Genomic DNA, 57,671 nt, shown 5'->3' on the forward strand with positions numbered 1-57,671 from the left:
CCACTTGTTGTAAGGTTACACGTTTGCGTTTACTTTGTTTCAATTTATTCCACCAACCCTTTATAACGCACCTTTTATAATTATTTTACAATTATCTAAAATAAAAGAAAAGCTTCATTCTTTCACGATGTTCCCTGACAAGGACTCAGTAACAAAAAAAGACGTAGCTTAATGCTACGTCTTTTTTCATTCCTAATGGGAACTCATATAAAAATTGATAAAAAAGGCAATGGTGATTACATACATCATCCAATGAATTTCGCGATGGCGTCCTGTAAACAGTTTAATCGCTGTGTATGAAATGAAGCCGAATGCTAACCCTTCTGCAATGCTGTAGGTTAACGGCATCATGACAATTGTTAAGAAAGCGGGAACAACCTCAGTAAAATCGTCGAAGTTAACGTTTCGAATGTCACTTAGCATAAGCGAACCAATAATAATGAGTGCTGGAGCAGTAGCAACGCTTGGGATAAATTGAATGAGCGGTGCAAAAAACAAGGTAAATATAAATAAGATGGCAACCGTTAATGCCTTTAAGCCGGTACGTCCTCCTTCTGCAATACCTGTTGCATTTTCAATATACGTATTTAACGCTGTGCTTCCAAAAATAGCACTCGCCATTGTACCGATTGAATCCGCTGCAAGCGCACGGTTTAATCCTGGAATTTTACCGTTTTTATCTACTAAGTTTGCTTTTTTAGATAGTCCAATCAATGTCGCTAGCGTATCAAATAATTCTACGATGGTGAAAGAAAATACAACTGAAAAAATACCGTAGGCAACTGCACCTTTTAAATCCATTTGAAAGAATGTTTCTCCGACGCTTGGCGGCGTAGCTGAAAAGACGTCTTTCACCGAATGAGGAACTGCTTGTACTCCTACAATCATCGCTAATATTGTCGTAGCAAAAATACTTATAATGAGAGCGCCTTTTACATTTTTAGCCATCAGCACAGCTGCTAATATCAGCCCAAAAATAGCCAGTAAGGGGCCTTTATCCATGACATTTCCAAGCCCTACAAAAGTAGACTCGTTTGCCACAACTAATCCAGCGTTTTTCAAACCGATAAACGCAACAAAAAGACCAATTCCAACTGCTATTGAAGACTTTAATACGTTCGGAATGGCATCAATAATCTTTCCACGTATTCCTGTTACCGTTAAAACAAAAAATAAGACCCCGGATATAAAAACTGCTCCAAGTGCCGTTTGCCATGACAATCCTTGTCCTAATACTACTGAATACGTAAAAAACGCATTTAAACCCATCCCTGGACCGGTTACAATCGGGAAGTTTGCCCACAGGGCCATCAGTAACGTACTAAATACAATGGCGTAAATGGTAGCTGCAAGAGCCGCTTCACGGGGGATACCCGCGTCAGACATGATAATGGGGTTGACGATTACCATATAACTGACCGTCATAAAAGTTGTAAGTCCTGCTAGTATTTCTTGTTTTGGTGTTGTGTTGCGCTCTGATAGTTTAAACAAGCGCTCTAATATTCCGTTACGCTCCAACACGCGCGCCTCCCTACTTCTAAAAAAAATAAAAAACCCTACCTATTCAAATGTCCTAAAAAGGACACGATTTAGGAGGATTTTACGTTACAAAGTAAAATCTTTTGTCCTATTATAGTCTTAATTTGTAGATATGCAAAGGTAGAAAACGCTATCATTATAAAAATTTTTATCTTCCGTTAGTTTGGAATTTTGAAAATTTATTTCTTCTATCCCTTTAGTCTGTGGCAAGAGTGCTCTTTTTAATCATTTATACAAAAAAAGAGATTGAGACATAACTAAATCAATCCCATCTAAAGACGATCAAATTGGATAAATGATCTGGACTGCTTGTGACACCGCTGTTGATTTCCGTACAAGGCTTCGCTTTCCGCGGGCGGCCGATGAGCCTTCTCGTTGCTTGCGCTCCTGCGGGAGTCTCATCCCTTCCGCTTTTCCCGCAGGATTCTACGCCTTGTCTCCCATCAACAGCTAGAAGCAACTAAACAGATTAAACCCACGTTCACCATGACAACAAAAAACTCGAATTATTAATCAATAATTCGAGTTTTACTTCAACTAAAATACTTTTATCCCGGCCTCTTCTTTGTTTTACATCTTATGATTATGAAATTAAAAGCGGGATTCTTTTTAAAAGACGATCAATCGAATGATTTGCTTCTTTCAATACAATTCCTTGGTCAATTGTTTTCAGCACGCGATTTTCCATCACAATTTCTCCATCAACCATCGTTAGTTCTACATCTCCTCGCGTTGCTGAATACACAACTCTGGAAATAGGGTCTACGCCGTAAGATGGAAAGGTATGAAGCTGATTTAAATTTAAAATAGCAAGATCCGCTTTTTTCCCGACCTCTAAACTTCCAATTTCTTTTTCAAGCCCAACTGCTTTCGCTCCGCCGATTGTAGCCATTTCTAGCACGTGCTTTGCATTCATGGCCGTTGGTCCGTACGAGGGTTTATGAATCGTAGCCGCCAGCCTCATTTCGTTGAACATATCCAAATTATTATTACAAGGAGCACCATCAGCGCCAAGACTTAAAAATACACCTTGCTCTAATAAACCGGGCACATCTGCGATTCCGGATGCAAGTTTTAAGTTTGATCCTGGGCAATGACTGACTTTTACTCCTTGATTCTTAATAATTTGCTTTTCTTGATCATTTAGCCACACACAGTGCGCTAAAATAAGGCGCTCGTTGGCTAATCCTAAATGGTCTAAATACATAATATTTCTCATACCCGTTTCAGCTTCTACGATGCGAATTTCTTCTTGATTCTCAGAAGCATGAGTATGGACATGAACATTATAGGCAGCTGATAAATGGCTCACTTCACGCAGCAAATCTTCCGTACACGACAGCACAAATCTTGGGGAGAATGCGTATCGAATACGACCGTTATTTGAATTATGCCATTTTTCAAGCAGCTCTACACTTTCTTTGATCGAGTCAGCCGTTGTCTCCTGCAGAGCTTTTGGCAGATCATCGCCTTTTTTATCCATCATTACTTTTCCTGCAAGAGCTCGGATTCCACTTTGAGATATAGCTTGAAAAGCAGAGTCCGTATGATGAACAGTTTCCATATCTACAATTGTTGTAGTCCCGCTTTGAATGAGTTCGCCGATCCCTAACAGTGCTGAATAATAGATAGATTCTTCATCATGTGAAGCTTCAAGCGGCCATATTTTCTTCTTTAGCCAGTCTAGCAGCTCTAAATCATCTGCTTGCCCTCTAAAAAGCGTTTGACATAAATGAATATGAGTATGTATAAAGCCCGGCACAATTGTTTTATTTGCTGCGTCAATGACTTTATCTACCTTTTCCGGATGCAGGTTTTTCCCGATGGCTGCAATACGATTTCCAACAATATAAAGGTCACCGTAAATAATATCATTCTTCTCATTCATCGTAATAATCTCTGCATTTTTAATTAATGTGTGCGTCATACCTTCTTTCCCCTCTTTCGTAACATCTATCTATTTCTAGCTCAAGCCGAACACTAACATCTTCAAGCAATCTTTCTTACACTGGTCTTAAATATATATGGTGTATGCTCTGAGTTGAATAAGTGTAGGTAACCTCATGCGCGATAGAGAGTTTGGGTAAAAAAAATTCCTAGCTGATTATACAGCTAGGAGGTTGGATTTATGATAAAATCCCAAGTCCCTTTTTCAAGAGGTTATACGAAATCGCAGGAGAATAATGTGATCTTGTATTTATAATATGGTGTTTTCAGTCTATATACCAGCTTTTTGTCAGAGGTTCTAACATTGTTTTTTTATTCTTTTTTATTATGTGACTTTTCTTAACACCCTTATTTTTCATGTTATGCAATTTATTTTCGTTTCTTCTATGTAATATTTCCTAAAAATAAAGAATCTATCTTCTGTTTCTATACAAAACAGAAAAGTTATTTTATGATTTGTATGATTAAAAAACTACAAATCTATATTTTAGGGGTGATTAACTTGGAAAAAATAAATGTTGGCTGCCGTTTTACGCTTTCCGTTATGAGTGATAACTTTATCGATATTATTTTAGGCGCACTAAACGAAGTGGATATGTCTAAAGTTCAGCGAAAAACAGACCGTGTTAGTACGTTTATTGAAGGAACTGCCAAAGACGTATTTGAAGTTGTTCAAGCCGTTTATAAAAGTGCTGGAAAATCAGGAAAGCATATTGTGCTGAATGCCACGTTTTCAACAGGGCAGCACGAAGAATATTTCGAAGAAAGAAAAATAAAACCAAAAGAAAACATGTCTTCAAACCAACAGCTTTGTGCTTCGTTCCCTGTATCCACTCAATTTTCTTTGTATCCATTAGATACGCCGCATTATGTAGACATCATCAAAAGCGGAATTGGCGCAGTTAAACAACAGGGAGTATTTGCCGAAACCGTGCCTTTTGCAACAGCTTTAGAAGGAGATGTGGATAAAGTATTCGCTTCTCTATACGAATGTTTTATGAAATCTGTACAGCAAGCTCGTGTCGTGATGACAGTTAATATGTCAGCACACAGTCCTTCTTCAAAACGATAAATTACTTCTTATCTATTTATAAAGATAGAATACTAGAAAGGATTTATATAAATATGGCTACAAAAAGAACGTTTTTTTCTTTTTTCCTGATAAGTGCGTTATTATGTCTATTAGTCGTACCAAACTCTGTTATGGCTAGTGAAAAACCTGCACATTTAACGCTTGCTTCTTACACGCAGTTCTTGAAAGCGCAAAGTGATAAAAGTTCACTGTATGAATTTTCAAAACTGTCGCGTCAACAAAAACAAAAAGTTGTACAATCACTAAAGGATCCATCTCTGTTAAAAATGGATATTGAAGAGACTAGCGGCACAGTCGAAGCTGCAAGTACAGCAGCATACGGAGCAAGAACGGCTTCACCTTTATTCAAAACAGCAGCTTATACGGCTTCTTATAAAGCGGCTGGATTTACAACAACAAAACTAACGGTGTATGTAGACTATTACACGAAAAACTCATCGGTGACTTCAGTCAAAAGTGTACGAGGCGTCGTCACGAAAAATGTAAACCCCCTTGTGTCTATTTCAAAAAAGAGCTCAAAATCTTGGGTGCAAAATAATCGAGCCTACGGGCGAATTGACTGGCAGTGGAAAATTGCAGCTAAAAATGCCGGAATCAAAAGACAAACTGCTTACGGTACAGCTTCCGGCGCTTCAGGCGGATCAACAGCTACAGTTAATTGATAAAGAGGAATAAATAATGAAAAAAATGATGTGGTGGATTGTTGGTATTACGATTGGAGTACTTTTACTAGGAATTCTGGTAGGTTATTTATCATTTTACAGCATATAAAAACAGCAGGTAATTTCGCCTGCTGTTTTTTATCTAAATGTCATATTCTTGTCATAAAATTAAAACCTCCACTTACAGTGTCTAAGTGCCTGTAAGAAGAGGTTGGGATCACAATTGTTAGTAAGCCTGGTCTCTTCTTATCTTTCAAGCACTGCTTGTGGGAGTTGGCACGGTTCTATAAAGTCCGTTGCCGAGGTTTCAAAGGGCCTATCCCTCCACCTCTCTTGATAAGAAGTTTGTCGAATTTTGTTGATAATTGTTGATAAGATAAATATTATGTTACATGCTGCACAAACAGATGTCAACTACTTTTCAGAAAATTCTTTTCCCTCTAAAACTATGATATCGCTACCATTACTATGACAACTAGGTTACAAATATATAATTTTTTCATCACGCTTTTACAGCTGACTTTTTCTCAAAAGAAGTGATAGCCTCATCTAGCATGCGAATGCCGTCATCTATCTGTTCTTTTGTTACAGTAAGCGGAGGTACCATGCGAATAACTTCACTTGCATTTCCGCAAAAATAAAATAACACGCCTTTTTCTAAAGCTAAGTCCAAAATCTCGAATAAGGCGTCTCCATCGCCTTCTCCCGTATCCGGATTAACAATTTCAATTCCAATCATAAGTCCTAAACCACGGATATCCCCAATAATTGAATGTTTTTCTTTTAAAAGATGCAGCTTTTCTAACGCATAAGCGCCCATTTTTTTCGTGTTATCCAGCAGTTGTTCTTCTTTCATCACTTCAAGAGTTGCAAGGGCTGCTGAACATCCAATAGGATTTCCTCCAAATGTTGTACTATGTGTGCCAAGGGGCCACTGCTTCATTAATTCTTGAGAAGCTACCGTTGCACTAAGCGGAATTCCAGAAGCAATTCCTTTTGCTATAGCCATAATATCTGGCACGACATCAAACGTTTGTCCAGCAAACCATTCGCCGGTACGGCCAAACCCTGTTTGCACTTCATCGAAAATAAGTAATATTCCGTGACGATCACAAATCTCTCTTAACTTCTTCATCCAACTTTTCGGAGGAATAATATAGCCGCCTTCTCCTAATACTGGTTCCAAAATAACGGCAGCCACTTCTTCAGGCGTGACTTGGTGCTTAAAGAGTATTTCAAAATCTTTTTCAAGCTTTTCAGTAAAGTACACATCGCTGTCTAGCTCCGCAGGGCACTCTTTTGGATTGGCATATGGAATCTGATACGTCAGTCCCGAAGGCTGCTGAAATTGTCTATATTTGCTTTTCGAGGTTGTAACACTTAAAGCTCCCATCGAGCGGCCATGAAAACACCCTAAAAAAGAAATAACATACGGACGCTTTGTGACATGTCTCGCTAATTTCAAGGCTCCTTCAATTGCTTCGGTGCCACTATTTCCAAAGAAAAAGCAGTCTAAATTGCCCGGCGTTACTTTTCCTAACTCATCGGCTAACTTTAATATCGATTCGTACATAATAACACCTGAAGGACCGTGCAATAATTGATCTGCTCCGTCTTTGATTGCTTTTACTACTTTCGGATGTCTGTGTCCTACATTTGTCGTAGCGATTCCGGAAGTAAAATCGAGATATTCTTTACCATCCAATCCATAATAATAGCATCCTTCTTCCTTCACAACGGGCAAATTCGGATGGTCTTTAGCCATCGTCGGTGCTAGCAATTCAGGCATTCTTTCAAATAAGTGACTCCAATCTTTTGACATACTACATCCTCCTTGAAATTATACAAATCAATTAATCTTATTCCGGAATATAGTTACTTATTAAACAATATTAGGAAATTCAGTTATACTAAACGCTTTAATAGAATAGTAATAAAACTTATTTTACTATGCATTTTTATTAAAATCAATTGTATAAATATTTATATATAAAATTAATATGCGGGGTCTCATCCCTTCCTCTTTTCCCGCAGGAGTCTTCGCCTTTCCCTCCAATCAACTGCTAGAAGTACTTACATATATGAAACCTAGGTTCACCATCACCATAAAAAAATCCGAACGATTAATCGTTCGGATCTTCCCTCAACTAAAATACTACAGTCACAGCCTCTTTAAGTATATTTATTCAAGATGTTTGGCATCATTGATCGTTTCAAGGCGCCATTTTCCACTTTCATAAGCAAAAGTTGTAATCGATGTATTTTGTAAAATAGTAGTCCCTGTTCCTTGTTCTCCGCTTGTTACATGATGAATGAATGTATTAATTGCCGCCCCGTGACTAACAACTGCTACTTTCTTTCCGATAGACTTCTTCATAATTTCCGTTAACCGCCGAACCATCCGTTCTTGAGCGGCTTCGAGTGTTTCGATATTATATAAAGGTTCTTCTCCCCAATTTGTCGCATAGTTTGGCACAAGCTCATGCAGAACTTCTACGTTCTTTGATTCTAGTTCTCCAAAAGAGCGCTCACGCAGCTGCTCACAAACCTCGACTTTCTCTACTTTAGCAGCTGCTGCAATTTCCCTAGCCGTCTCCTGCGCACGAAGCAAATCGCTTGTATAGATTACATCAATATGGATATCTCGAAAACGTTCCGCTACGCGTTTAGCTTGTTGCTTTCCCGCTTCGTTGAGCGGAATATCAGCATGCCCTTGAATAAGTTTGTTTTTATTCCAATCTGTTTGGCCGTGTCTAATTAAGTAAAGCATCGTAATCCCCCTTTAATCCCGTTTTAAAAATTGATAGACAGCTTTATCAACCTCTGAGCTTTCATGTAAATCTGAATGTGCTTCATGAAACGTTTGGAGATGAATGTGTTCGGTGAACTCTTGCAGCCCGTACGCACTTTCTACTGTTACCACTCCATCTGTCTTATCTCCCACATCTCCTGCTCCTGAAAAAACGTCGATTTCTTTTGAGAAATCTTGACGACTTTCGTACAGCTTGTTTAACGCTATAGAGTGAAAAGCTAAATCACGAGCACCCATAGATTCAATATGATTGCGTGCATGAGGATACATCTCCATTAATTCCTGATAATCTAATCCTTGAATTGGCGATCCTAACGTAACTAACTTTTGAATATACTGAGGGTTAGACAAACTAACAGCTGCTGCTGTTACTCCTCCCATACTATGTCCAACTAAATCAACAGAAGATGCTTTATATGTATCACGTACATCTTGCATAATAGCTTCAATCCATTTTTGCTGCTGTGCAATACTGGCATCTGGCTTTTTAAAAACGATATGAATAAGCGGAAGTTTTCCCTCTTTTGCTTTCATAATATGCTTCCACTGAATAGCTCCATCTTTTTGAACAACGCAGTAACCTACTTTAGTTCCCCATCCGTTTTGTTCAAATCGTTTAATCATTTTCCCTAAGCTTTTTTGACTGCCTAAATAGCCATGAATAAATAAAACCGGCACATTTTTCGATTGGGCACCTCGTTTTATTTGTGGGGCAAAAATATAAAAACAAAGCGAAATAAATAGTATGATACTGATCAATAAAATTAACAGCCGCAAGTTCTCACCCTCCGATCGTCTCGTTCATTACACTCATTAATAAAAAAATTTGGAGTAAATTTTATTCTGATACGTCCTGTAAGCTGCAGAACTTGTCATCTTTTTCTTGCCAACGAGCTGCTCAAAGCGCAAACGCTTTTCCGTAAGCATCTCTGTTAGCCTTTGTTCTTCATTAGCATCCGTGCATATAGAAATCAAGTCTTCTATTGTAGCCATATCTCGTTTTAGCTCTTGTTCATCCGTTATCATGTTTGCATTTTTTAATATCCTATACGCTTGGCGCAGTTCTTCAGGTATGTGTGACAAATCTTCTAACTTTAATGGTTTTCCTTCCCCAGGCAGCTTATCAAAGTCACCGTCTTTTATTGCTTGTCTAATTCTTTCTTCAGCAATTATATACGCAATATCCAAGGAAAGACCTCCTTTAAGCAAATATAAAATTCAATCTTACCTTCTATATAAAAGATGTATAACAAACACAACTTTTATAACCGTATTTTTTATTATACTATGATTATAAAAATTGAACTACCTTCACTTCTAGGATAGACTATCCTCCCTTTGTGAAATGATTTCCAGAGCTTCACTCCTTTCACTATCAAACTTTCTTGAGCAGTTTCTTAACTAGCTGAAATTCAATAAACGATTCTGCATCAGGTTTTGTTATCTTATCTTACTATATTTATACAAAAAAGCCTCCTTACGCATGTAAGGAGGTGGAAAAAGGTAATTCTAAGGTCATCATGTTATGCCTACTTTCTATAAAACCACATTTTGATAGCGTTTTCAATATTTTTTTATATTACTTTGCTAATTTTCTTTTCGTTTAATGAGACTCCGCAAATATAACGAAGCCTCACCAAATTTCTACTCTTCTTTATCTGATGGAATCATAATTTCTCCTTCGTGCTCTTGTTTTTTCAAAAGCAGCTGGAGAATCGTTTTGGATAATTTACTAGGCTGATAGGGTTTAATCAGAAACTCACACACTCCAAGCTCTAACCCTTTGCTTCTTTCGTCTAAAGCAGATGAGATTAAAATAGGAATTTTTTCTGTCTCTGTATTTTCTTTGAGCTGTCTTAAAACATCCCAGCCGTCTAACTTATTTTCTCCCAACATAATATCTAGAACAACCACTTCAGGCTTTTGCTGATGAATAGAGTTTAATGCGTCTTCTCCGTTGTTAAAATACCGAACGTGAAAACCGCTTTCTTTTAATTCTACCTGTAAAAGCGTCGCTAAACTTTTATCATCTTCTACAATCACTACGCTTTTACGGTTATCATTCGTACTTATCATCTCTTCATCGTACTGAACTTCATATAGAAGCGGGAGAACAACCGTGAATGTTGTTCCTTTTTTCCATTCCGATTGTACAGTAATGTCTCCACCATGAGCTTTTACAATTTCCTTTACAATTGCTAATCCTAGACCTGTTCCGCCAATTTTGCGCATATCGGAGTTATCTACTCTGTAGAATTTGGTAAACAATTGACCTAGCGCTTCACTTGGTATACCAATTCCTTCATCTTGAATATCAATATAAACAGCGTGTTCCTTTTGATACACTTTAACTGTAACGTTCCCTCCATCGGGGGAATATTTCACTGCATTGCTAATTACATTATTAAACAATTGCAGCAGCTTATCTTTATCTCCCATTACTGTAAAATGCTCTTGATCGGAAATCATATCAAATTCATGCTTACTTGTTTGTATTTTCTGGACCTCAATCACCTGCTTAATAAGCGGCAGAATGTCTTGATACTTTTTGTCGTAGGTTTGTTTCCCCGCTTCCATTCTTTGGACGTCCAGAAAATCGTTGATTAAAGACGTTAACCGCTGTGCTTCCTGATAAATAGTAGTTAAGTACTTCTTCTGTCTTTCTTCTTTTAATGTTTTGTTTAGCATAAGCTCAGTGAACCCTAATACACTTGCTAAAGGTGTGCGCAGCTCGTGACTCACAGTACTTACAAATTCCGACTTCATCTGATCAACTTCAAATTCTTTCGTAATATCCCGATGAACGAACAATACGCCAAACATCTGACGGTTTCGATATACGTATTCACTATAAACTTTTATAACTTTTCGCTTACCTTCCGTGTACAGGTAATAAACAAAAGACTTTTCTACTTGCTCTCCCTTACAAATGGCTTCAACGTATTGTCTCAGCTGCTGTATATTTTCGACTTTTTGAGAGAGAGCATCTAGCCATTGATCACGAGAGAGCTGAAGAAGCCCGCTTTGATGCTCATATTGAAACAATTCGCTAATCTTCGTATTCACTTGTAGAATCGTACCGCTTGTATCTACAAGCTGCATTCCTTCTTGAATCGAATTTAAAATATCTTGAGATAGCAATCGGTCATGCTCAGACTCTTCGTAAATATAAATTTTTTCAAGAGCAATCGTGATTTGTTTGGCCAGTATTTCAAATGTCTGTAATTCATGGTCTGTGTATTCATCAGCGTAGCGGCTGTAAAACATATAGGCTAGCATATCTCCCTGTGAAGACAACACCGGTACGATAACATCATACAAATAAAACGTTTGCTGATGATATAGGCGCTCATGTTCTATACACTCTCTTTTTACTACCATACATTTTTTCGTCTTCTGCACATGATCAACGTAATTATTATGAAGATTTGCCACCATCTGTTGAACACTTGATGAAGATAGACCAAATGAAGCATGTGTCTTTTCATCGGCTAGCATAATAAACCCGTGATCAGCTTTCATCACCCGGCTCATGTTTGTGACAGCACTCGTGAGAACCTCTTGCTTGTGAAGAGAATTTGTTAGTCCATGCACAAATAAATTGCGCAATTCTAACTCCCCTTCTCGTTCCTTTGTCAATTCTAATGCGTGCTGAAGTTCATCTTGCTGACTGTGCAATTCATCTTGCTGTGCAATCAGCTCCTCATTTTGAGCCGTTAACTCCTGTTCATTATTTTGCAAAGTCGATACCATTTTGTAAAAGGCTTGCGATAGCATACCAATTTCATCTCTTCTATGTTCATCAAATGTCATAGGCATTTCTTTTCCGGCAGCAATTTCGCTTGCCGTATATGCTAGCTGACTCAGTGGCTTTACAAACTTATTTAGCAGTACCCGTGTAAGCAACAATAAAATGACCACTGTAAACGCTAAAAATAAAATAAAGAATGTTTGACTTTTCTGCATGTCACTCGACGTATCATCGTACTGTGTATTTAAGTCTTTAGTTAATTCATTTTGGTAGTCATCAAGTTCTTTTTGCATTTGTTCTATTGATTTAGAAGCAGCCTTCCGCTCAGGACTAGAGCGGACTCCTTCAATACCTTTTTTGTCGTAAATATCTTTAAAATAAGGAAGCGTTTGATTAAAATACGTGTTTAGCATCACCGTCGCTTCATTTACAAGCGTACGCTCACGTCTATCTGCGGCTAGACCTGAAAGTCGGTCAAGATTTTCTTCGATAATTTTTTGCTGACTTGCAGCCTCGTTATACATATCCTCTGAATCAAACGCAATAAACCCACGAGCCTGCAAAAAAGCCTTGTTCATTGATTTATCAATTGTAGATAGCAGCTGTGCCTTTTCCCGTACTTGTGCCCTGTACTGGGCATAATCAGCTGTAATTTCTTTTTGCCGTACAACAAGTACAGTTGAACCCGCCGCAAAAGCAAGTAAAAGGATACTTGCTAAGAGGATGAACTGGGTTGAGATACTTTTTCGTTTTAGTTTATTGTTCATCTAAAATTTCCTCGACACGTTCAGCTAGTAATAGGGGACTAAACGGCTTAGACATAAAATACGCAGCCCCTGCTTCTAACACTCGGCTTTGATCAGCAGCTTGACTCTTAGCTGAAAGCATCAATACTTTTGTATGGCGCTTATCTTTCATTTCTTTCAGCTGCTGAATGACTTCAAGCCCGGTGAACACGGGCATCATATAATCCAAAATAATTAAGTCAAAATCACGTTCTTTAATAAATTCCAAAGCTTCTTCGCCATTTTCTGCTTCCGTCACATCATGTCCTTCATCTTCAAGCGTATCTACCACTAACATACGAAGCACTTCTTCATCTTCCGCTAATAAAATTTTTGCCATTGTTATTCCTCCGCTTGTAGTCGTCCATACGTTTTTTGCAATATGAAGTAGGACGGCTTTATTCGTTCGTGAAAAGTTGGATACTCCCAATTTTTCCACTTGTATAAGTAAAAATCTTTTAATAAAAGTTCGCCTTTTTTCTGAGTCGGAAACGTATCTTCTACGTCATTGCTCTTCTTATTAACAGCTACGACTCCCACTTGAATTCCTTTTATTTTCTCGCTGGATTCTAATCCTTTTTTGGACCAAATATCTCCCATTATTTCTTTTTGACTCGGGTCTTTTACATTTAAAAGCGCCCAGGGAATGCGAAGTTCAGCAATTCCATTTGATTCATTCACTTTAAAATCTGCTAGCGAATCAAATGAAGAAGAGTTAGGATCGCTGTTTCCTTCTTGGAGCTTCCCTGTTTCATAGGCGTCAAAAGGAATGGTTCTCTTGTTTTTCCCCTCTCCAATCGCTAACTCTTTGTTAAGGGCGAGCCTGATTGGATTAAACATGCCGTTGTCTTTTGTATCGGTTCCTTTTACCACGGGAATCATTTGGAGCTGATGAGCATATGAAAAATAATACGTATCGTAATAGCTGTCTATCCATAAATGACTGTCTTCTTTTCCGTTTAATTCTGCTACAAAATCAATTCCTTTTGTTTTTAAGGAAGGGATTTGAGGAATCTTTGACTGTCCCTGATTGTTAATCGTGTTAAACAAGAAATAAAGCTTTTGATTTTCCAGTTCTTTTGCACTCACGTGTAGATATAGATAACCTTCATCACTTGTAATGTTCAATGCTTTTAACTTCTTAGACGGCTTATATACCGACTTGCTGTTCAGCTTTTTCCAATCATCTGATTTACCGTCTACTTTGACTTTCAGCTTCGTTCCTGGATCAAAACTCAGCAATCCAAAATGCTGCTCTCCCGTTTGCAAATTCGTCCAAAATGGCCTGCGGTTCGGATTGTCGTACTCCATCGTATTCCACGTTCGCTTAAACCATTCATCTTGCCATGTAAAGACCATACCGCCAGCCATTTTTTCTTCAACAATGTCTTCGTATAAGCGTGACAGAATCTTTCCTTGTTCTTGTTCCGTATGAAAGCCTTGATCCCACCCGTATACGTTTCTATGGGTGAGTCCTCGCGAAGCCGGAATGCCAAATTCAGCAACAAGAACGAGCATATGATGAACTTCTTTCATATTTTGCAAATAGCCTGCGTAGTTATTTTTCTCTCCTCGATGATCTCGATAAGCGAGATAACGAGATTCATAGTTTAAGAAATCAGGATAGTACGGATAAATATGATAAGAGGCAAATAAGCCCGGCTCAAATTTTTTAGTTATGTGAATTAAATTAGGATTAACAGACACTTTATCTTCGTCTTCAGAAGGCTCATATGGATGAGTAAGCAAATCCGTCGTCACCCAGTTCGTAAAGCTCATAGGCCGCTGCCAATCATATTTATCCTGCTCATAGGAAATTGTTTTTTCCATAAGCTGAGCAAGCCAAATTTCAAAGGGATTGCCTTTTTCGGTATAGATGTACTGCCCTTTAAAATCTTTCATTCCTTTATGTTTTTCATTTGTCGAAAGGGCTACCGTGGGATCCCATTCAACTCCTATAATCCAGCCTAAAACATAAGGAGACACGTCTGCTGTATACGTTCCGCTTGCATGTCCTGTCCGTTTTGGCAGTGTTGCATTTCCGTGAATAACGTTTACAATCCTTTTCATTTCAGCTTCAAATTCTTTTGTATTTTCCTTTGCAAAAGCATCTTGTGAATCATAGAAAACTTCTTCATTCACCCATACCCCATGAAAAAGATAAATGGGTTCTTTGGCTTTTTGGTTATACTCAGCAAGCGCTTCATAAAAGGCGGGAGGATGAATGGTGTATACGCGGATTGAGTTTGCATTCATCTTTCCAATTTCTTTAAACCAGCGCAAATATTCTTCTTTCGAAATAGCAGTCTCACCAGGGAAATGGCCTGGCTTACTAATGCCCATATTTACTCCTTTAATCAGCACATCTTGCCACTTGCCGTTTTGATAAATTTGCAAATAATCTTTTCCTACTTTCCCTGCTACTTTAAGGTCAGCATCTTCATAGATTTCCATATTTTTATTAAAAGTAACAGAAGCAGGCTGCGATTCATTTTGCTGTTGATCTATGATCTTATTCATAAGAGGCAGGTAAACAGTCCAGTAAAAAGAAGACTCATCTTCTTTTCCGATTTTCTCTGTCCATTTCTTCCACAGCGGGTAAAAAGAGGTTTGATAAATGGAAGGTACTTCTCCTTGATCTGCAAAATCTCCTGCAAAGTAATAGGTATCATATCGCTCTTTATTATGATGAACGACTGCTGGTATGGACAAAGGAATACCATTTTCCTTTAGCTTGTTTTTCCCTTCAGAATCCAAGTGAAAGACAAACTGAGCCTGCACATCACTTTTTTGCTGCGGTGCAATTACGTCAAACCAATATTGATAAGCAGATTCATCCTGTAAATTCAATGTTTTCTTTCCTTGTTTTGTGTATTGAAACCATACTGGATTTTCTTTTAATTCTTTTTCCGTTATAATAACGAGCTTATTGGATTCATTAACGAATAATAAGCCTTTTCCTGTAAGGCTCCACTCTTTGTTGTACTGCTTTTTGTAAGCACTTTTCACCCAAGCAGGAACTTCTTCACTGCCGAATTCCTCAAAATAGCGTCCAATCCAGCCGGACCACGTAACATTGTACAATTCATACAGTTCTTTGCGAACGTCTAAAGAAGTAGGACTCCCAAATGTATTAAACTCTCCAATCAGCGTTTTTGTACGTCCATTTAGAGCTTTCTTAACGTAGCTCACGTCTTCAGAAGTCATGCCACCATACACCAATTGAGAGCGATCTCCTCTTTTAGCTTTTACGCCTAAATCTTCTTTGTATACGCCATACGTGTCCGTGATATAAATCATATCTGCAGAGTTTGTTTTTGGCAGAGATTTAATGCTGTATGTTTTATCTCCTTTTGGGTAAAACCCTGCATAATCTTTTGAGATTTTATAAGGCTTCCCGTCTTTGCGTACTTTCGCTTGATTCAGCATCCACATTAAACCTTGATGCTCTCGAAACGTTTGATCCGGCACTGTTTTATCAATGACAAGCATATTCAAATCAGTTGGTTTCTTTAGCTGCCAAATAAGAAATGGAGAAGCCGTTACTGCCATAACCAAAATAATGCCGCCAATTAACAACCATTTTTTCATTGTGAAACTCCTTTTCGCTGCATGTCTCCCCAGCCTTTTTTATTGCGAATAACATCCAACAATCCATGACAGCGCCATATAACAGTTAGAGGGCGATACCAAAAGGATTCAGTCAGGGAAAAGACAAATAGCTTAGCAATATCGGATACTCTTGGATATTTGCGAAGGCTCCACTCTTCTAGCAAAACGGCCGCCATCGAATAAAGAGAACCATATACAACCATCAAGAGAAAAAGCAAATAAGCAAATTCTACATAAATCCCGCCTACAACTAGAGAAATAACAATAAACAAATAGCCTAACATTTCCATGACCGGACCGATTAGTTCAATAAACACAAAATAAGGCATAGAAATCATTCCGATACTTCCGTATCTCGGATTAAACAGCATCTCTTTATGCTTCCAAAGACTATCAAATAAACCGCGGTGCCAGCGGTTCCGCTGTCTTCGCAAATATTTGATTTCATCGGGTGCCTCTGTCCAGCATACGGGATCTGGAATATAAACAATTTGATTGTTGGTTTTTTTCTGTTTAATCAGTCGGTGCAGGCGAACAACAAGTTCCATGTCTTCGCCGACTGTATGAGAATAACCCCCAGCCTCAATCACCCAGCGTTTAGAAAATACGCCAAATGCTCCTGACACAATAAGTAATAAATTATGGCGACTGAGACCAATGCGCCCCATAAGAAAGGCACGTAAATATTCAATAATCTGCATCACAACAAGCGGCTGCGTATCAAGTCCAATCGATACGACCGCACCGTTTTCGATTTTACATCCGTTTGCAATTCGAATACTTCCCCCTGAAGCAATTACTTCTCCGTCTGAATCAATAATTGGCTTCATAACTTTTAAAAAAGCATCTCTTTCTAACACTGAATCGCCATCGATCGAACAAAAATAAGGATAGTTGGATAAATTAATTCCTGCATTTAATGCATCTGACTTTCCCCCATTTTGTTTATCGACTACATATAAATAATCGTATAATTTAGAACGATATACAGCTTTTACTTCTTTCGTCTCTACTTGCTTTCTCACAACTCGATTCATTTTCACAAGAGAAAACTCCTCGATTAGCTTTTCTAACGTATCATCTGAAGATCCGTCGTTTACTACAATTACTTCATATTCCGGATATTCAATTCCAAGCAGCGAACGCACGCTTCCAATAATCCCGACAGATTCGTTATAAGCGGGAACTAATATAGATAACGGTGTTGTATAGCTAACCGCAAGCAAATCTTCATAAGGTTCTTCATCATTTAATTGATATTGCTTTCGCAGTTGAAAAGCAGAGATGATAAACATCATAAAATAAAAACAAAGCACAAAAATCATATAAGCAAATACAGCCCATCCGCAAATAGACAATAAAAGATGCCAAACACTATTCCACAACCGTAACTCCTCCTTTTTCAAGCCATTCTGCTGCCATATCTTTCGAAAACTTGTCATCAGTCGTTTTGTATACATGAACTAAATATTCTTTACCTGTTGGGATTTTCATCATTGACTGAGCAGCATTCGAACGCACAAGAAAATGAGAATCTTTTAGCGACTGCTCAAGAAGTGACAATCCCTTCTCATCTCTCGTTTTGCCTATTAGTTTTGTAGCCATCATTCTTTCTTGCCAAATAACTGACTGAAGATGTTTCGTGAGCTCCTCTATTCTTAATGGAAAAGATAAAGCATTAAGTGATTTCAACGAACGAATTCGCAGTTCTTCTGATGAACTTTTCATGTGCATTTTTAAGAAATCTATATACTCTAACTTATGATTGATACCTATCATATCGATAAGAGGCAGCTGAATTTCTTCTTGTAGATGTTCAAATTTATTAATAAATTGCTGAAACTGCTCACTGTTCATAGTTCCAAACAAAGAGCGGTACATAAATTCAGACAGCGGTCTAGAAGCGTTCGTCATGTACACAACAAACTCAGGGCGGTTCAGCTTAACTAAAATTTTTAAAATTTGATTTTTTTCAGCCGCTGTACTATTTTTTTTCTCATACATTTCTACTAATTGGTGTGTTAGCGTAGTTAGACCAAAGTCTTCGATCGCATAAAGGGCATTCATTCTGACACTCCATCTAGAATGATGCAGCTCTTTTTTATATTTGGGTGTAAAAACCTTCTCCGCATAGAGCGTGATGTTATTTAGAATTTCATCGCCTTGCACAGCTGCAGAAAAACTGCTCAATAGTTCCTCTACACCCGCCAGCTCTATTTTATTTTTAGGCTCTACCCGATGTTCTTCATCTTTTCTGTATAAATAAATAAAAAGAGATTCTTTCATACTATCTTTATAGGATTCTACTTTTGCTCGAAAAGCGTTTAAACGCGCTTTTTGAATAAGTAAATAACTCAGAAAACAGACTAAAAGCAATAGCAATCCGCCAAATAAGACATATACCACTTGAATTGACATCGCCATTTATTTCACCTTCTTCATTAAATGACGCACGCGCGCTTCAAGCTCCATTAACTTAAATGGCTTTGTCATGTAATCGTCTGCCCCAAGTTCTAATGCTCTTTGAATATCTTGTTCGCTGTTTCTTGATGTAAGCATAATAACCGTGTACTGATCGTGACGTTTATGCTGTCTTAATTTTTGCAGCACTTCTAAGCCATCCATCTTAGGCATCATTCCGTCTAAAATAACAAAGTACTGATCGCTAGAATGAATCCATTGGGACTCAAAAAATTCGATGCCATCTTTAAACACTTCTATTTTCACTTCATAGCGATCTCCTACATCAATCTTACTTAAAAGCTCTTTCAGCATCGTTCGAATGATAGAATCATCATCAATAATAGCCATACGAAGCGTTCGCTTTTTGACCAGCTTGCTTTGAGAAGAAGCTACAATTTTTTGACGTCCTGATTCCTTCGCTATATATAATGCCTCATCAGCTTGATGAAGAGCTTTTTCTAACGGCCATTCAGTGTTATGAACTTCTACAACTCCGCCGGAAAAACTGCAATAAAACGAATTGCTTTGATGTGTGAACACTTTTTCCACAAACAAATCCAACAGTCTATTTAATACTGTTTCTGCCTCTTTTATATTGGTTTTTGGCAGTAAAAGAATAAATTCTTCGCCTCCATATCTAAAAATGTGATCTGTTGGACGAATTTCATGCTTCATATACTCTACAAATGCTTGCAGCACACGGTCTCCCATAAGATGTCCATATTGATCGTTTATTCTCTTAAAGAAATCTAAATCTAAAATCGCTAAACAAAAAGGATCTTTTAAGCGGTCGTAGCTGGATAGCTGCTGACTGTAGATTTCTTTTAAATACGTTCGGTTATAGGCTCCTGTTAATTCATCAAACATTAAATAGGAGTTAAACATCTGCTTTCGTTCAATATGGTGACCAATTCGAAGTAGACTTTCTTCCATATCGAGAGGTTTAACAAAAAAATCATCGGCCCCTAATTTAAAAGCCTTCAAACGCGTCTCTCTTTGATTATCAACGCTCATCATGACAATGGGGACGAACAGTTGCTTTGTTTTATCACGTAAAAATGAAAGAATGTCAAAGCCTGTACAGTCTTTCATATGTACATCAACAACAAAACAATCCGGCTTTAATTCGTAAAAAGCCGTAATGGCTTTTTCTTTAGAGGCAGTTGCTAATACGTACCACCCTTGTTTTTCAAACTGTTCTTTTAAATACATCAGCATTGAAAGATCATCATCCACAAGTAAAACATTAGCTGTTTGTTCACTAATTTCTATCGGTTTATTTATATCTTCTACGGATTGAATTTCATCTTGATAACAAATTTTAATAATATCTAATAAAAATGTATTCAACTCCGCGTAATTCCAGGTTTTTTTCTGATTTTTTTCAACAGCTTCCATTAACTCGCGGGAACGATCTCCTAAATAATTCAGTCCAATGGTTGCAGACGTTCCAGAAATTGAATGCAAAAAGCGGTACACTTCTTCATGAGGTATTTCTTCATTTTGATCGGTCCACTCTTGCAGCTGCTTACGCACATTAGCTAATAATGCAATTTGATATTTATCCATCTTATACACCCTTTGTTCGATATAGTTAACACTTACCCCATATTACTCCATCCATTTTTTATAATATTTTGTAAGTAAATGAAATATTTTCTTACTTTTATTTTAAGTATGTTTTTTAAATGAAAAGCAATTCCTTTTTAACCATACTTTTCCTCCAACGATTTTACTTTAAAATGATTCTTTTTTCACTCATTATTTTTTCTTCCCAATAAGCAAAATGTCCTGTTATCTTCTTTATAAATAGACTTACAACCTTATTGACAAAATTAATGAGTCTTTGTTACCCTTATACACGTTGTGAAAAATTTAAAAGTGAATGTTAAGGAAAGCAGCCGTTTTGATGAATAATCAATCAAATCAGGTTCTTTCCTTTTTATATTTTTACTAAGGTAGATACTTTGCTAAATAAAGTTTCGCTTTATACACCGTGTCCTCTTTGTCATAGGCGCACTTAGACCGAAAACAGACGGAAAGGAGTATAAAATGTTTACTCAGCTTACAGAAAAAAACCAGAATGCAGAAGAACTAAAAGAAACACTTGATGATTTAGAGTTTCAGCTATTTCGCATGCAGGATAATTTAAAAGAAATTGCTAAAAAGTATGAAGTTATTGGTGTCGATCAGCCTGAAGATAATCAGTTAGTTATTGTATCGGCACAAAATGACGGAAACGCATGTAAAATTATGCTAAATGAATGTACAAAAGCCTATAGAGGGGCTTGGGATTTTGCCATCGATGGCGTATATGAAGATAATCACACGATTTTTATTGGTGACATTAAAGGGCCCGCTAATAAGGGATATGGCTCTGTATGTATGAATTATTTAAAAGAAGTAGCGGTTGATCAAAATGTTCATGTCATTAAAGGCGATATCGCTGAGCGCGATTGGGATCATCTCGAAAGATTGATTCATTTTTATGAAAAACATAACTTTGAGGTAAATATTGATTATACGAATAAGTGCGGAGAAATTGAGTGGACTCCAGCTTATCAATAAAAAAACGAACAGACGCTGTCTGTTCGTTTTTTATTTGATATATGCTAAGCTTTTTTTAATACTGCTAAGAGGACTTTCTTTGCATTGATCTTGTTCAACGATCCACCATTTTACGCCTGCTCTATATCCTTCTTGCATTACAGCCTTCACATCTACTCCTCCGGTACCAAGAGGAGCAAAAAATTGCTCGCCGTCTGTTGTCATATCTTTTAAATGGATGAAAGGCGTCCGATTTTGATAATGCTTCATCCATTCCACTGGATCTTCGCCTGCTTTAGTCAGCCAATAAATGTCCAGCTCTACGTTTACCTCAGTTTCTTCTAAGATTGTTTGGAGAGCTGACTTTCCAGTTGACAATTTCTTCAGCTCAAAATCATGATGATGATAGCTAAACGACATGCCTTCTTTTTTACAATACGTATCAATATCATTTAAAGAATCAATAAGTTCGTAATACCCTTTTTCCGTTTGACGTTCAGGCATTAAATAAGGACAAACAATATGTGAATTGCCAACTTGCTGTTCAAAGTGAATCACTTGCGCTAAATTAGATTCTAATTGTTCAAGCGGCACATGACTAGAAGCTGGCTTCAGCTGTAAATCCGTTAACCATGCTTTTACTTCTTGCGCTGTATGTCCTTCATACCCTGCAAATTCTACTCCTTGATATCCTAATGCAGCTACTTTTTGAAGAGTTTCTTTAAAATCTTTTTTCGTTTCTTCACGCAGCGTATAAAGCTGAACTCCTACAGGTATTTCTCCCATCTTCTCTCCCCCTGTTCATTGAGAAAGCTCCTATAGTAGGAGCTTCTGCTTTTATTTTACTGCACTTCCAAGCATTCCTGAAATAAAATGACGCTGAAGTGCCAGGAAGAATACAATGATTGGAATGGTTGCAATCGTTACCCCCATCATTACTTGACCGTAATCAATAATCGATAAGCCAATTAAGCTTGAAAGAGCAACTGGCAATGTAGCCATTTCGTTAGATGTAGTCGCAACTAGAGGCCACATAAAGTTATTCCACTGTGTCATAAATAAGAAAATAGCTGCTGCAGCCATAGCAGGCTTCATAGAAGGAAGCACAATAGTTAAAAAGATTCTCATCTCTCCAGCTCCGTCCAAACGAGCTGCTTCAATAAGTTCTGTTGGAAAAGCTAAAAAGTTCTGACGTAATAAAAAGATAGCAAACGGAAAGCACAGCTGCGGAACAATAAGTGCAAAATACGTATCAAGCAAATTAAAATTCGACATCAGCTGAAAAAGCGGAATGAGCGTTGCTTGATATGGAATCATCATAGACAATAAAAGCGTAGTGAAAATTGCGTTTCGGCCTTTGAATTCAAATTTAGATAGCGCATATGCAGCTGTGGAGCAGACCATTAAAGCTACAATCACATACACGACTGAAACAAATACTGAGTTAAAAAAGATGCGCCCTAAATCAATTGAAGCATTTAAATTTTGTAGATTTGTCATAAATTGATCGCCAGGCTTCAGCGTTGGAGGGTTTGTAAACATTTTTCCTGATTCATTCGTAGCGCCGATAATCATCCAGTAAAAAGGAAAAATAGAAATAATCGTGAACAGCCCAAGCATGCTGTATAATCCTATTTTGCGCATAATGTTACTTTTCTTTTTAACCTTAGGCACGGTAGCTACTGCGGTTGCTTCTACTCTCTCTAATACACTCATGATTTATCACCCGTAAATTTAAATTGGAAGAACGTTAAAATACCAACTAATAATACAACAACGTACGCAATGGCTGAAGCATATCCAAAATCAAAGTATTTAAAGCCATTTTGATAAATATATAAGCCTAGCGTCATCGTTGAATCAGCAGGGCCGCCTTTTGTTAAATTAAAAGGTTCGTCAAACAATTGAAGCGTGCCAATTGTCGATAAAATAGTAGCGAACAAGATAACGGGTTTTAATTGTGGAACCGTTACGTGGAAAAACTTTTGAATACGATTTGCTCCATCTAAATCAGCTGCTTCGTAAACTTCATGAGATAAACTTTGAAGAGCTGCTAGAAAAATAACCATGTTATAACCTGTCCATCTCCAAGTCATCGCAACGATGATTGAGACTTTAGCCCAAAATGGATCTCCCAGCCACTGAATGGCATCAATACCGAAAAATCCTAAAATAGTATTCATAATTCCTTCATCTTGAAGAATGATTGAAAACAAAATAGAGTAGGCAACTAGTGACGTTACCGCCGGCAAGAAAAAAGAAACTCGGAAAAAACCTTTTAGTCTTAAAAGCTGACTGTTTAAAGCGTTAGCTAGTACAAGCGCTAATAAAATCATAACGGGTACTTGAACGATTAAAATAATACCCGTATTTCCAAGCGCTTTCCAGAAAATATCATCTCCGAGCAAACGTGTATAGTTTGATAACCCGGTAAATACATACTTTCCGCCTTCCATACTCTGAAAGCTTAAAACAAACGATGAAAAAATAGGGTAGATTGTAAACAGCGCGAACAGCAAAAGTGCTGGAGCAATAAATAAGTAAGGCAACGATTTATTTGTCTTCATGATGACCTCCTAGTACCGCAAGAAGAAGAGATAGAAGGCAATTTTCTAGAAATCACCTTCTATGCTTCTTGATTATTTTTGAATTCGGTTTTCTAAGCGTTTTTGAGCTGCTTCAAGCGAGTCTGTAACGCCCTTACCATTTGTTACTTCTGACACAGCTTTGACTGCTTCACTGTTTGCAACTGAGTAATTGCCCGTAAAGTTAACCGGCTTAATATCTTTCATTTCATCTGCGAATGTTTTCCAAATCGTTTGATTGTTAAAGTACTCATCTTGTGCAGTGAATAATTTTGAAGAATATACGGTATTTAATGACGGGAATAATCCGCCCTTCATCGCTTCTTCTTGAACTTTATCCGTTGTTGAGAAATACTCCATAAATTTGTACGCTTCATCTGCTTTTTGACTAGTTGCTGAAATCACATAGTTGCTTCCGCCTAAGTTAGAAGCACGGTTGCCTCCTTCTTCAAACGAAGGTAATAAAAACACTCCCCATTTTCCTTTTAAATCCGGAGCCTGCTGCGTAATAGAACCGGATAGCCAAGCACCAGATGGTGAACTTGCTACTTTACCTTCTGCTAAAGCACTGATTGAAGCATCCCAGCCCACTGTATTTTTAACAATGCCTGCTTCTTTTAACTTCTTATTTAACTCCATTGCTTTTTTCGCTTCTTTAGAAGTTAAATTCAACTTTCCTTTGTTATTAAAATAGAACGTACCTTGCTGCGTCAGCGCCATTCGGAATAAGCCATCGTCATTATTAAAATCTAAACCTAGTAAATCAACGCCAACTTTTTCTTTAATTTTCTTACCAGCCGCAATGTAATCATCCCATGTTTTGATACTGTTTGGATCTACGCCTGCTTTTTCAAAGTAATCTGTGCGGTAGAAAACGCCTGTTGGACCTGCATCAAACGGGAAGCCGTACATGTCCCCATCCTTTGATAAAAGAGCTTTCTTAAACTCTGGAAACTTATCTTCTTGCTTATCAAATCCTTTTTTAGATAGGTTTAAAAATGCTTTTGGAAATGCATCCAAGTATCCTTGGAAACGATCGTCTTCTACTAATACAATATCAGGAAGGCCTTTTCCGCCAGCTTGCAATCCTGTTGTTAATTTTGAATAAACGTCTTCACGTCCCATATCCACTACTTTTAATTTAAACCCTGGATTCTCTTTTTGGTATTCTGCTGCTGCTTTCTTTAATACCGGTACGTTAATATTCCAAGCCCATGCAACAACTTCTTTTCCACCGCTACCACTTGTTTCATTAGCGGACTTTCCTCCGCATCCTGCAAGTACTAGGGTTAAAATGAGTGCAAAACTGATTAAACTAAACCAACGTTTCAATGAATACCCCTCCTATAATCTCGTCTCCTAGCGTGGCAAGTTTTTTTGTAAACGCTCATGATTCTTTCTCGAGAGAATTATTGAAAAATAATTCTGTATATTGAAAGCGTATACAATTTACTTAATCTAAATTATATGAATGAATACCCTTTTCCTCAATGGTAAATATAAAAGGCAAAAACCTTACATTTTTGCCTTTTTCTAAATTGATTTTGTTATTATGGTTTCTATTAACTTTTTCGTTCATGAAAAAAAGCGAATGTACTGTCGTTGTTGAAACAGAACACAATCGCTTATTTAAAAAAATCCAATGTATACTATTTTTTTGCTACATAAGTAACACTTTCTTGCTTATTTGGGACGTTCTAAGGAAAATAATTGCCCCAATTTACTATAGTTAGAACCCGCAAGTCGGCTGACTGGCTTCACACGTTCTGCAGAAACGCGATCGTTTTCTATCACTTTTTCACTAATATGAAACATCACAACTTCACCGATAAACAAATCTGAGCTGTATGCCTCATCCGTTCCTAATGGAACAATTTGGTGAAGCTTACATTCCATCCGAATGCTGGCTTCTTGAATTCCAGGAACCTGCACTTTTTTGCTCGGTGCTAGTGTTAATCCTGTTTCTTCGACTTCACTGACGGAAGAAGGATAAGAAGATGCCGCTTGATTCACCTGTTCCACTAAGTTTTCGTCTACAAGATGAACTACAAATTCTTTAGATACACTAATATTTTTGGCCGTATCTTTCGTCATTTGACCTTCACTTCTCGAAACCGAAACAGCAATCAGCGGAGGCTCTGCCGCAACTACATTAAAGAAACTAAACGGCGCGGCATTCACTACACCGTCATCGTTTTGACTTGTAACAAACGCAATCGGCCGGGGAATGACGACACCTGTTAACAAATGATAATTGTCTTTTGCACTTTGTACCGCTGGATCGACTATCTTCATTTTACCCACTCCTTTTCTTCCATCTACTTTATTGTATAGTAACGAAAAGAGTATAGATTAGCTAGCAACTTGCTCACCAAACATGCAAAAAAGTGATTGAGACATAACTCCATCCACCTAATCCGAAGACGAACAAATGGAAGTAATGAGCTGGTATAGATCACTTGTGACACCACTGTTGATTTCCATGCAAGGCTTCGCTTTCCGCGGGCGACCGATGAGCATCCTCGTCGCGTACACTCCTGCGGGGTCTCATCACTTCCTCTTTTCCCTCGGGAGTCTTCACCTTCCTCTCCAATCAACAGCTAGAAGCAACTAACTAGATGAAACCTACGTTCACTACAACAATGAAAAAATCCGAACGATTCATCGTTCGGATTTTCCTGCAACTAAAATATTTTTGTTCCAGTCTATTTCTTTAATTTAACACCGTAATTTTCACTGTACGACGTCCAAATGCTTTTGCAGCTGACTCGGAAGGTACTAATACGTCAATTCGATATCCTTTAATCGCACCGCCCGTATCACCTGCTGTTGCCACTCCGTATCCTTCTACATATACTTTCGAACCTAATGGAATAACGGATGGATCTACCGCAATAATTTTATGAGTGCCTGAACTTACATTTTGTCCAGTGGCTGTTACTCCGCTACAGCCTGCACAATTAGCTGTATAAGCTGTTGCTTCTACATACATTTCTTTTCCAGAATGCTTTTGTGTGCTTTCTTCTTTTTTCATTTCTTTTGCTTCTGAAGAAACGGATGCTTTCTTCTCTGTAGCCGCAGCTGTTTTTACTTCTTGTTTTGGCTCTGTTTTTACTTCTTTTTTAGCTGTTGCCAGTTCAGCTTGACGCTTTGCTTCTGCATCAGCCTCAGCCTTTTCAGCTGCCTGCTGTTTTGCCACTTGCTCAGCTTGCTTTTGAGCTGCTTCTTTTTCTTTTGCAATCTTATCTTGAATGCCTGTTAATTCAGACTGAAGGTTTGCTTTTTCTGAAGAAGCTGCATCGATTTCATTTACGACGGTGCTGTATTTTTCTTGCATAGTTGTTAACGTTGCTGTTTGTTTGGCAACGTTTTTATCTAATTCAGCTTGTTTAGCCGCTAAGCTACCTTTTGCTGCTTCTAATACTTTTTCTTGCTTATCAATTTCTTTTTTATCTTTTTCAATTTGATCTAAATCATTTTGATGCTGCTTTAAAATATCATTATCTGCTGACAATAAAGTTGTGACAGCACCCATACGTGCAACAAAATCTCCAAAGTTATCAGCATTCATTAATGTATCAATAACAACGCTTGTTTTATCGTCTTGCTGTAAAGCAACTAATCGATTTTCAATAATATCTTTACGACTTAACACTTTTTCCTGAAGCAAAACGATTTCTTTTTTCTTTTTCTCAATCATTTTGTTCGCTTCTGAAATCTGCTTTTCAGTCGATGCTAACTCTTTTTTATTGCTAGAGATTACTGTATGTAATGAATTTAATTGTGATTGAATGTTTTGAACATCTGAATTGATAGACTGTTTCTCTTTCTCTTTTTGTTGAACAGCCTTTTCTGTTTCTTTAATTTTATTTTCAGTACTCTGGAGCGCTTCTTCATTCGATTGGGCGTGAGTCTCTGTGATGCCGGTCATGAAGAAAATTCCTGTGACTGCTGCAAGAGTCATACGCTTAAAAATTTTCATAAAGTAATAGTCCCCTTTCCTCATAGACATAGTTATACCATAAAAAACTATCTGTTTATGTTACAATACAGTTAAAAGTTTCCCATAATCTGTATAACCAAGAATCTCTTTCTGGGAATTCATCCCCAGAATCCCTTGATAGAGAGGTTTACTGTTTATTAAAAAAGATATATTTTTGTCATAAACAGGGCAAAATTGCTCTTTGAAAATAGAAATAAACGCTTATTATTACAGGTATATTACAAATTTTTCACAGAAAATTATGTGTTTTACCGTCTTTTTTCGGTGTTTTTTACTTTTTATTACATAAATTCCACCTACATAATTCCTACACTATTTATAAAGTTGTGACTTTTTCACTTCTTTTTTACACTTTATATACATAAAAAGACGCCCATGAATCAAATGAGCGTCTTTTTTCTACACACGTATAAAACTATTATTTGTCAGAGGTTACTAGTTTTAAAGGCACTGGAATTTGCTTATCTACCTTTTTGCCTTGAAGAACATTTTTAGCAGACTTTACAGCAAGTTTACCAATTAAAACAGGCTGCTGGGCTACAGTTGCTCCTAGCTTCCCTTCTTTTACCGCTTTAATTGCATCGTCGTTTCCATCAAACCCTACTACTAGCACATCTTTTCCTGAGCTGTTAATCGCTTGAATAGCTCCTAATGCCATTTCATCATTATGAGCAAATACGGCTTTGATACCAGGATTTCCTTGAAGAACATTCTCCATAACGTTTAAGCCTTTTGTACGGTCAAAATCAGCCGACTGTTTAGCCGTAATATCTAGCTTTTGATCTGCAACGTTGTGGAACCCTTTTCCTCGTTCACGAGTTGCTGAAGCTCCCGGCACGCCTTCAAGTTCTGCTACTTGAGCTTTTTCCCCTACTTTTTTCACAATGTAATCAGCAGCCATTTGACCACCTTTTACATTATCTGAAGCTACCAGTGTTTCTACTTTTCCTTTTTCTGCTGAACGATCTAGCGTAATAACTGGAATGCCTACATTATTAGCCGATTGTACAGCTGTTGAAATAGCAGCTGAATCCGTTGGGTTAATAAGCAGAATGTTAACACCTTGCTGCATTAAATCTTCTACATCGTTAATTTGTTTGGCTGAATCATTTTGAGCATCTACTACAACTACTTCCATGCCCAGTTTTTTTGCTTCTTTTTGTACCCCTTCTTTTAGCGAAACAAAGAACGGATTGTTTAATGTAGAAACGGATAAACCAATTTTAATATCTTTTAAATTTTTACTTTCAGATGGTTTCGCCCACTCAGGAGGCTGAAGTGAACAAGCCCCTAACAGTAATAATGAAAATGATAATAGCACGAGCCAAATTTTCTTCATGTTTTTCCCTCCTAAGCTGACTTTTTGCGATCAATTAATACCGCGATTAAAATAACAATTCCTTTTACGACCATTTGGTAAAATGACGAAACGCCGAGTAAGTTCAAACCGTTGTTTAACGTTCCGATAATCAGCGCACCAATTAACGTTCCAACAATGCGTCCACGTCCTCCAGAAAGGCTTGTTCCACCCAGTACTACTGCAGCGATAGCATCTAACTCGTAAGACGTACCTGCCGTTGGCTGAGCAGAGTTCAAACGAGAAGTCAAAATCGCTCCTGATAACGCTGCCAATAATCCTGCTAGTGAGTAGATCATAACCTTAACTTTTGGTACTTTAATTCCTGAAATAAATGCTGCTTTTTCATTTCCCCCGATTGCATATGTTCTGCGGCCAAACGGCGTTTTATGCAAAATCACCCATAGGACAGCAAATGCTAGTATCATCGTAATCGCCGGAACAGGAATACCTAGAAAATAGCCGCGACCAAATAACTGGAAGTAATAGTTTTCGCCTAAGCCCGTAATCGGATTTCCATCTGTATAAACAAGCGTTAACCCTCTAAAAATTGTCATCGTCGCTAGCGTCGCAATAAACGGCGCCATTTTTCCTTTTGTAATAAGCAAGCCGTTAATCATACCCATTACAGCTCCTAACACACATCCTATTAAAATAGCTAAAATAGGATCTACGCCTGACACTATCATACCAGCCATTAACGCACTTGACAGAGCAAGTATAGAGCCAACCGATAAATCAATTCCGCCCGTTAAAATGACAAACGTCATACCGAATGCAATTAAAGCATTAATGGCTACTTGACGCAGCAAGTTTAAAATATTTAAAGGTTCTAAAAAGCTTGGATTTAAAATTGATACAATGACAATAAGAATAAATAGACCTAGTAACGGACCTAGCTTTTGCATCACGTTATCAACGCGATTTTCTTTTATCGCTGTGTTTGCTTTCATTTTACTGACCCCCTGTTGCAAATGTCATAATTTTTTCTTGAGTTGCTTCTTCACTTGTCAGTTCACCCGTTATTTTTCCTTCATGCACAACAAGAATGCGATCGCTCATGCCGAGTACCTCGGGAAGCTCTGAAGACACCATAATAATGGCCACGCCTCTGTCTGTCAGTTCATTCATAAGCTGATAAATTTCACGTTTTGCCCCGACGTCAACTCCTCGAGTTGGTTCATCTAAAATCAGCACTTTTGGTCCAATGCCAATCCACTTGGCAATAACTACTTTTTGCTGATTTCCTCCCGATAAGTTACCCGCACTCGTCTCAGACGACTCGGTTTTGATCGTTAAACGTTTAATAAGTAAATCTACAAATTGCTGCTCGCTTTTTTGTTCAATAAATCCTTTTGGCGAAAAGCTGAATAGACTTGGAAGCGCAATATTTTCTCGAATAGAAAAATCCAGGACGAGCCCTTCTGTCTTACGGTCTTCTGTAATAAAGCCGAGACCCAATTTGATGGCTTGATCGGGCTTTGTGATGTTGACACGCTTTCCATTTAAGATAATTTCGCCTTTTTCTAACGGATCAAGCCCGAAGATAGCGCGCATAATCTCGGTCCTGCCAGCTCCCATTAGCCCCGCAACGCCAACAATTTCTCCTGATCGCACTGAAAAATGAACGTCTTGAAAGACACCTTTTCTCTCTAAGCCTTTTGCTTCAAATACAACGTCTCCTTTAGGAGAAGTTCTAGCAGGAAATCGATCTGTTAGTTCTCTTCCTACCATTTTGCGAACAACATCATCGAAGCTAGTTTCTGGAATCGGCTTTTTGTCTACCGTCTGTCCGTCACGCATGACCGTAATGGAATCACAAATAGCGAAAATCTCTTCCATACGATGTGAAATATAGACAATCGATACACCTTGTTTTCGCAGCGCATTAATTACGTCAAATAACTTTTGAATTTCTCTTTCAGTAAGCGCTGCGGTTGGCTCATCCATAATAATGACTTTTGCATTCGTCATCAGCGCTTTGGCTATCTCAATCATTTGCTGCTGTCCTACAGAACAAAGTCCCGCTTCTTGGTCAAGAGGAATGGTCACAGCTAATTTTTCAAACTGCTTCTTTGCTAACGCTTTCATTTCTTTTGTTTTTAAAAAACCTAAAGGCGTTTTTAATTCTTTGCCGATAAATAAGTTCTCAAGCACCGTCATTTCAGGCCAAACGTTCAGCTCTTGATGAATAAAGGTAATTCCGTTTTGTTCTGCTTCTTTTGGATTTTGAAAATACGTCTCTTTGCCATCAATCAGAATCTGCCCTTGATCTTTTTTATGAAGGCCGGTTAAAATATTCATCAGCGTAGATTTCCCCGCTCCATTTTCCCCCATTAGTGCGTGAACTTCACCTTCATGTAATTCAAAATCCACGCCCCTTAGTACACGGTTTGCTCCAAAGGCTTTATGAATCCCTCTCATTGCAATATGCATGCTGTTCACCTCTTTTAAAAAATAACTCCCGCTTGTAAAATGCAGTTTGCATAAGGAGTTGCTTCTCCTGTACGAATCACAACTTTCGCTTTGCTTGTCAGCATTTTTAATTGTTCATGCGATACTTCTTCTACTAAGATGTTTTGCTTCTCCATCAGCTCGTAAGCCTTTTGATTTCTTTCTTTCATTTCAGAAGCAATCACTATTTTTTCTGTAGCCATATCTTCTAACACAGCTACTACTACATCTTCAAAGCTAGGCACCCCTAGCTTTAAAGATAAATCAATTTTAGGCACGTCACTCGGAACAGGTAACCCTGCATCTGCAATGACAATAGTGTCTGTATGACCTAGATCTGTTAGTATTTTCGTAATATGACTGTTAATCATTCCGTGACGTTTCATTTACAGACTCTCCTCCACTTCTTTTCGAGTCGGCATACCGCCTTGCGCACCAAATTTAGTGACGGATAGCGAAGCTGCGCGATTAGCAAACTGAATTCCTTTTTCAAAACCCATTCCTTCGGCAAGTGCCACAGCAAGCGCTGCGTTAAATGTATCTCCTGCTCCTGTTGTATCAATCGTTTCTACTTGATAAGAAGGAACCAATACTTCTTTCTCGCCGTTAAAATAGCGTACACCTTGTTTTCCTTCTGTAATAAACAATTTATTTGGATACTGTTTTAATACTTCTTCTTTTTCTTTTCCTTCAAATAAAAGCTCTGCTTCATGTTCATTTGGAGTGATGTAAGAAACTTGTTCAATCACTTCTGCTTTTAATGGTCTTGCAGGCGCTGGATTTAACAAAAGCGGTACTTTAAGTTCCTGACAAAGCTGAGCAACATATTCAACCGTTTCTTCTGGAATCTCTTGCTGAATAAGTACGATATCAGCTTCTTTAATTTTTTCTTTTGCTTTTTCTACGTAGTCTGGAGTAATATAATCGTTTGCTCCTTTGACAACTACAATGCTGTTATCTCCTTCAGCGAGTATAATGTGAGCTGTTCCGCTATCTGAATCTGTAACCGGTTTCACATTTTCCACGGATACACCGTTTGATTTGAAATTCTCCAGAATTGCTTTTCCGTAATGATCTTCGCCCACACACCCAATCATACTCACATCAGCTCCAAGACGGGCTGCTGCAACAGCTTGGTTCGCTCCTTTTCCTCCAGGAACGGTTTTGAATGATTCTCCTAACACTGTTTCTCCAGCTCCAGGACGAATATTTGATGTTACTACTAAATCCATTGATGAACTTCCAATCACAGTTACTTTAGCCATGTTCCTCAACCTTTCGTGTCGTATTTCGTTCAATAAACGTAACGGGTAGTTGTACTTGCTTTTGAATTAAAGGTTCTTTCTTAATGCATTTCATTAACAGACATGCTGCTTGCTTGCCCATTTCATAAGCAGGCTGACGAATTGTAGACAGCGCTGGAAACGAAAAGCGGCTTTGCGGAATATCATCAAAACCAATTACTTGCAGATCATCAGGCACGCTTTTTTCTAATCGAAACGCCTCATGTAAAACGGCTGCGGCTACAATGTCATTACTTGCAATAATCCCGTCTGTTTCCGGGTACTTTTGAAAGATTTCCTTTGCCCATTTCTGCGCATCGTCAAACGCTAGAGAATTTGTATTTAATACGTAAAAGTCTGCATCAGACTGACTCAAAACAGACAGAGAGCCTTGAAAACGTTCCTGGGCAGGCTTTACATTTACTGGACCTTTGATAAGTGTAATTCTTTTACTTCCTCTTTTAATTATTTCTTCTGCAGCAAGTTTTCCACCTTCAAAACCATCAGCATAAACGGATGGATACTGATCAGAACTTCTATCTAAAAACACAACGGGAAATGTAAGACCTTCATATAGTTTCTGAGCTAGACTTGTTGTTGCCGTGATCATCCCTACTACATGGTTTTGCGTAAACGTTTGGAGATAGGTTAATTCTTTCTCTAACTGCTCATCACTATTGCCAAGAATTAAACGAAATCCATGGCTATGTACTTCATCTTCTATTCCTCGTGCAAGCTGAGGGAAAAAAGGGTTTGTAATGTCTGGAAGCAATAGACCAATCAAACGCGATTCACGTGTATAAAGCGAACGGGCTACCTCGTTAGGGCTGTAGTTTAATTTTTGAATTGTATTCATTACTCGCACACGCGTGTCTTCTTTTACATATCCTGTACTGTTTAAAACGCGCGAAACGGTCGCAACGGACACGCCTGCTTCTTTTGCTACATCGCGAATTGTTACCACCTTATTTCCCTCCCTTCATATATGTAACCGTTTACACAAATGATAACATGGAAAAGTGAAGTTGACAATCTTTTTATTAAAAAAAATCACTTCATTAAGAAGTGATTTTTCTTTCATTAGATATTAGCGTCTAGTTTCTTAAATAATTTCAAAAATTGCTCTTGATCTTTCGGTTCATAGCAAGAAAAGAAATGAGCAATCATCTTTTGCACAATTTCATTTGCTTCTTCAATCACTTGTTCACCTTTAGCTGTTAACTCAATGTTTACTTTACGGCGATCCTCTTTAGAGTGATAGCGTGAAACTAACTCTAAGTCTATTAAACGATTAATAACAGGAGTAATCGCACTAGGCTTGACGCGCATCTCTTCTGCCAGCTTGGTTACCCCAATGTGACTGCACTTACCGATAATTAATAAGATATGATATTGAAAAGGTGTAATCCCTTGTGAAAGTAACCTTTCTTTTATCTCTGTCATTACCTTTTTGTTAAGGGATATCGAAATTCTCTGGACCTCTTCAATAAATGTGAGCTGTTCCATGTTTTGACGTCCCCTTTCTTATAATCAGGGAGTCGATGTTAACATGTCAGCCCCCTGCTGCACTCCAAGCGAAACCTAGCCTGGGGAGAGCGGCTGGTTTCGCGGAATGCTTATAACCTATTTTCTATCTATTTTATTCCGTACTATTATAATAGAAGAAACTCATTCACTATCGTTTTTCTTAAACGATCTTAAAGCCTTACGAAAAGCGTCATCATTCATAACGTCACGTTCCTCTTTTGTAAAAACCGTGTCGTCTTTTTCGCCTTCTCTAAACTTTTGCAGCACTTGACGATACATATCATCGTTCATGACATCTTTTTCTTTCTTATGTCTAGATGTTCTTGTTTCCGTCTTCGTCTGCGGCTCTTTTGGCTCTTCTTTTGGTGCTGCAGGTTTTTCTTCTGCTACTTTTTTCTCTTCTACTTTCGGCTCTTTAGGAGCATTTGAAGCAGCCGCTTCTTTTTTAGGTGGAACTGTACGCTGGCGCTTAGAAGATGATGCTTTGGCATTCATTGTAATAATTAGTACAACCAGAATCACAGCTACAACGATCAGTAAAATACCTAACATACCGTCACCTACTGTCCTTGTGTCATTCGTTTAGTCACTTGAACAACACGTTCTCCTAATGCTTTACCTAGCGCTTGGTCGTTCTCTGTTAATAATTCGTCACCTTCGATTGGACAAGTAATTCCAACACCGTAATAAGTACCGTAAAGCGCATTTTCTGGGATGTTACCTGGTAACCCAGCAATAATCATACCTTGATGAAGCATAGGTGTAATTAAATTTAAAAGCGTCGCTTCTAAGCCACCATGCGTTGTAGCTGTTGTACAGAACACCGCACCTACTTTATTAATTAATTTACCTTCTGCCCATAGATAACCTAATTTATCGATCCACGTTTTTAACCCTGAACTAATTGTTCCAAAATGCCCTGGGCAGCCCCAAATAATAGCATCCATTTCAGGCAGTTCACGTACATCTGCATCTTCGACATGCTTTACATATACGGTTGCTTCTCCAGACAGCTCGGCGCCAGAAGCAATCGCTTTTGCTAATGCCTCTGTATGTCCGCCTTCACTATCATATACGATACAAATTTTCATCCTTTATCCCTCCGTTGCTTATGAGTTCATATCTTTTGGTGCCGGTAACATACGAATATCGTCTGTTGTTTCTTTTTCTGTCTCTTCTACTTCTACTACTGCATCTTTACGAACATCACGTAGGAAGAAACTTAAAATCAATCCAATAATGGCAATAATAACTGTCCAGTAAAACGCGTCGTTAATTCCTTGTACAGTTGCTTGCGCTTGAACTTTTCCAGCTAATGTTGTTAAAGCTTGTTTTTGCGCCTCTGATTGAGAAAGGTGAAGCGTTTGAGCAATCTTTTGAACAAATACCTGGAAGTTATTCATAAAGAATGGATCGGATGTAGTCATTGAACTGCTCATTTCATTCACATGATATGTTGTGCGATTTGTAAAGATTGTAGTCATTAAACTGATACCGATTGAACCACTCACCTGACGAAGCGTGTTCGCCATTGATGTACCATGGCTGCTTAATTTTGCCGGCAGCTGATTTAAACCAGCGGTCATAATTGGCATCATCAATAATGACATACCGAATGCACGGATCATATAAATAATAACAATATGACTAAACGGTGTTTCAAGCGTTAATTTTGTAAATTCAAATGTTGTCACAACCGTAATCAACATCCCGACAATCCCTAGTGGACGCGGTCCTAATTTATCAAACAGTGTACCAGAAATTGGTGACATAACTAACATAACAAGTGCACCAGGCAAGATTAATAAACCTGAATCAAATGCTGAATAGCCACGAATATTTTGCAAGTAAATTGGCAATAAGAACATACCAGCATACATGCTAATTGTGATGGCAATACTAATGATATTAGATAATGAGAAAATACTGTATTTAAATACTCTCACATCAAGTAATGGACTCTTAAGTCGAAGCTGCTGCACGACAAAGATGATTAATAAGACAATACCGCCAATCATCGTTGACAATACAACTGAATCCGTCCAGCCATCGTTTCCAGCTTCACTGAAGCCGTATAGAAGTAAAGCCATACCTGCAAGAGATGTAAACACAGAAATTAGATCTACTTTTACATTTTGAGGTGGTTTAATATCTTTTAATTTAAAAGCTGCAATAATAAGTACGATTGCACCTAGTGGCACCATTCCCGTAAATAAAATGTGCCAGTCATAGTTCTGAATAACCCATCCTGAAAGCGTCGGTCCAATTGCCGGAGCGAACATCATGGCTAAACCAAAGATACCCATTCCTTTTCCGCGCATATGAGGAGGGAAAATAAATACGATAATGGTCATAACTAGAGGTGCTAGCACTCCGCCTCCGACTGCTTGAACCAGACGTCCGATTAGCATAATCGAGAAAGTAGGCGCAATTCCGCAGACAAGTGCCCCTATTGTAAAGCAGGCCATTGCAAATAAGAATAAGCGACGAACGCCAAAACGTTCAATTAAATAGGCTGATAATGGAATAAGCGCACCATTTACAAGCATATATCCTGTAAGCAACCACTGTGCCGTATTAGCCGTAACGCCAAACTCTGTAATCAGATGCGGAATCGCAACATTTAGCAGCGTTTGGTTTAAAATTGCTAAGAACAATCCAAGCATAAGTACGACTAGCAGCGGAATATGCTTTTTAACTGAGCTTTCCTCTGGTTGTATCGTGTTTGCTGACATCAGTTCCTTCCTCCTTTCTTCTCTTCTTAATCATGTACGTTCTTAGTTTTTAGAGATTTTAACTTCTGCGTTCATACCTGGTAGTACGTTTTCAGAGTAGTTAGAAATAGAGATTTTAACAGGAACTGTTTGCGATACTTTCGTATAGTTGCCGTCTGAATTAGAACTTGGCATTAATGAGAAAATTGAGTTTGTTGCATAACCGATTTCTTCTACTTTTCCATCGATTGTTGTTTTAGTATCTCCGTCAACTGTTACATCAACGTCATCGCCAGCTTCAATATCTTTTAATTTGTCTTCTTTAATGTTTGCAATGATGAATAAGTTATTCATATCTACTTCGCTAGCAATTTGTTGACCAGCTTGAACCATTTGATTTTCTTTTACCTGTGTTTTGATGATTTTACCGTCTTCTGGTACTGTAACTGTTTTTTCTCCATCTTCTGATTGGATTTTAGCTACCTCATCATCTTTTGAAACATCTTTACCTTCTTCAACGTTCCAGCTTGCTACTTTACCTGCCGCTGGCGCTACTACTGTATAAAGGTCGCCGGACACTTTTGCATTGTCTGTGGATACATAATTAGATTTTTGAATATAATAGTATCCCCCACCAATAATTAAAGCTAATACTACAATAATTCCGATAAAGTTCATTAAAATTAAACGCCCTCTTGACATTTATTTTACCTCCTTAATATTTCATTCAGTTAAGTATTACGCTAGATAACTTTATCACAAAGATATTTAGTTGTAAATAACTTTGATTTTAATTTATTTTTAAAACTAAACATTTATGTTTCATAAAGTTTTCCCGACTGAATACTTTACTACATCTTTAACTGAAATACAACTTAAAAGTTTTGGTTTCTTTACAAGTACTTTACTTTACTTTAAAGTTAGATATATAAGCATAGGATTATACACAAAAACAGCTCCTTTTTTTGGAACAAACTCCCTATATACATAAACCACAATAGGTAACTAGCAGCAATTGTTTAACACCTATAATAATAAAGAAAAGGTGATTATAATGGATCAGCAGTTAATAGATAAACTAGAAAAACTTGACCAAGTTAAAACCTCATTATTTGAACTCAAGCGAAAGCTCTTGGAAGATAAAATCAGTGAGCAGCCCTATAATTTGACCATTACGAAATTTTTAATTCTAAAATTCATTGGAGCCAGCTCTAAACGTATGGTAGCCGAAATTTCTTCAAATCTAAAGCTAACCTCCGGGGCTACTACCATTTTATTAAATCAATTAGAAGATGATGCACTCATTAAGCGCGTACGTGACCAAAAAGACCGCCGGATTGTATGGATATCCTTAACAGAGGCTGGCGAAACATTAGTGAACTATGTAATTGAGCAGCGAAATTTATTTTGGCAAGACATGCTTTTTGCTCTAACTCCTGAAGAACAGGATGAGTACCTCCGCATGCTTGAAAAAATGGAAAAACGAATTAGACAAACTGTGGATCGTTAATGCCAAAAAGCGTGTGTTCATTTATTTTATGGACACACGCTTTTTATGACCCTCTACTCTTGACGAGTTTAGGAAGCTTTTTATTTGCTGCCTTTAAAATTCAGGATTATTTTTCAAAAATCCATTCCAAGCCTGTGCTGTAGCTTTCTCAATTTCTTCTTTGGAAGCTTGAAGCCTCTTAGCGCTATCTCCATAGCCAATTTCGATTTTACCTTTTTTCAATTCTTCAAATATCGAATCAGCAAAGTCATCAAGCGGTGCTCCAAATGTATGAAGTCCCGGTCCTCCTAAATCCGTGTTCACGGCTGGAGGAAGAATTTCTATCACTTCGGTATTTGTTTCTTCTAATTGATGTCTTAAACTAATCGTAAACGACCTTAACGCTGCTTTTGTTGCGCTGTAGATTGGCACCCATGCTCCAGGTGTTAAAGACAGCCCGGACGTTACGTTAATAACCGCAGCACGTTCTTGCTGAACGAAATGAGGAATCAATAACGACGTTAAATGAATAGGAGCACTTACATTACTCATTAGTTCTTTTTCGTAATACTGCCACTCTTCGTGCATATGTAAAAGATTTACGCGCTGCTGAATGCCGGCATTATTCACAATAACATTTAATTTTGGGAACCTTTCAGTCACCCATTTTACTAGCTCTACTCTGCTTTCTTCCATTGATACGTCGCACACTTTTGTATGTAATGAAGGGAATCTTTCTTTTGCTTCTTGCAGCTTTGATTCCCTTCTTCCACAAATAATGACTTCATTTCCTTCATTTAAAAAACGTTCTGCAAGCGCCAACCCAATTCCGGATGCTCCGCCCGTAATTAAAAGAGTGTTTCCTGACATTTTCATTACTTTTCCTCCTCGTTCAACCGTCACATTTACTTTTTAATAAACAAAGCGCTACTGCATGAATGACAATAGCGCTTTGTTTATTATTTATCTTACAAGACGTTTTAGTCTTGCTTTAAAATTAAAAGTCAAAGTTATCCGGATCTGGACCTACGCGATGATTTTGATTTAATGCGTTAATTTTTTCAACTTCTTCTGCATTTAATTCAAAATCAAATACGTCTGCATTTTGGATAATACGATGTTCTTTTGTTGACTTAGGAATAGTTACTACTTCGTTTTGTAAGTCCCAACGTAAGATAACTTGAGCAGTTGATTTTCCGTGCTTTTCAGCAATTTGAGTTAACACTTCGTTATCAAGCAGCTCACCTTGTGCAAGCGGTGACCATGCTTCCACTTGGATTCCTTGTTTTTTGCAGTATTCACGCACTTCTGTTTGTGTTAAAAGTGGATGAAATTCGATTTGGTTTACCATCGGCTTGACTTCTGCATCTGCAATCAAGTCTTCTAAATGATGTACTTGGAAATTCGATACGCCGATTGCACGAATTTTCCCGTCTTTATAAAGCTTTTCAAGTGCTTTCCACGTATCTTTATACTTACCTTCAACTGGCCAGTGAATTAAGTATAAATCTAAATATTCAAGACCCAGCTTGCTTAAGCTTGTTTCAAACGCTTGAATAGTTGTGTCATATCCTTGATCTGCATTCCACACTTTTGATGTAACAAACAGTTCTTCGCGAGAAACACCTGATTCTTTGATCGCTTGTCCCACGCCTTCTTCATTTTCATAAATTTTAGCCGTATCAATGCTTTTATATCCAGCTTTGATTGCATATTTAACTGAATCTACAACTTCTTGACCATCTTCTACTTTATAAACACCTAAACCTAACCAAGGCATTTTAACGCCGTTTGCTAAGGTCGTCGTTGACTGTAAGTTTTCCATGTTGCTGTTCATCCCCTTTTTTACTATTGAATTACTCGTAAAGAGTAATTGCTTGTGAAATTTGTTCTGCGCACTGTTTAACAAGTGCAGCATGTTCTTCGTCTTTCTCTTGTGAAATACGAAAGGATGGACCTGATAAAGCAATAGCCGCCATTATTTTTCCTTTTCTGAAAATAGGGGCTGCAATACAGCGAACGCCCGGCTCCCGTTCTTCATCATCGACAGCATATCCTCTTTCCTTACTTAAAGCCAAATCAGCTTCAAGCTCGTCCAGCTCGGTGATCGTTCGATCTGTATAAGCTTCAAGCGAAAGTTCATGAAGAATAGATTTTTGTACGCTGTCCTCTTGATAAGCAAGAATACACTTTCCAATAGCATTTGCATGAAGCGGCTTTTTATTTCCTACTTCGGAATGCGTACGAGTGCTATATTGCCCGTTGACCACCTGAGTTGTAACCATTTGTTTATGATGGAGAATTCCCGCATAAATGGTCTCTTTGGTCTCTTCACTCAGCTTCTGCATAGCAGGAACAGAGAGCCAATTCATTTCATAGTTCGTATGCATCGTATTTTGCACGAGTGCCAGCACCAGTTGTGGTGAAACCGTATAGCGGTTAGACGGGTTTCTTACAATAAATCCGTTTTGTTCAAGCGTGCTCACAAGACGATACATCGTACTCTTATTAAAACCGAGCGCTTCCATCATTTCTGGAATAGTCATATTCGGACGGTTTAAAAGCAAAGAGAAGATATCTAATCCTTTTTTTAAAGTTCCAACCTCGGACATGCCCTTCTTCCTCCTTTTATCCGAACAACAATTTTATTATAAAGCAAAGCTCTTTATCGTATCAAATAAGGAAACTCGCCTAAGGTTTTTTCCCTATAAGAGAGAATATATGACGTAATTGTTCTTCTTAATCTATTCCACTGTTTTTTCTATTTAAACATAAAAAAAGCCTTAACAATAGAATTTTTTTACAGTTTTTGAAATTAGTTTTGCTTTTCACTCGTTAACTTCTTCAAATCGCTTCAGCTGCTCCAGCTGATTTTCCTTTTTCATAATTTCTTTCTGACGCTCGCCTAGTAAATCGAAATGAGGATAGCCGGATCGATTATCAATATACTTAGCGGGAATACCATACTTTTTTCCCCACTTAATCAGCTTATTTAAGTCACTGCAACCTACTTTTGTTACGGTAGTTGCATGTGGAAAACGCTCATCAAGCCAATAATGAGTTAAAAATGCGATCTCTCCTCGCTTAACAGCTGCTTTCCATGCGTTTAGTTCCGGGCGTTTAATTCCAAATGCCATTCTTTCACCTTTTCTCTTTTATATAAGTAGTCACATTATTTGTTTACTATAAAGAAAAATTATCATTCATATAGAAATCTTTCATAATATCTTGTCTATTTATAACCATCTCTAAATAATAGCTTATTTTCTCAACCTGTTTCCTCTCTAAGCATTATTGTGTGCTTATGATTTTATCATCATCTTCTCTTCTTTTTCAAAAGATCAAACAACCAAATAACGTTTAAATAATAAAGAAAAGCCTTATATATAAAAGAAACTAAGGATGAATTTCAACATTTCTTTTGCGAATGATTTTTCCTTTGTATTGAATGTTGTTCTTTTTTTATTATGGCAGTATGCATTTATTGTGAACCTTTAGTATATTAAAAAACTTAAACAGTTACCATTCTCGCAAAAAGACAGAATTTACTTTTTATTCCGAAAATAATATAATTCAAGTGATATGAAGCTTTTCGCTTCATCTATTTATTATCAAAGGGGGAATTCCGCTTGGCGATGAATGAAAATTCTTTAAAGAAGGTAAACAATGCTTCTTCCTCTCCTGATTACACAGAAATTGTACAGTCTGCTTCATTTCAAAAGCTTTTGAAACAAAAACGCAATTTTATTTTACCGCTCTCTCTGTTTTTTCTTGCTTTTTATTTTACCTTGCCTATCTTAACGGCTTACACAACCGTCTTAAACAAACCAGCCTTTGCTTCTATGACCTGGGCGTGGGTATTTGCTTTTGCACAGTTTGTGATGACCTGGACCCTATGCATTCTATACACAAAAAGAGCCTCGAAATTTGATGAACTTGTTGACACGATAAAAAAAGAAGCTGCAAATTGAATAGGGGGTTAAATGAATGAACGTACTAGCTTTTTCACTTTTTTTAGCCATTGTAGGTCTTACGCTAATCATTACGTATGCGGCATCCAAGCGGACAAAAACGACCAGTGACTTTTATACAGCAGATGGAAGTTTAACCGGCTGGCAAAACGGCATGGCGATTGCCGGAGATTATATGTCTGCTGCGTCATTTTTAGGCATAGCTGGAATGGTAGCGCTTTCTGGATTTGACGGTTTTTTTTACAGCATCGGCTTTTTAGTTGCCTATCTCGTCGTGTTATACATTGTAGCTGAACCACTTCGCAACTTAGGAAAGTACACGATGGCAGATATGATAGCAGCTCGTTTTAACGAAAAGAAAGTGCGGGGAGTTGCTGCGTTAAACACGATCACCATTTCCATTTTTTATATGATTGCACAGCTTGTTGGAGCAGGAGCATTAATTCATTTATTACTTGGTCTAGATTACGTGTATTCTGTCTTGATTGTCGGCGTCTTGATGACGGTTTACGTTGTATTTGGAGGGATGACGGCGACCAGCTGGGTGCAGATTGTCAAAGCCTTGCTTCTGATGATTGGTACGTTCATTATTTCCATTATTGTATTTTCAAAATTTGATTTTAGCTTAGCTAAAATGTTTTCTGAGATGAAAACCGCAACTCCTCTTGGTGACGGCTTTTTAAATCCTGGAAATAAATTCAAAAATCCGCTGGACATGATTTCGTTGAATTTAGCTCTTGTTCTTGGTACAGCAGGCCTTCCTCATATCCTTATTCGTTTCTTTACAGTAAAAGATGCCATCACCGCACGAAAGTCTGTTATTTATGCAACGTGGATCATTGGCGTTTTTTACATTATGACAATCTTTTTAGGGTTCGGTGCTGCTGCATTTGTAGGGTACGATGATATTATCAAAGCAAATGCAGCAGGAAACATGGCAGCTCCCCTGCTCGCTCAAGTTCTTGGCGGAGACTTTCTCTTTGCGTTTGTCTCAGCTGTAGCTTTTGCTACGATTTTAGCTGTTGTAGCTGGGCTGGTGCTCTCAGCAGCTTCAGCATTCGCGCACGACTTCTATAGTCATATTCTCCGTAAAGGAGCTGCTACTGAAAAAGAACAGGTAGTGGCTGCACGATGGGCTTCTATTGGGGTATCCATTTTATCTATTATTCTTGCATTATTTGCTCAAAACATGAACGTGGCATTTTTAGTGGCACTTGCGTTTGCGGTAGCAGCGAGCGCTAACTTGCCAATTATTCTTCTCACTATTTTTTGGAAACGTTTTAATACAGCAGGAGCAGTCACTGGTATGCTGGTTGGACTATTCAGCTCCCTGTTTTTAGTTGCCATTAGTCCAAACGTGTGGGCACCTGAGCCGGGAGCTGCTATCTTTGTAGGTGAACCGCTCATTACGCTAACAAACCCTGGTATTATCTCTATTCCTCTAGGCTTCTTAGCTGCTTTTATAGGAACACTTCTTTCGTCTAAAAAAGCAGACGAAAAGAAATTTGATGAGATTTTAGTAAAAGCAAATACAGGTTTGGGAATCGAAGAGCCTGTCAAACATTAATGCCAAAAAGCCTTGAAGCACTTTGCTTCAAGGCTTTTTACTAGAATAAATCTTCTTGTAAACCAATAGCGGAAATTTGTTCATTTCTAAACTTTACAGCTAACATATGCTCTTCTTCCCACGTACATTCAAAAAACAAACCAAGTTCTCTTGTATCATGAGGTGCTTCAGGAACAAAGATTTGAATACACTCAACTAAAAACCCGATGTCTTTTCGCTTTTTTACATTCGGAACTAATAAGTCTACCACGTCTTTTTCAACTTGAGTTCTGTATTCATCTCGCACCTGTTGATAATAATCAAAAAGAGCTTTTTCCGTCCTCTTTAACAACAATTCACCTTGAAGCCAAAATGCTTGAAAGGCCTCTTCTTGTCGTTTTTGAAATGGCTTCTCTTTATCTCCATCAATTGTCAGCAACACCTGTTGTTTTTGTCCAAAGAAAGTGACCTGTTTTTCTCCAACCCAGGCCGAGTCATATAACAAAGATCCAAAAAGCGGATGATGTACTCGTAATGTTTGATTCATTGCATACCTGACCCTCTCAAAAAGTGGATTTCTGCTTGCATTGGCGTATAATAAATGTTGCTTGAAACAAACTTCTAAACTTATTCTATGTTACCATATTTTTTACAGAAAGGAGTGCCACAATGTGTGAATACAATTAAATCTTTGTACCCTTACTTAAAACCTTACAAATGGCTCGCGCTGTTTGCCCCGCTATTGATGGTAATTGAAGTGTTAGCTGACCTTCTTCAGCCTACTATTATGCAGCATATCATTGATTATGGCATTGCAAACAACGATCAAACATATGTTATCACTCGAAGTATCCTTATGCTCATGTTAGCAGTCATTGGCTTAGCTGCCGGTATCGTCTGCGCCATCCTTAGCACAAAAGCGGCAGTAAATTTTTCTACCGATATTCGGAAATCGCTTTTTGAAAAAATTGAAAACCTCTCAAACAGCAACAGAGACAAACTAGGGACTGGTCACTTAATTACCGTCATGACAAATGATGTAACGAGTGTTCAAAACGCATTGAATATGACGCTAAAAGTATTAGTTAGAGGTCCTTTACTTTTTGCAGGAAGTATTGTGATCGTGTTATTAACCGCTCGTTCTTTGTTTCCTGTTATCGTCGTGGTCGTCCCTATTTTATTTTTATGCATTTGGTTTGTGATCACGAAAGCTGGAAAACTTTTTAAAAAAGTTCAGCAAAGCGTTGATCGTGTAAATACAAAAGTCCAAGAAAATTTATCAGGGATGCGTGTAGTAAAGGCGTATGTAAGAGAATCGTATGAAATCAATCAGTTTAAAGAAGCAAACAGTTCCTTGACGCGAGCTAATATGAGTGCTGTTCAGCTTATTTCGCTTTTAATGCCCGTTATTTTATTTGTAGTAAATATCGGAATGGTAGCTACTCTATGGCTGGGAGGACTTCAAGTCGAAGCAGGAAAAATTGAAGCAGGTGTGATTTTAGCTTTTATTAATTACTTAACGATTATTTTAAACGGACTTATGTCAAGCAGCATGGTGCTGATGCAAATTACACGCGCATTCCCTTCAGCTGAACGAATCGATTCTGTTTTAAAAACAAAAATAGACATCCCTCCAGCAAACTCTGCTGCTCAAATCAACAGACTTAAAGGTGATCTATCGTTTCAAAACGTTACATACAGCTATAGTAAAAATGGCGAAAACGTATTAAAAGATATTTCGTTTACTGCTAGACACGGGGAAACCATTGGCATTATTGGCTCTACTGGAAGCGGAAAGTCGACGCTTGCAAAACTTATTTCCCGCTTATATGATCCCGATGGCGGCGAAATTTTTGTAGATGGAAAAAATCTTACGGACTATGACGTAAAAGAGCTTCGCTCATCCATTGGGTTTATTCCTCAAAAAGCTACGCTGTTTACCGGTACGATTGATATGAATATTCGAATGGGAAAAGATCATGCTTCTTCCTCAGAAATTGAAGATGCTGCGGATTTTGCATGCGCAACGGAGTTTATTGAAAAACTCCCAGAAAGATATGAGTATCCTTTAACGCGAGGGGCGACCAATTTATCAGGAGGGCAAAAGCAGCGTCTTTCAATCGCGCGTGCATTTGTTAGAAAGCCCGCTATCCTGGTCATCGATGATGCAACTTCGGCATTAGACGCTGTCTCAGAAGCACAGGTACTAAAACATTTAAAAGAAGAGTTTGCTGATGCGACCGTTATCATCATTGCTTCTAAAATTTCGTCTCTTCTCCACGCTGATCATATTATCGTCATGGATGAAGGCAAAATTGCTGAACAAGGGACTCATGAAGAATTGCTTCGTTATCGCTCTCTTTATTACGACATTTATCTTGCACAAGGCGGAAAAGAGGTGTTGCCTAGTGAATAATCAAGGTAAAAATCAAATGAGCTCTATTCGCGGCCCTAGAGGAATGATGAAAGGCCCTGTAGTTAAGCCAAAGAATGCGAAAAAAACACTGTACAGAATCTGGTCATATATGGGGAAACGAAAACCTCCGCTTGCGGCTGCGATAATCTTAGTTATTGTGACTTCCCTGCTTAATTTATTAGGCCCTTATTTAATTGGGGTTATTATTGATGAGCATATTATTCCTAAAGATATCAGCGGGACGATACGAATGTCCCTTATTCTTGCAGGAATTTATATCACGACATCTTTATTAACATGGCTGCAAACCTATTTAATGGTGAACGTTTCGTTTACGACTATTGGAATGCTCCGCCAAGATTTATTTGCAAAGCTTCAGACTCTCTCCCTTCGCTTTTTTGACAAACGAGCTCACGGAGAGTTAATGAGCAGAGTCACAAATGATATTGATAATCTAAACAACGCTCTGAGTCAAAGCGTTATTCAGGCTCTGTCCTCTATTTTGTCTTTAGTGGGCATTACCATTGCGATGTTCTCGCTCAACTGGATTCTTGCCATTATCACGCTGATTGTTATTCCATTGATGGTTATAATCGTTCGACAAATATTAAAACGAAGCAGTGAAAATTTTGTCAAACGCCAAAAAGATTTAGGTGAGCTAAACGGCTTTGTAGAAGAAGCAATCTCTGGAGGAGAAGTTGTTACGCTTTTTAGTAAGGAAAAAGACTTTTTAACTGTTTTTAATGAACGAAATGAACAGCTGAGAAGTTCAGCAACAAAAGCGGAAACATTTTCAGGCTTTTTAGGTCCTGTCACAAACTTTATTAACAACTTAGGCTTAGCACTAGTGATTGGAGCGGGAGCATTTATGGCTGTTCAAGGTAGCGTTACAGTTGGGATGATCGCTTCATTTGTTAACTACTCACGTCAGTTCTCTCGCCCAATCAGTCAAATGGCAAACTTAGTAAACACCATTCTTTCGGCTATTGCCGGCGCAGAGCGCGTGTTTGCGATTATGGATGAGCAGCCGGACGTCACAAACAAACCAAACGCTCTTTCTGTTACAAAATTTGCAGGAGACGTTGCTTTTGAGAACGTATCATTTGGCTATAACGATGAAAAAATGATTTTAAAAGATGTTACACTGACAGCAAAAAAAGGTGAAATGGTTGCTTTGGTCGGTCCGACAGGTTCTGGTAAAACAACAATCATTAACTTGCTCACACGATTTTATGACATCTCAAACGGAGACATTAAAATTGACGGACGTTCCATCAGTGACTATAACATCCATGATTTACGAAACCGAATCGGCATTGTTCTTCAAGATACCTATTTATTTTCCGGTACGATTGCGGATAATATTCGATTTGGCCGGTTAGATGCCAGCGACGAAGAAGTTAAAAGCGCCGCAAAGATGGCCAATGCTCATTCGTTTATCAAGCATCTGCCGCAGCAATACAATACCGTGATTTCAGCTGGCGGAGGAAATTTAAGTGAAGGTCAAAAGCAGCTTTTATCGATTGCTCGAGCCATGCTTTCTGACTGTGATATTTTAATTTTAGACGAAGCTACTTCCAACATTGATACAAAAACAGAAATTGATATTCAAAGAGGAATGAGTAATCTATTAAAAGGAAAAACAAGCTTTGTGATTGCCCACCGCCTTAAAACGATTGAAAATGCAAATCAAATCCTTGTCTTAAAAGACGGACAAATTATTGAAGAAGGAAATCATCGCGAGCTGCTAGAAAAACAAGGGTTTTATCACAAGCTCTATACGCAGCAGTTTACGATTTAAAAGAGGTAAAATAAAAAGTATGTTAGTTTAAGGAAGGTCCGAACGAGTAATTGTTCGGACCTTTTCATTGTGTTGGTAAACGTAGGGTTCATCCAGTTAGTTGCTTCTAGCTGTTGATTGGAGAGCAAGGCGAAGACTCCTGCGGGAACAGCGGAACAGATGAGACCCCGCTACAACGCGGTCTCCGACTTTGACAGTTGTGACTTCTTCTCCCACTTCCTCGACAACGCCAGCTGAATCAAGTCCTAATACGTGAGGATATGTCCAACTAGGATTGCCACCGTTTCCTGTTTTATAATCTACAGGGTTCAGGGCAGTAGCTTTAATTTTAACTAAAATTTCACCTTTAGCTGGATGCGGCTTTTGGATATTTCCGACTTTCATCTCACTTACTTTCCCTTTGCCTTCTAGCAGTAAAGCTTTCATCAAGATCTCCCCTTTTACATTTCTTCCTTCAATTAAAAGTTCTTTTTCAGTATAATAAATACATGTTGTTTACAAAAGACGGCACTTTCATGTAACCAGGTACCTTCCCGGTAACCTAGGTCTATGGATATTAAATTATTATATCCATATTTCATATCTGTTTATGAATGGAGGATTAACGGTGAAAGCACCCCACTATAATGTACCTGTTGAAGCAACACTTGAAGTAATCGGCGGGAAATGGAAAGTCGTTATTTTATGCCTATTAAAAGAAGGCGAAAAACGTTTTAGTGAACTTCAGCGAGCTATGCCTGCTATTACCAAAAAAATGCTGTCCCAACAGCTAAAAGAATTAGAAAAAGACGGTGTGGTTAATAGAAAAGTATACAATGAAGTTCCTCCTAAAGTAGAGTACTCACTCAGTGAAGAGGGCGAAACCTTACGAGAAATTTTAAATATGATGTGCGCATGGGGAGATAGAAGAATGGGAAACACCCCAAATTGCAGCTAAGTTCTCCTAGCGGCTCTGTTAAAACAAGCGAATAGCTATTGCCAGGAGCTATTCGTTTTTGTTTTATCTATTCTCCTACTCTTTCTTGCGATTCGTCCCTGTGTAAGAACATCTGACAACACTATAGAATTCTTTCGCATTTTCAGCTATGATGATGTCGAACGATGCAGCCAGAATTGTCGAAATAAAACTCAAGAATGATAGGTGATTCAATGATGCAATTAGGTTTAGATTTATCCCAAAAACAACTATTAAAATTGGCCATGACACCTGAATTACGTCAGTCTATCAACATTTTAAATTATTCTACGGCCGATTTAGTTCATTATCTTCATCAGCAAGTCAATGAAAATCCTGTAATTAAACTGTCTGCTGGCGACTCTCAGCAAAAAGATTCATTTGATACTCGAGAACAGCGTTCATATTCAAAAGGTTATACCGACGACGAGTATAATCCGTTTAATTATATATCTGATCAAACTGTGACATTAGAGAGTCATTTATTAGAGCAGCTGTCTATGCTAAATCATTTACACTCACATCAAAAACACATCGTTCAATTTCTAATTGGAAACTTAAATAAAAACGGCTTTTTAGCAATTGAGCCAAAACTGGCAGCCGAACTGTTGAATGTTTCAATTAACGAAGTCAACGATATGATTCACGTTTTACAAAGCTTTGATCCGATTGGCGTGGGCGCTCAAAATTTTGTCGATTCACTGCTTATTCAAATTAAGGCCAAAACGTCAAAGCCTCCTCTTTTATACGACGTGGTAAAACACGATATTGAAGATATTGCTAACAAAAAATATCGGAACATTTCAAAAAAATACTCTATTTCGATGCGTGAAGTACAAGAAATTGTTGACTGCTTGCGGACATTAAATCCTCGTCCAGCAGGAGATTTCCACGTCCCGCTTACGAAGTACATCTCGCCTGATGTAACGGTACAAAAAGTTGACGGCCGCTATCATGTTATTCTTCATAGCGAGCTGCTTCCGCCCATCGAAATTAACGGTACCTATCAAAAGCTGGTTCATCGCTCTGCATGCGTAACAACCGATCGATACGTACAGGAAAAAATTCATGAAGCTACTTGGCTAATCAATAGTATTGAGCAGCGTAATGCGACGATTTACAACGTGTCCAAAGCCATTGTGGAACATCAGCAAGATTTTTTTGAAATGGGTATTTCGGGGCTAAAGCCGCTTACCTTAAAAGATATTGCTCAAAAAGTAGACTGTCACGAATCAACGGTAAGCCGTGCGACTAACGGAAAGTATATTCAAACGCCACGCGGGCTGTTTGAGTTAAAATACTTTTTCACCAATTCTTTAGAGCGAACTGATGGCGAACAAAGCAATTCTACTGCCTTTATAAAAGAAAAAATTAAAACATTAATTGCCGAAGAAAATAAATTAAAACCTCTTTCAGATCAAAAGCTCATGTCTCTTCTTTCCAGCGAAGGAATTCAAATTTCAAGAAGAACAGTAGCTAAATACCGTGAAGAAGCAGGAATTGAAAGTTCTTCTAAGCGGCGACGATTTTAATATTGCTTATTCTAAATTACAGCTTTATCACTACTAAAAAGAACCCGTTGATTTTACTCAACAGGTTCTTTTTATCGGTTTCCAATAAATAAAAGCCATATGATATTGATACGTATATTCATATCTGCCATTTATTTTCTTTACATGCTGTAAAATAATCTTCTCAGTTTCTAACTTGTCAATATCTTTAGAAAGCACCTTTGTCGAGTTCTTCCTGATGAGATCTTCGTACGTCTCATAGGTTACCGTTTTGGTTATAGGAACCAGCTTACAATCTGCGTAAATACCCAGTTCATATAAAATATTTAGTAAGTCAATATATTCCTTACGGCGCCATTTAATCTCGTACCCAAGTTTTCTATGTAACTCTACGTAATGAGGCTTTTCTGGACCCGTTGACATGCCGATAACCGCCAAACGATTAGCCGAATCATTCATATTTAAGAGACCATCGACAATATTATGCATACGGTAAAAACAGTTTATTCCTACTACGGCATCATAGTTATCTGTTAGACGCTCATACTCCCATTTACCTTCTATAAACTTTAGATTAGAGCGGGCATCTGATTGCGTTTGTAAGTAGCGAATAATGCTTGGCGAACAATCCATACACGTAAGTTCTTTTACATAATCAGCAATCGAAAACGTATAATTCCCCCAGCCAGGGCCAATTTCCATAACAGAGTCATTTGGATTCAAAAAAGCAAGAAGTTCTTGTTGAAGCTGTTTTACTACAGGGTCATTTACTGAATTAAAAGACATTTTCTCTAAATACTGCTGCCAAAATTCATCTTCAGCTCGGTCGTTTATCATCCGCTCCGATATTGAACCGTCCCATTCCTTCAGCCCTTCCTGCCACTTTTTTACACGATCACTTTCATATACCGAAAATTTTGTAAGCTGCATGCATTCACGTTCCCCTCTTTATATACGTAAACCTATACTATCATAAAGAAAAAGAGAGTTCCTTTTTAAACTGGAACTCTCTTTTTGTATTAGTTAAATTATGCTGCTGCCTCTTCTTCTGTGTGATGCTTCTCTTTTCTGGCATTGATATAAAACATTATCAATGAAAGAGTGATGAAGATTGCTGCAAAGATTCCAAGTACGCCAGCCTGATGCCATACATAGCCGAAATCATCACCAATTGAAATGATTTCACGGAAACCGCGAATTGCATAGGTCATAGGCAAGTACGGATTAATTGCCTGGAAGAATTCCGGCACAAGTGCTTTAGGGAATGTACCTGCACTGCCGCCAATTTGAAGCAGCAGAATAATGAAGGCTAAATACTGCCCTACTTTTCCTAACCCTGTTGTTAAGAACAAGATAAGTGTAAAGAACGTCACACCTGTAATCATGGTAAAGATATAGAAGTGCCAAATGCTTGTTACGTTTAAATGCAAGCCCCATAGAAGAGCTGTAACAGCAATCGCTGCCTGCAGCATACCTACAATAGTGATGACACTAAACTTACTTAAGAACCACGAAATGCCTGATGTCGGTCGAATTGATGGCTCTTTCATTGGATATACCGCTGAAAACATTAATGTTCCCGCAAACAAGCCAATACATAAGATGTATGGAGCTAATCCGACACCGTACTTATCTACATTGTTTTGTTTATCTGATTTTAAATCCGTTGGATTTGAAAACATACTATATGTTTTATCATCCGCTTTAACATCTTTTGCATCTTTTGCACCATCTGCTAAAGATGAATGAAGCTCGCTCGTTCCATCTGATAATTTAGATGAACCATCATATAGTTTGGACGAACCATTTGTTAACTCTTTAGAACCATTTGCTAACTTGGTTGCCCCGTTTTCTAGCTGTGTTAAACCATTTGCTAGCGCTGCGCTTCCTTGTTCAGACTTCTTAAGCCCATCCACAATTTGCTGCTGCCCGTCAGCAAGCTTTCCAGCTCCTGTATGAGCGTCAGCAATACCGCTGTTTAGCTCTGCAAATTTGCTGTTGAACTGCTTTTCTCCGTCTGCTAGTTTAACAGCACCGTTGTATAATTGAGTTTGACCATTATATAACTGAGTTTGTGCGTTGTATAACTGAGTTTGGCCATTATACAGCTGACTTTGTCCATCAGCAATTTTATTAATAGCGCTTTGAATATCTTCTCCGCCTTTAGACAGCTTTTGCAGCGCCGCAGATAACTCTTGCACTTTATCTACTTTTGCTTTTAGCTGCTCTGCTTTTTGCTGCTGTTCATCCATAAACTGCTGCGACGTGAGTTTTTTAATTCCTGCAATCAGCGTTTGTTTTTGCTCATCAGGAATGGACTCGTTGCTGTTAATGCTGTCAATGAGGGCTTGCTGCTGCTGTTCAAACTCTGCTTTTTTTGAATCGACCTGCTGTTTAATCTGCGTAATTTCCTGTTCCGCTTGATTAATTTGCTGCGTAACGCTGCTCACTTCAGCGTCCACTTGGTTTAAGCCGCTCGTGAACTGCGGTAGTTTCCCTTGAAGTGTTTTTGTTCCTTCATTAAGTTGCTTTGTAGCATCCTGGAGTTTTTTGGTCCCACCTTGCAGTTTTTCAGTTCCGTCTTGTAGCTTTCCTAATCCAGTGCTAAGCTTTCCTGCACCTGTTTCAAGTTCTTTAGAAGCCGCATAAAGCTGTCCGCTCCCACTTTCTAACTTTCCTAAACCGCTGTTTAGGCTGCCTAAGTTTTCATTAATTGTGTCCGCACCGTTTAGTAGCTTAGCTGCACCAGCATTTAAATCTGTTGCTCCTTTTCGTGCATCCGTTAACCCGTTTGCTAATTTAGCTGTACCGTCTTCGAATGTAACCGTGCTGTCTGCTAATTTCTTCATGTTATCTCGCAGCGTTTTTGAGCCGTTTTCGAGCTCTCCTGCACCGTCACTTGCTTTTTGAAGACCGTCCGCTACTTGCTTAAAGCTGTCAAATACCGTTTCAGCATACTGCTTTGTGACCGCTTCTTTAATCTGATCATTGATTTTAGCCACTGCATTTGAGCTAATTTGAGCGCCTGAATAGTTCTTTCCGGCATTTGTATGATAGATAAATTTCATTTTTTTAGGATCTTTATCCATTAATGTTGTTGCATTTTTGGAGAAATTCTTTGGAATTTCTAAAACTAAATAGTAGTCCTCATTTTTTAAGCCTTCTAACGCTTTTTCTTTGTTCGTAAATTTCCAGTCAAATTTATCGTTTTTCTTTAAATCATCAACAAAATCACGACCGACATTCAATTTCTTTCCATCTAACGTAGCACCTTTATCTTCATTTACCACTGCAACTGGAATTTGATCTGTTTTTCCATACGGATCCCAGTAAGCAGATAAAAAGATGACATTATAAAGTAATGGAACAAATAACAATCCGCAAATCACAACAATAGTCATTGGTTTGGAAAAGATTTTTTTCCATTCTCCTTTAATCATATTCATGTTTTTTAGCCTCCAATAATCCTTACTTCCGCCTGACTGTTTGACCGAAAAACATTTTCGGTCATTAAGTTCTGATTAATGTTACCATATTCACAAGAATAAGGTCAATCGTTATTCTGTAATTAAAAGCTGATTTTAGCAGAAAGTTTAAAATCAGCTTTTTTAAGATAACGTTCATGCTATAGGCTTAAATCATTAACTTCATCCGCATCGTTTTTAACAAATGCCCTTCAAATTCATCATCAAATTCACCCACGAGCTGGAAACCTTTTGATTGATAAAAAGCACGGCCTATTCCGTTTTCCCTTTCTACGTTAATGTAAACGATTTTTAATTCCTTCGAGCGCTTCATTCCTTTTTCTAACAATTGCGAACCGATTCCTTTTCCTTGATAAGCAGGCAGTATATAGATAGATCCTAGTTCTATTTCCCCTCTGTTTTGTAGTCGGAAAAAGTTAGCGTACCCTACGATTTTCTCATCAATAGTTGCTACATAAATGAACGAATTGCGCAGGCGCCACAGCAGCCTTTTATTGGAGTATGCTTCTGAAAGAAACCGATTCTGAACGCTTCTAGGAATAATTCCTTCATATGTATCATACCAGCTCATCTTTGCGACGTATTGAACAGACGTAATATCTTCTTTTCTCATTTTGCGAATGATTACCTCCACTCACATCCCTCCTTACAATTTGCTGCTAAAATCGTACATAATTTCACCTGAAAAATATAGTTATAAATATATATTTTTAATTGTAACGCTCTAGAAGCATTGATTGATTTTAGAACCTTATGTATAATCGAGATAGATACAAATTGAAAATGATTATCATTAACAGGAGTGCTGAATGATGAATTTAACTACCGTGAGTATTGGCGACAAAGTAAAAGTTAAAAACATTGAATTTTTAGATAGATCATTAGAACGCCGCCTTCTTTCTTTTGGAGTAAAAAAAGGCTGCGAACTATGCATGAAGCAAAAAACCATCTTAGGAGGACCTTGTATTATTGAATGTCAAGGTCAAATGATTAGCATCCGAAAACGCGATGCGGCTAAAATTGAGGTTGAGACAGCATGAGTACAATTGCACTTTTAGGAAATCCAAACACAGGAAAAACTTCTTTATTCAATATATTAACAGATTCCTATGAATACGTAGGAAACTGGAGCGGTGTAACCGTTGAAAAGAAAGTTGGGTCTATTAAAAAGCAAAACAGCCAGCTGGTTGATTTGCCGGGTGTGTATGATTTTACTCCTCTTTCTTCAGATGAAGCAGTGGTAACTAACTTTTTGTTAACCGGAGAATTTAACAGTATGCTGAATATTGTAGACGCTTCTCAGTTTGAAAGAAGCATGCATCTCACTATTCAAGCATTGGAATATGGAAAGCCATTAGTAATCGGCTTAAATATGATTGATGTAGCGGAAAAACGCGGATTGACTTTTCATTTGGAGAAGCTTAGCAAATCATTACATATTCCGGTTTCTGCAATTATTGCCCGCAATGGAAAAGGAATTAATGAGCTTCTCTCCACTTTGAAGCAAGATTTAAAAGCCCCGTTATTTCAACTAAATTACGGGGAAACCGCTGAACACGCAATTCATATGATTCAAACAAAAGCGGATGTCAGCAGATGGATTGCCATTCAATTTTTAGCTGAAAATAGCGTAATTGAATCAACATTAAAAGAAAAAACGAGTTACTCAGAGCTGCTTGAGCTTCGAAAAGCAGCTGCACAAAAATTAACCAAGCCGCTTAGCGAGCATTTCTTCGACGTGCGTACAGCATTTATCGAGCGCATTTCCAGCGAGTGTATCGTAAAGGGCAGTGAAACACCTCTAACCTTCACAGATCGAATCGATCGAATTGTGACGCATAAGTGGCTTGGTCTCCCTATTTTTCTTGGCTTAATGTATTTGATTTTTAATATTACGTTTACTTGGATTGGCGTTCCTCTTTCTGATAAACTGGACGGTTTTTTTGGCGGAACGCTTAGTAAAGGCGCTGATTCTCTTCTAAATGCAGCTGGTGCTGCTCCATTTATTCATGATTTAATTGTGGACGGCATCATCGCAGGCGTAGGCGGCGTACTAGTATTTGTACCACAAATCTTTGTCCTGTTCTTTTTCATTTCACTGCTTGAAGATTCAGGATACATGGCTCGAATTGCTGTAGTAATGGATCGTATCATGGAATTTTTCGGTTTGAACGGAAAAGCATTTATTCCGATGATTATTAGCTTTGGATGTAACGTACCGGGGATCATGGCCGCGCGTACAATTGAACAGCGAAAAGAGCGCCTTATGACCATTTTAGTAAATCCATTTATGAGCTGCTCAGCACGCCTTCCTGTATACGCTTTGTTTGTAGGTGCGTTTTTTGTGCAAAACGGAGCAGCTGTGGTGTTTTCTATGTACTTGCTTGGCATTATTTTAGCACTTGTTGTAACGAAAATTTTATCAGTAACGCTTCTTAAAGACGAACAATCAACTTTTATTGTCGAACTTCCTCCTTACCGCGTACCTCAAGCCAAGACTCTTTGGAGAAGCACGTGGGAAAAAGGCCGAAATTTCGTCCGAAAAGCAGGTACGGTTATTTTAGCTGGCTCTGTATTTATCTGGCTATCATCTTACGCTGGCCCTGGCGGTTTTGGAGTAGATATGGAAAATAGCTTTATGGCTATTATTGGAGGTGCTATCGCTCCTCTATTTATCCCTTTAGGTTTTGCGACATGGCAAGCTGTAGCATCACTGATTACAGGCTTCCTAGCAAAAGAAGTGGTTGTTTCAACTATGAGCATCATTTATAAAGTACAAGAAGGACAGCTTGGCGACACAATGAAGACATTCTTTACACCGCTAACAGCCTATACGTTTATGGTGTTTGTTCTTCTTTATGTTCCGTGTCTAGCAACCGTCGCTGTTATTCGACGAGAAACCGGCTCATTGAAATGGACAGCATTTGCTGTGGCCTACCCTTTGGTTGTCGCTTATCTCGTAGCTTTGCTTGTACACACTATTGGAAAAGTACTTGGTTTTTCTTAAAAGGAGTGAATAATATTGATTATTAACATTTTAATTGGGGTTTTGATATTTGGATATGCCCTTTATCATATGACAAAATTCTTCCGCAAGAGTACTCAGGGAAAATGTGCAAGCTGCGCACAGCAATCTTCTTGTACAACGGATGATTGCGGTATTGACTGGGATAAAACGATTCAAGAGGCTCAAAATCAATCATCTTAATACATTAAAAAAGCATCCTGATAGATGGGATGCTTTTTTAATGTTACGCAACTAGTTTTAAAATGAGATGAGAAAGGACTTCCTTTTCCTCTTCACTGCTGACTTTCCATAACTCATGAAGGACTTTTTCTTCTCGGTTTCGAGGCTCCTCATTT

53 protein-coding genes and 1 riboswitch (2 of these 54 running past the window's edge) are annotated in these 57,671 nt (G+C 38.1%); of the genes, 13 read left to right on the plus strand and 40 right to left on the minus strand.

Annotated elements, in window-relative coordinates; translation table 11 throughout:
* From AC4NPH_RS10255 to AC4NPH_RS10265, 3 genes are all read right to left on the minus strand, one after another.
* Positions 1–43: the start of a LacI family DNA-binding transcriptional regulator gene (locus AC4NPH_RS10255; RefSeq protein WP_029324892.1), read on the minus strand. 989 nt of this gene lie to the left of the window's left edge; the window shows 43 of its 1,032 coding nt (coding positions 1–43); its start codon is at positions 41–43; its stop codon lies off the left edge, out of view.
* A 149-nt stretch (positions 44–192) separates the two neighbouring features.
* The gene (locus AC4NPH_RS10260; protein ID WP_013055656.1) at positions 193–1,518 is read right to left on the minus strand and encodes an NCS2 family permease; all 1,326 of its coding nucleotides are present in this window, start codon (positions 1,516–1,518) and stop codon (positions 193–195) included.
* Positions 1,519–2,122: 604 nt separating this feature from the next.
* Entirely contained in the window at positions 2,123–3,466 is a 1,344-nt protein-coding gene (locus AC4NPH_RS10265) for a 5'-deoxyadenosine deaminase (RefSeq protein WP_029324890.1), read from the minus strand.
* A gap of 513 nt (positions 3,467–3,979) precedes the next feature.
* On the opposite strand from AC4NPH_RS10265, the gene AC4NPH_RS10270 reads away from it, so the two are divergent.
* Both AC4NPH_RS10270 and AC4NPH_RS10275 read left to right on the plus strand, forming a co-directional pair.
* Positions 3,980–4,558: a YkoF family thiamine/hydroxymethylpyrimidine-binding protein gene (locus AC4NPH_RS10270; protein ID WP_235565619.1), complete on the plus strand. Its 579-nt coding sequence runs from the start codon at positions 3,980–3,982 to the stop codon at positions 4,556–4,558.
* A 53-nt stretch (positions 4,559–4,611) separates the two neighbouring features.
* Positions 4,612–5,241: a hypothetical protein gene (locus AC4NPH_RS10275; RefSeq protein WP_029324888.1), complete on the plus strand. Its 630-nt coding sequence runs from the start codon at positions 4,612–4,614 to the stop codon at positions 5,239–5,241.
* A gap of 243 nt (positions 5,242–5,484) precedes the next feature.
* Positions 5,485–5,584, minus strand: a riboswitch (SAM riboswitch).
* A 159-nt stretch (positions 5,585–5,743) separates the two neighbouring features.
* Here AC4NPH_RS10275 and AC4NPH_RS10280 read toward each other — a convergent pair.
* From AC4NPH_RS10280 to AC4NPH_RS10325, 10 genes are all read right to left on the minus strand, one after another.
* Positions 5,744–7,063 (minus strand): aspartate aminotransferase family protein, encoded by a 1,320-nt coding sequence (locus tag AC4NPH_RS10280; RefSeq protein ID WP_013055652.1) that lies wholly within the window; start codon positions 7,061–7,063, stop codon positions 5,744–5,746.
* A gap of 360 nt (positions 7,064–7,423) precedes the next feature.
* Positions 7,424–8,011 carry a histidine phosphatase family protein gene (locus tag AC4NPH_RS10285; protein ID WP_013055651.1) on the minus strand — a complete coding sequence of 196 codons (588 nt, stop codon included), beginning with the start codon at positions 8,009–8,011 and terminating at the stop codon, positions 7,424–7,426.
* A gap of 12 nt (positions 8,012–8,023) precedes the next feature.
* Positions 8,024–8,830, minus strand: coding sequence for an alpha/beta fold hydrolase (locus AC4NPH_RS10290; protein ID WP_013081956.1), 807 nt, complete (start codon positions 8,828–8,830; stop codon positions 8,024–8,026).
* 36 nt (positions 8,831–8,866) lie between these two features.
* The gene (locus tag AC4NPH_RS10295; RefSeq protein WP_013055649.1) at positions 8,867–9,241 is read right to left on the minus strand and encodes a DnaJ family domain-containing protein; all 375 of its coding nucleotides are present in this window, start codon (positions 9,239–9,241) and stop codon (positions 8,867–8,869) included.
* A 456-nt stretch (positions 9,242–9,697) separates the two neighbouring features.
* Complete coding sequence (locus AC4NPH_RS10300; protein ID WP_053486883.1) at positions 9,698–12,571, minus strand: ATP-binding protein; 2,874 nt, start codon at positions 12,569–12,571, stop codon at positions 9,698–9,700.
* Positions 12,561–12,929: a response regulator transcription factor gene (locus AC4NPH_RS10305; RefSeq protein WP_013055647.1), complete on the minus strand. Its 369-nt coding sequence runs from the start codon at positions 12,927–12,929 to the stop codon at positions 12,561–12,563. Before AC4NPH_RS10305 ends, AC4NPH_RS10300 begins: the two co-directional genes overlap by 11 nt.
* A gap of 2 nt (positions 12,930–12,931) precedes the next feature.
* Positions 12,932–16,180 carry a hypothetical protein gene (locus AC4NPH_RS10310; RefSeq protein WP_491938714.1) on the minus strand — a complete coding sequence of 1,083 codons (3,249 nt, stop codon included), beginning with the start codon at positions 16,178–16,180 and terminating at the stop codon, positions 12,932–12,934.
* A complete protein-coding gene (locus AC4NPH_RS10315; RefSeq protein ID WP_013055645.1) occupies positions 16,177–17,586 on the minus strand; it encodes a glycosyltransferase family 2 protein in 1,410 nt (469 codons plus the stop codon). Before AC4NPH_RS10315 ends, AC4NPH_RS10310 begins: the two co-directional genes overlap by 4 nt.
* Positions 17,576–18,625, minus strand: a complete 1,050-nt coding sequence (locus tag AC4NPH_RS10320) for a HEAT repeat domain-containing protein (RefSeq protein WP_053486880.1) — start codon at positions 18,623–18,625, stop codon at positions 17,576–17,578. Before AC4NPH_RS10320 ends, AC4NPH_RS10315 begins: the two co-directional genes overlap by 11 nt.
* On the minus strand, positions 18,626–20,233 hold the full coding sequence (locus AC4NPH_RS10325; RefSeq protein ID WP_097813353.1) for a GGDEF domain-containing response regulator: 1,608 nt from the start codon (positions 20,231–20,233) through the stop codon (positions 18,626–18,628).
* 483 nt (positions 20,234–20,716) lie between these two features.
* Between AC4NPH_RS10325 and AC4NPH_RS10330 the strand changes: the two genes are divergently transcribed.
* The gene (locus AC4NPH_RS10330; protein WP_013055642.1) at positions 20,717–21,232 is read left to right on the plus strand and encodes a GNAT family protein; all 516 of its coding nucleotides are present in this window, start codon (positions 20,717–20,719) and stop codon (positions 21,230–21,232) included.
* Between the two features lie 30 nt (positions 21,233–21,262).
* On the opposite strand, the gene AC4NPH_RS10335 is transcribed toward AC4NPH_RS10330, so the two are convergent.
* From AC4NPH_RS10335 to AC4NPH_RS10415, 17 genes are all read right to left on the minus strand, one after another.
* Entirely contained in the window at positions 21,263–21,997 is a 735-nt protein-coding gene (locus AC4NPH_RS10335) for a sugar phosphate isomerase/epimerase family protein (RefSeq protein ID WP_013055641.1), read from the minus strand.
* A 51-nt stretch (positions 21,998–22,048) separates the two neighbouring features.
* Positions 22,049–22,855 (minus strand): carbohydrate ABC transporter permease, encoded by an 807-nt coding sequence (locus AC4NPH_RS10340; protein WP_098315172.1) that lies wholly within the window; start codon positions 22,853–22,855, stop codon positions 22,049–22,051.
* Between the two features lie 68 nt (positions 22,856–22,923).
* A complete protein-coding gene (locus AC4NPH_RS10345) occupies positions 22,924–23,778 on the minus strand; it encodes a carbohydrate ABC transporter permease (protein WP_013055639.1) in 855 nt (284 codons plus the stop codon).
* A gap of 72 nt (positions 23,779–23,850) precedes the next feature.
* Positions 23,851–25,128 (minus strand): ABC transporter substrate-binding protein, encoded by a 1,278-nt coding sequence (locus tag AC4NPH_RS10350; protein ID WP_013055638.1) that lies wholly within the window; start codon positions 25,126–25,128, stop codon positions 23,851–23,853.
* Positions 25,129–25,479: 351 nt separating this feature from the next.
* Positions 25,480–26,091 (minus strand): flavin reductase family protein, encoded by a 612-nt coding sequence (locus AC4NPH_RS10355; RefSeq protein ID WP_013055636.1) that lies wholly within the window; start codon positions 26,089–26,091, stop codon positions 25,480–25,482.
* A gap of 418 nt (positions 26,092–26,509) precedes the next feature.
* The gene (locus tag AC4NPH_RS10360; RefSeq protein ID WP_057274394.1) at positions 26,510–27,778 is read right to left on the minus strand and encodes a 3D domain-containing protein; all 1,269 of its coding nucleotides are present in this window, start codon (positions 27,776–27,778) and stop codon (positions 26,510–26,512) included.
* A 439-nt stretch (positions 27,779–28,217) separates the two neighbouring features.
* Positions 28,218–29,138, minus strand: a complete 921-nt coding sequence (gene rbsB / locus AC4NPH_RS10365) for a ribose ABC transporter substrate-binding protein RbsB (RefSeq protein ID WP_013055634.1) — start codon at positions 29,136–29,138, stop codon at positions 28,218–28,220.
* An 11-nt stretch (positions 29,139–29,149) separates the two neighbouring features.
* Positions 29,150–30,109, minus strand: a complete 960-nt coding sequence (gene rbsC, locus AC4NPH_RS10370; RefSeq protein WP_013055633.1) for a ribose ABC transporter permease RbsC — start codon at positions 30,107–30,109, stop codon at positions 29,150–29,152.
* A gap of 1 nt (position 30,110) precedes the next feature.
* Entirely contained in the window at positions 30,111–31,592 is a 1,482-nt protein-coding gene (locus tag AC4NPH_RS10375; protein WP_013055632.1) for a sugar ABC transporter ATP-binding protein, read from the minus strand.
* Between the two features lie 14 nt (positions 31,593–31,606).
* Positions 31,607–31,996 carry a D-ribose pyranase gene (gene rbsD / locus AC4NPH_RS10380; RefSeq protein WP_013055631.1) on the minus strand — a complete coding sequence of 130 codons (390 nt, stop codon included), beginning with the start codon at positions 31,994–31,996 and terminating at the stop codon, positions 31,607–31,609.
* Entirely contained in the window at positions 31,997–32,875 is an 879-nt protein-coding gene (gene rbsK, locus AC4NPH_RS10385; RefSeq protein ID WP_029324876.1) for a ribokinase, read from the minus strand.
* Positions 32,868–33,857, minus strand: coding sequence for a LacI family DNA-binding transcriptional regulator (locus AC4NPH_RS10390; RefSeq protein ID WP_029324875.1), 990 nt, complete (start codon positions 33,855–33,857; stop codon positions 32,868–32,870). Before AC4NPH_RS10390 ends, rbsK begins: the two co-directional genes overlap by 8 nt.
* Positions 33,858–33,973: 116 nt before the next feature.
* The gene (locus AC4NPH_RS10395; RefSeq protein WP_013055628.1) at positions 33,974–34,399 is read right to left on the minus strand and encodes a MarR family winged helix-turn-helix transcriptional regulator; all 426 of its coding nucleotides are present in this window, start codon (positions 34,397–34,399) and stop codon (positions 33,974–33,976) included.
* Positions 34,400–34,561: 162 nt separating this feature from the next.
* Entirely contained in the window at positions 34,562–34,972 is a 411-nt protein-coding gene (locus tag AC4NPH_RS10400) for a hypothetical protein (RefSeq protein WP_078081508.1), read from the minus strand.
* 8 nt (positions 34,973–34,980) lie between these two features.
* Positions 34,981–35,511 (minus strand): NAD(P)H-dependent oxidoreductase, encoded by a 531-nt coding sequence (locus AC4NPH_RS10405; protein WP_013055626.1) that lies wholly within the window; start codon positions 35,509–35,511, stop codon positions 34,981–34,983.
* Between the two features lie 18 nt (positions 35,512–35,529).
* On the minus strand, positions 35,530–37,155 hold the full coding sequence (locus AC4NPH_RS10410) for a DHA2 family efflux MFS transporter permease subunit (protein ID WP_098315097.1): 1,626 nt from the start codon (positions 37,153–37,155) through the stop codon (positions 35,530–35,532).
* A 42-nt stretch (positions 37,156–37,197) separates the two neighbouring features.
* Positions 37,198–37,836 (minus strand): biotin/lipoyl-containing protein, encoded by a 639-nt coding sequence (locus AC4NPH_RS10415; RefSeq protein WP_013055624.1) that lies wholly within the window; start codon positions 37,834–37,836, stop codon positions 37,198–37,200.
* Positions 37,837–38,188: 352 nt separating this feature from the next.
* Here AC4NPH_RS10415 and AC4NPH_RS10420 point away from each other — a divergent pair, with 352 nt between their 5' ends.
* The gene (locus tag AC4NPH_RS10420) at positions 38,189–38,644 is read left to right on the plus strand and encodes a MarR family winged helix-turn-helix transcriptional regulator (protein WP_013055623.1); all 456 of its coding nucleotides are present in this window, start codon (positions 38,189–38,191) and stop codon (positions 38,642–38,644) included.
* A gap of 93 nt (positions 38,645–38,737) precedes the next feature.
* Here AC4NPH_RS10420 and AC4NPH_RS10425 read toward each other — a convergent pair whose 3' ends face one another.
* The 4 genes from AC4NPH_RS10425 to AC4NPH_RS10440 form a co-directional block, all read right to left on the minus strand.
* Positions 38,738–39,499 (minus strand): SDR family oxidoreductase, encoded by a 762-nt coding sequence (locus AC4NPH_RS10425; RefSeq protein ID WP_013055621.1) that lies wholly within the window; start codon positions 39,497–39,499, stop codon positions 38,738–38,740.
* Positions 39,500–39,620: 121 nt separating this feature from the next.
* A complete protein-coding gene (locus AC4NPH_RS10430; protein ID WP_098315095.1) occupies positions 39,621–40,448 on the minus strand; it encodes an aldo/keto reductase in 828 nt (275 codons plus the stop codon).
* A gap of 31 nt (positions 40,449–40,479) precedes the next feature.
* Positions 40,480–41,235, minus strand: coding sequence for an IclR family transcriptional regulator (locus AC4NPH_RS10435; protein WP_013081930.1), 756 nt, complete (start codon positions 41,233–41,235; stop codon positions 40,480–40,482).
* A gap of 216 nt (positions 41,236–41,451) precedes the next feature.
* Entirely contained in the window at positions 41,452–41,760 is a 309-nt protein-coding gene (locus AC4NPH_RS10440) for a hypothetical protein (protein WP_013055618.1), read from the minus strand.
* Between the two features lie 498 nt (positions 41,761–42,258).
* On the opposite strand from AC4NPH_RS10440, the gene AC4NPH_RS10445 reads away from it, so the two are divergent.
* Both AC4NPH_RS10445 and AC4NPH_RS10450 read left to right on the plus strand, forming a co-directional pair.
* Positions 42,259–42,594: a DUF485 domain-containing protein gene (locus tag AC4NPH_RS10445; RefSeq protein ID WP_034275644.1), complete on the plus strand. Its 336-nt coding sequence runs from the start codon at positions 42,259–42,261 to the stop codon at positions 42,592–42,594.
* Positions 42,595–42,610: 16 nt separating this feature from the next.
* Positions 42,611–44,161 carry a solute symporter family protein gene (locus AC4NPH_RS10450; protein ID WP_075421314.1) on the plus strand — a complete coding sequence of 517 codons (1,551 nt, stop codon included), beginning with the start codon at positions 42,611–42,613 and terminating at the stop codon, positions 44,159–44,161.
* Between the two features lie 40 nt (positions 44,162–44,201).
* Here AC4NPH_RS10450 and AC4NPH_RS10455 read toward each other — a convergent pair whose 3' ends face one another.
* Positions 44,202–44,687: a DUF6985 domain-containing protein gene (locus AC4NPH_RS10455; protein ID WP_013055615.1), complete on the minus strand. Its 486-nt coding sequence runs from the start codon at positions 44,685–44,687 to the stop codon at positions 44,202–44,204.
* A gap of 126 nt (positions 44,688–44,813) precedes the next feature.
* On the opposite strand from AC4NPH_RS10455, the gene AC4NPH_RS10460 reads away from it, so the two are divergent.
* Both AC4NPH_RS10460 and AC4NPH_RS10465 read left to right on the plus strand, forming a co-directional pair.
* On the plus strand, positions 44,814–46,556 hold the full coding sequence (locus tag AC4NPH_RS10460; RefSeq protein ID WP_098315094.1) for an ABC transporter ATP-binding protein: 1,743 nt from the start codon (positions 44,814–44,816) through the stop codon (positions 46,554–46,556).
* 16 nt (positions 46,557–46,572) lie between these two features.
* Positions 46,573–48,357, plus strand: a complete 1,785-nt coding sequence (locus AC4NPH_RS10465) for an ABC transporter ATP-binding protein (RefSeq protein WP_013055613.1) — start codon at positions 46,573–46,575, stop codon at positions 48,355–48,357.
* Positions 48,358–48,453: 96 nt separating this feature from the next.
* On the opposite strand, the gene AC4NPH_RS10470 is transcribed toward AC4NPH_RS10465, so the two are convergent.
* A complete protein-coding gene (locus tag AC4NPH_RS10470; protein ID WP_063670625.1) occupies positions 48,454–48,783 on the minus strand; it encodes an alcohol dehydrogenase catalytic domain-containing protein in 330 nt (109 codons plus the stop codon).
* 163 nt (positions 48,784–48,946) lie between these two features.
* Between AC4NPH_RS10470 and AC4NPH_RS10475 the strand changes: the two genes are divergently transcribed.
* Both AC4NPH_RS10475 and rpoN read left to right on the plus strand, forming a co-directional pair.
* Positions 48,947–49,294, plus strand: coding sequence for a winged helix-turn-helix transcriptional regulator (locus AC4NPH_RS10475; RefSeq protein ID WP_034668472.1), 348 nt, complete (start codon positions 48,947–48,949; stop codon positions 49,292–49,294).
* Positions 49,295–49,506: 212 nt separating this feature from the next.
* Positions 49,507–50,844: an RNA polymerase factor sigma-54 gene (rpoN, locus tag AC4NPH_RS10480; RefSeq protein WP_231101672.1), complete on the plus strand. Its 1,338-nt coding sequence runs from the start codon at positions 49,507–49,509 to the stop codon at positions 50,842–50,844.
* A gap of 57 nt (positions 50,845–50,901) precedes the next feature.
* Here the strand turns inward: rpoN and AC4NPH_RS10485 are convergent, their stop codons facing one another.
* From AC4NPH_RS10485 to AC4NPH_RS10495, 3 genes are all read right to left on the minus strand, one after another.
* Positions 50,902–51,753 (minus strand): class I SAM-dependent methyltransferase, encoded by an 852-nt coding sequence (locus tag AC4NPH_RS10485; protein WP_063670624.1) that lies wholly within the window; start codon positions 51,751–51,753, stop codon positions 50,902–50,904.
* Between the two features lie 98 nt (positions 51,754–51,851).
* Positions 51,852–54,269: a YhgE/Pip domain-containing protein gene (locus tag AC4NPH_RS10490; protein WP_013055607.1), complete on the minus strand. Its 2,418-nt coding sequence runs from the start codon at positions 54,267–54,269 to the stop codon at positions 51,852–51,854.
* Between the two features lie 187 nt (positions 54,270–54,456).
* Positions 54,457–54,942 (minus strand): GNAT family N-acetyltransferase, encoded by a 486-nt coding sequence (locus tag AC4NPH_RS10495; RefSeq protein WP_029324863.1) that lies wholly within the window; start codon positions 54,940–54,942, stop codon positions 54,457–54,459.
* Positions 54,943–55,117: 175 nt separating this feature from the next.
* Here AC4NPH_RS10495 and AC4NPH_RS10500 point away from each other — a divergent pair, with 175 nt between their 5' ends.
* The 3 genes from AC4NPH_RS10500 to AC4NPH_RS10510 are packed head-to-tail and all read left to right on the plus strand — an operon-like array spanning position 55,118 to position 57,516.
* On the plus strand, positions 55,118–55,348 hold the full coding sequence (locus AC4NPH_RS10500; RefSeq protein ID WP_013055605.1) for a FeoA family protein: 231 nt from the start codon (positions 55,118–55,120) through the stop codon (positions 55,346–55,348).
* Entirely contained in the window at positions 55,345–57,315 is a 1,971-nt protein-coding gene (gene feoB / locus AC4NPH_RS10505) for a ferrous iron transport protein B (protein ID WP_029324862.1), read from the plus strand. The genes AC4NPH_RS10500 and feoB overlap by 4 nt, the downstream gene beginning before the upstream one ends.
* A 15-nt stretch (positions 57,316–57,330) precedes the next feature.
* Positions 57,331–57,516: a FeoB-associated Cys-rich membrane protein gene (locus tag AC4NPH_RS10510; RefSeq protein WP_013055603.1), complete on the plus strand. Its 186-nt coding sequence runs from the start codon at positions 57,331–57,333 to the stop codon at positions 57,514–57,516.
* Between the two features lie 43 nt (positions 57,517–57,559).
* Here AC4NPH_RS10510 and AC4NPH_RS10515 read toward each other — a convergent pair whose 3' ends face one another.
* Positions 57,560–57,671, minus strand: partial view of a DUF3243 domain-containing protein gene (locus AC4NPH_RS10515; RefSeq protein WP_013055602.1) — the 3' end only. Its footprint extends 212 nt past the window's final position; the window shows 112 of its 324 coding nt (coding positions 213–324); its start codon lies beyond the right edge, outside the window — the gene reads right to left on this strand; its stop codon occupies positions 57,560–57,562.

The organism is Priestia sp. MDV22-iso46, assembly GCF_058629175.1.

What these genes read in the sequence shown, in the direction of transcription:
- rbsD (WP_013055631.1), bottom strand. Translation starts at nt 31,996, where the DNA reads ATGAAACGTCACGGAATGATTAACAGTCATATTACGAAAATACTAACA.
- AC4NPH_RS10420 (WP_013055623.1), top strand. Translation starts at nt 38,189, where the DNA reads ATGGATCAGCAGTTAATAGATAAACTAGAAAAACTTGACCAAGTTAAA.
- AC4NPH_RS10280 (WP_013055652.1), bottom strand. Translation starts at nt 7,063, where the DNA reads ATGTCAAAAGATTGGAGTCACTTATTTGAAAGAATGCCTGAATTGCTA.
- feoB (WP_029324862.1), top strand. Translation starts at nt 55,345, where the DNA reads ATGAGTACAATTGCACTTTTAGGAAATCCAAACACAGGAAAAACTTCT.
- AC4NPH_RS10305 (WP_013055647.1), bottom strand. Translation starts at nt 12,929, where the DNA reads ATGGCAAAAATTTTATTAGCGGAAGATGAAGAAGTGCTTCGTATGTTA.
- AC4NPH_RS10465 (WP_013055613.1), top strand. Translation starts at nt 46,573, where the DNA reads ATGAGCTCTATTCGCGGCCCTAGAGGAATGATGAAAGGCCCTGTAGTT.
- AC4NPH_RS10405 (WP_013055626.1), bottom strand. Translation starts at nt 35,511, where the DNA reads ATGAAAATTTGTATCGTATATGATAGTGAAGGCGGACATACAGAGGCA.
- AC4NPH_RS10285 (WP_013055651.1), bottom strand. Translation starts at nt 8,011, where the DNA reads ATGCTTTACTTAATTAGACACGGCCAAACAGATTGGAATAAAAACAAA.
- AC4NPH_RS10445 (WP_034275644.1), top strand. Translation starts at nt 42,259, where the DNA reads ATGAATGAAAATTCTTTAAAGAAGGTAAACAATGCTTCTTCCTCTCCT.
- AC4NPH_RS10470 (WP_063670625.1), bottom strand. Translation starts at nt 48,783, where the DNA reads ATGAAAGCTTTACTGCTAGAAGGCAAAGGGAAAGTAAGTGAGATGAAA.
- AC4NPH_RS10490 (WP_013055607.1), bottom strand. Translation starts at nt 54,269, where the DNA reads ATGAATATGATTAAAGGAGAATGGAAAAAAATCTTTTCCAAACCAATG.
- AC4NPH_RS10320 (WP_053486880.1), bottom strand. Translation starts at nt 18,625, where the DNA reads ATGGCGATGTCAATTCAAGTGGTATATGTCTTATTTGGCGGATTGCTA.
- AC4NPH_RS10475 (WP_034668472.1), top strand. Translation starts at nt 48,947, where the DNA reads ATGAATGGAGGATTAACGGTGAAAGCACCCCACTATAATGTACCTGTT.
- rpoN (WP_231101672.1), top strand. Translation starts at nt 49,507, where the DNA reads ATGATGCAATTAGGTTTAGATTTATCCCAAAAACAACTATTAAAATTG.
- AC4NPH_RS10435 (WP_013081930.1), bottom strand. Translation starts at nt 41,235, where the DNA reads ATGTCCGAGGTTGGAACTTTAAAAAAAGGATTAGATATCTTCTCTTTG.
- AC4NPH_RS10375 (WP_013055632.1), bottom strand. Translation starts at nt 31,592, where the DNA reads ATGCATATTGCAATGAGAGGGATTCATAAAGCCTTTGGAGCAAACCGT.
- AC4NPH_RS10325 (WP_097813353.1), bottom strand. Translation starts at nt 20,233, where the DNA reads ATGGATAAATATCAAATTGCATTATTAGCTAATGTGCGTAAGCAGCTG.
- AC4NPH_RS10330 (WP_013055642.1), top strand. Translation starts at nt 20,717, where the DNA reads ATGTTTACTCAGCTTACAGAAAAAAACCAGAATGCAGAAGAACTAAAA.
- AC4NPH_RS10500 (WP_013055605.1), top strand. Translation starts at nt 55,118, where the DNA reads ATGATGAATTTAACTACCGTGAGTATTGGCGACAAAGTAAAAGTTAAA.
- AC4NPH_RS10425 (WP_013055621.1), bottom strand. Translation starts at nt 39,499, where the DNA reads ATGAAAATGTCAGGAAACACTCTTTTAATTACGGGCGGAGCATCCGGA.
- AC4NPH_RS10485 (WP_063670624.1), bottom strand. Translation starts at nt 51,753, where the DNA reads ATGCAGCTTACAAAATTTTCGGTATATGAAAGTGATCGTGTAAAAAAG.
- AC4NPH_RS10430 (WP_098315095.1), bottom strand. Translation starts at nt 40,448, where the DNA reads ATGGAAAACTTACAGTCAACGACGACCTTAGCAAACGGCGTTAAAATG.
- AC4NPH_RS10340 (WP_098315172.1), bottom strand. Translation starts at nt 22,855, where the DNA reads ATGCGCAAAATAGGATTATACAGCATGCTTGGGCTGTTCACGATTATT.
- AC4NPH_RS10355 (WP_013055636.1), bottom strand. Translation starts at nt 26,091, where the DNA reads ATGAAGATAGTCGATCCAGCGGTACAAAGTGCAAAAGACAATTATCAT.
- AC4NPH_RS10275 (WP_029324888.1), top strand. Translation starts at nt 4,612, where the DNA reads ATGGCTACAAAAAGAACGTTTTTTTCTTTTTTCCTGATAAGTGCGTTA.
- AC4NPH_RS10415 (WP_013055624.1), bottom strand. Translation starts at nt 37,836, where the DNA reads ATGTCAAGAGGGCGTTTAATTTTAATGAACTTTATCGGAATTATTGTA.
- rbsC (WP_013055633.1), bottom strand. Translation starts at nt 30,109, where the DNA reads ATGAAAGCAAACACAGCGATAAAAGAAAATCGCGTTGATAACGTGATG.
- AC4NPH_RS10300 (WP_053486883.1), bottom strand. Translation starts at nt 12,571, where the DNA reads ATGAACAATAAACTAAAACGAAAAAGTATCTCAACCCAGTTCATCCTC.
- AC4NPH_RS10395 (WP_013055628.1), bottom strand. Translation starts at nt 34,399, where the DNA reads ATGGAACAGCTCACATTTATTGAAGAGGTCCAGAGAATTTCGATATCC.
- AC4NPH_RS10360 (WP_057274394.1), bottom strand. Translation starts at nt 27,778, where the DNA reads ATGAAAATTTTTAAGCGTATGACTCTTGCAGCAGTCACAGGAATTTTC.
- AC4NPH_RS10400 (WP_078081508.1), bottom strand. Translation starts at nt 34,972, where the DNA reads ATGTTAGGTATTTTACTGATCGTTGTAGCTGTGATTCTGGTTGTACTA.
- AC4NPH_RS10455 (WP_013055615.1), bottom strand. Translation starts at nt 44,687, where the DNA reads ATGAATCAAACATTACGAGTACATCATCCGCTTTTTGGATCTTTGTTA.
- rbsB (WP_013055634.1), bottom strand. Translation starts at nt 29,138, where the DNA reads ATGAAGAAAATTTGGCTCGTGCTATTATCATTTTCATTATTACTGTTA.
- rbsK (WP_029324876.1), bottom strand. Translation starts at nt 32,875, where the DNA reads ATGGCTAAAGTAACTGTGATTGGAAGTTCATCAATGGATTTAGTAGTA.
- AC4NPH_RS10310 (WP_491938714.1), bottom strand. Translation starts at nt 16,180, where the DNA reads ATGAAAAAATGGTTGTTAATTGGCGGCATTATTTTGGTTATGGCAGTA.
- AC4NPH_RS10410 (WP_098315097.1), bottom strand. Translation starts at nt 37,155, where the DNA reads ATGTCAGCAAACACGATACAACCAGAGGAAAGCTCAGTTAAAAAGCAT.
- AC4NPH_RS10345 (WP_013055639.1), bottom strand. Translation starts at nt 23,778, where the DNA reads ATGAAGACAAATAAATCGTTGCCTTACTTATTTATTGCTCCAGCACTT.
- AC4NPH_RS10335 (WP_013055641.1), bottom strand. Translation starts at nt 21,997, where the DNA reads ATGGGAGAAATACCTGTAGGAGTTCAGCTTTATACGCTGCGTGAAGAA.
- AC4NPH_RS10440 (WP_013055618.1), bottom strand. Translation starts at nt 41,760, where the DNA reads ATGGCATTTGGAATTAAACGCCCGGAACTAAACGCATGGAAAGCAGCT.
- AC4NPH_RS10265 (WP_029324890.1), bottom strand. Translation starts at nt 3,466, where the DNA reads ATGACGCACACATTAATTAAAAATGCAGAGATTATTACGATGAATGAG.
- AC4NPH_RS10450 (WP_075421314.1), top strand. Translation starts at nt 42,611, where the DNA reads ATGAACGTACTAGCTTTTTCACTTTTTTTAGCCATTGTAGGTCTTACG.